This window comes from Pseudorhodoferax aquiterrae, from assembly GCF_014652235.1.
Taxonomy (GTDB): Bacteria; Pseudomonadota; Gammaproteobacteria; order Burkholderiales; family Burkholderiaceae_C; genus Pseudorhodoferax; species Pseudorhodoferax aquiterrae.
The window spans coordinates 274,116-331,158 of record NZ_BMYK01000004.1; the positions used below are offsets into that span (position 1 = coordinate 274,116).

Annotated in this window: 45 protein-coding genes and 2 pseudogenes (2 of these 47 only partly in view); 15 read left to right on the plus strand and 32 right to left on the minus strand. The window is 70.5% G+C overall.

Annotated features, from left to right (window positions below):
- The 5 genes from IE209_RS09260 to IE209_RS09280 form a co-directional block, all read right to left on the minus strand.
- Window positions 1-378, minus strand: partial view of an ABC transporter ATP-binding protein gene (locus IE209_RS09260; protein ID WP_189686654.1) — the 5' portion only. It extends 360 nt beyond the left edge of the window; the window shows 378 of its 738 coding nt (coding positions 1-378); its start codon is at window positions 376-378; its stop codon lies off the left edge, out of view.
- Entirely contained in the window at window positions 375-1,154 is a 780-nt protein-coding gene (locus IE209_RS09265) for an ABC transporter ATP-binding protein (RefSeq protein WP_189686655.1), read from the minus strand. The genes IE209_RS09260 and IE209_RS09265 overlap by 4 nt, the downstream gene beginning before the upstream one ends.
- The gene (locus IE209_RS09270; protein ID WP_189686656.1) at window positions 1,151-2,143 is read right to left on the minus strand and encodes a branched-chain amino acid ABC transporter permease; all 993 of its coding nucleotides are present in this window, start codon (window positions 2,141-2,143) and stop codon (window positions 1,151-1,153) included. Before IE209_RS09270 ends, IE209_RS09265 begins: the two co-directional genes overlap by 4 nt.
- Window positions 2,144-2,148: 5 nt before the next feature.
- The gene (locus tag IE209_RS09275; RefSeq protein ID WP_189686657.1) at window positions 2,149-3,009 is read right to left on the minus strand and encodes a branched-chain amino acid ABC transporter permease; all 861 of its coding nucleotides are present in this window, start codon (window positions 3,007-3,009) and stop codon (window positions 2,149-2,151) included.
- 103 nt (window positions 3,010-3,112) lie between these two features.
- Window positions 3,113-4,318, minus strand: coding sequence for an ABC transporter substrate-binding protein (locus tag IE209_RS09280; RefSeq protein WP_189686658.1), 1,206 nt, complete (start codon window positions 4,316-4,318; stop codon window positions 3,113-3,115).
- A gap of 222 nt (window positions 4,319-4,540) precedes the next feature.
- Here IE209_RS09280 and IE209_RS09285 point away from each other — a divergent pair, with 222 nt between their 5' ends.
- Window positions 4,541-5,383 carry a FadR/GntR family transcriptional regulator gene (locus IE209_RS09285; protein WP_189686659.1) on the plus strand — a complete coding sequence of 281 codons (843 nt, stop codon included), beginning with the start codon at window positions 4,541-4,543 and terminating at the stop codon, window positions 5,381-5,383.
- Window positions 5,384-5,422: 39 nt separating this feature from the next.
- Here the strand turns inward: IE209_RS09285 and IE209_RS09290 are convergent, their stop codons facing one another.
- Genes IE209_RS09290 through IE209_RS09300 form a run of 3 tightly spaced genes read right to left on the minus strand, consistent with a single transcriptional unit; the run spans window position 5,423 to window position 9,589 of the window.
- Complete coding sequence (locus IE209_RS09290) at window positions 5,423-7,363, minus strand: acyl CoA:acetate/3-ketoacid CoA transferase (RefSeq protein WP_189686660.1); 1,941 nt, start codon at window positions 7,361-7,363, stop codon at window positions 5,423-5,425.
- A gap of 28 nt (window positions 7,364-7,391) precedes the next feature.
- A complete protein-coding gene (locus tag IE209_RS09295; protein ID WP_189686661.1) occupies window positions 7,392-8,201 on the minus strand; it encodes a transporter substrate-binding domain-containing protein in 810 nt (269 codons plus the stop codon).
- Window positions 8,202-8,203: 2 nt separating this feature from the next.
- A complete protein-coding gene (locus IE209_RS09300; RefSeq protein ID WP_189686662.1) occupies window positions 8,204-9,589 on the minus strand; it encodes a GntP family permease in 1,386 nt (461 codons plus the stop codon).
- A gap of 236 nt (window positions 9,590-9,825) precedes the next feature.
- Between IE209_RS09300 and IE209_RS09305 the strand changes: the two are divergent.
- The 6 genes and pseudogenes from IE209_RS09305 (at window position 9,826) to IE209_RS09330 (ending at window position 20,658) form a co-directional block, all read left to right on the plus strand.
- Window positions 9,826-11,290 (plus strand): annotated as a pseudogene (locus IE209_RS09305) (sigma-54 interaction domain-containing protein).
- 413 nt (window positions 11,291-11,703) lie between these two features.
- Complete coding sequence (locus IE209_RS09310; RefSeq protein ID WP_189686663.1) at window positions 11,704-12,351, plus strand: PEP-CTERM sorting domain-containing protein; 648 nt, start codon at window positions 11,704-11,706, stop codon at window positions 12,349-12,351.
- 133 nt (window positions 12,352-12,484) lie between these two features.
- Window positions 12,485-15,808, plus strand: coding sequence for an SdrD B-like domain-containing protein (locus IE209_RS09315; protein WP_189686664.1), 3,324 nt, complete (start codon window positions 12,485-12,487; stop codon window positions 15,806-15,808).
- An 89-nt stretch (window positions 15,809-15,897) separates the two neighbouring features.
- Window positions 15,898-18,036 (plus strand): type I secretion system permease/ATPase, encoded by a 2,139-nt coding sequence (locus IE209_RS09320; RefSeq protein ID WP_189686665.1) that lies wholly within the window; start codon window positions 15,898-15,900, stop codon window positions 18,034-18,036.
- 7 nt (window positions 18,037-18,043) lie between these two features.
- The gene (locus IE209_RS09325; protein ID WP_189686666.1) at window positions 18,044-19,348 is read left to right on the plus strand and encodes an HlyD family type I secretion periplasmic adaptor subunit; all 1,305 of its coding nucleotides are present in this window, start codon (window positions 18,044-18,046) and stop codon (window positions 19,346-19,348) included.
- Complete coding sequence (locus IE209_RS09330; protein WP_189686667.1) at window positions 19,348-20,658, plus strand: TolC family protein; 1,311 nt, start codon at window positions 19,348-19,350, stop codon at window positions 20,656-20,658. Before IE209_RS09325 ends, IE209_RS09330 begins: the two co-directional genes overlap by 1 nt.
- A gap of 46 nt (window positions 20,659-20,704) precedes the next feature.
- On the opposite strand, the gene IE209_RS09335 is transcribed toward IE209_RS09330, so the two are convergent.
- The 6 genes and pseudogenes from IE209_RS09335 to IE209_RS09360 form a co-directional block, all read right to left on the minus strand.
- Window positions 20,705-21,679, minus strand: a complete 975-nt coding sequence (locus tag IE209_RS09335; protein WP_229882770.1) for a Bug family tripartite tricarboxylate transporter substrate binding protein — start codon at window positions 21,677-21,679, stop codon at window positions 20,705-20,707.
- 31 nt (window positions 21,680-21,710) lie between these two features.
- Window positions 21,711-22,538 (minus strand): citryl-CoA lyase, encoded by an 828-nt coding sequence (locus IE209_RS09340; protein WP_189686668.1) that lies wholly within the window; start codon window positions 22,536-22,538, stop codon window positions 21,711-21,713.
- The gene (locus IE209_RS09345) at window positions 22,535-23,737 is read right to left on the minus strand and encodes a CaiB/BaiF CoA transferase family protein (RefSeq protein ID WP_189686669.1); all 1,203 of its coding nucleotides are present in this window, start codon (window positions 23,735-23,737) and stop codon (window positions 22,535-22,537) included. The genes IE209_RS09340 and IE209_RS09345 overlap by 4 nt, the downstream gene beginning before the upstream one ends.
- Window positions 23,738-23,746: 9 nt before the next feature.
- Entirely contained in the window at window positions 23,747-24,718 is a 972-nt protein-coding gene (locus tag IE209_RS09350; protein ID WP_189686670.1) for a tripartite tricarboxylate transporter substrate binding protein, read from the minus strand.
- Between the two features lie 25 nt (window positions 24,719-24,743).
- Window positions 24,744-25,715, minus strand: a complete 972-nt coding sequence (locus IE209_RS09355; RefSeq protein ID WP_189686671.1) for a Bug family tripartite tricarboxylate transporter substrate binding protein — start codon at window positions 25,713-25,715, stop codon at window positions 24,744-24,746.
- A 35-nt stretch (window positions 25,716-25,750) separates the two neighbouring features.
- Window positions 25,751-26,799, minus strand: a pseudogene (locus IE209_RS09360) (amidohydrolase family protein).
- 146 nt (window positions 26,800-26,945) lie between these two features.
- Between IE209_RS09360 and IE209_RS09365 the strand changes: the two are divergent.
- Window positions 26,946-27,731, plus strand: a complete 786-nt coding sequence (locus IE209_RS09365) for an IclR family transcriptional regulator (RefSeq protein WP_189686673.1) — start codon at window positions 26,946-26,948, stop codon at window positions 27,729-27,731.
- A 21-nt stretch (window positions 27,732-27,752) separates the two neighbouring features.
- Here IE209_RS09365 and IE209_RS09370 read toward each other — a convergent pair whose 3' ends face one another.
- The 4 genes from IE209_RS09370 to IE209_RS09385 are packed head-to-tail and all read right to left on the minus strand — an operon-like array spanning window position 27,753 to window position 32,647.
- Entirely contained in the window at window positions 27,753-29,564 is a 1,812-nt protein-coding gene (locus IE209_RS09370; protein ID WP_189686674.1) for a feruloyl-CoA synthase, read from the minus strand.
- A 2-nt stretch (window positions 29,565-29,566) separates the two neighbouring features.
- A complete protein-coding gene (locus tag IE209_RS09375; protein WP_189686675.1) occupies window positions 29,567-30,505 on the minus strand; it encodes a 3-hydroxyacyl-CoA dehydrogenase NAD-binding domain-containing protein in 939 nt (312 codons plus the stop codon).
- A complete protein-coding gene (locus tag IE209_RS09380; RefSeq protein WP_189686676.1) occupies window positions 30,502-31,710 on the minus strand; it encodes an ABC transporter substrate-binding protein in 1,209 nt (402 codons plus the stop codon). Before IE209_RS09380 ends, IE209_RS09375 begins: the two co-directional genes overlap by 4 nt.
- 10 nt (window positions 31,711-31,720) lie before the next feature.
- Window positions 31,721-32,647 carry a beta-keto acid cleavage family enzyme gene (locus IE209_RS09385; RefSeq protein ID WP_189686677.1) on the minus strand — a complete coding sequence of 309 codons (927 nt, stop codon included), beginning with the start codon at window positions 32,645-32,647 and terminating at the stop codon, window positions 31,721-31,723.
- A gap of 128 nt (window positions 32,648-32,775) precedes the next feature.
- On the opposite strand from IE209_RS09385, the gene IE209_RS09390 reads away from it, so the two are divergent.
- On the plus strand, window positions 32,776-33,480 hold the full coding sequence (locus IE209_RS09390; RefSeq protein ID WP_189686678.1) for a Crp/Fnr family transcriptional regulator: 705 nt from the start codon (window positions 32,776-32,778) through the stop codon (window positions 33,478-33,480).
- Window positions 33,481-33,501: 21 nt separating this feature from the next.
- Here the strand turns inward: IE209_RS09390 and IE209_RS09395 are convergent, their stop codons facing one another.
- The 3 genes from IE209_RS09395 to IE209_RS09405 form a co-directional block, all read right to left on the minus strand.
- Entirely contained in the window at window positions 33,502-34,386 is an 885-nt protein-coding gene (locus IE209_RS09395) for a LysR family transcriptional regulator (RefSeq protein WP_189686679.1), read from the minus strand.
- Window positions 34,387-34,606: 220 nt separating this feature from the next.
- Complete coding sequence (locus IE209_RS09400; RefSeq protein WP_373305310.1) at window positions 34,607-35,584, minus strand: Bug family tripartite tricarboxylate transporter substrate binding protein; 978 nt, start codon at window positions 35,582-35,584, stop codon at window positions 34,607-34,609.
- 22 nt (window positions 35,585-35,606) lie between these two features.
- Entirely contained in the window at window positions 35,607-36,977 is a 1,371-nt protein-coding gene (locus IE209_RS09405) for an FAD-dependent oxidoreductase (RefSeq protein WP_189686680.1), read from the minus strand.
- Window positions 36,978-37,135: 158 nt separating this feature from the next.
- Between IE209_RS09405 and IE209_RS09410 the strand changes: the two genes are divergently transcribed.
- Complete coding sequence (locus IE209_RS09410) at window positions 37,136-38,308, plus strand: ATP-binding protein (RefSeq protein WP_189686681.1); 1,173 nt, start codon at window positions 37,136-37,138, stop codon at window positions 38,306-38,308.
- Between the two features lies 1 nt (window position 38,309).
- On the opposite strand, the gene IE209_RS09415 is transcribed toward IE209_RS09410, so the two are convergent.
- From IE209_RS09415 to IE209_RS09455, 9 genes are all read right to left on the minus strand, one after another.
- Window positions 38,310-39,011, minus strand: coding sequence for an ABC transporter ATP-binding protein (locus IE209_RS09415; RefSeq protein WP_189686682.1), 702 nt, complete (start codon window positions 39,009-39,011; stop codon window positions 38,310-38,312).
- A complete protein-coding gene (locus tag IE209_RS09420; protein WP_189686683.1) occupies window positions 39,008-39,760 on the minus strand; it encodes an ABC transporter ATP-binding protein in 753 nt (250 codons plus the stop codon). Before IE209_RS09420 ends, IE209_RS09415 begins: the two co-directional genes overlap by 4 nt.
- A complete protein-coding gene (locus IE209_RS09425; RefSeq protein WP_189686684.1) occupies window positions 39,757-40,719 on the minus strand; it encodes a branched-chain amino acid ABC transporter permease in 963 nt (320 codons plus the stop codon). The genes IE209_RS09420 and IE209_RS09425 overlap by 4 nt, the downstream gene beginning before the upstream one ends.
- A 17-nt stretch (window positions 40,720-40,736) precedes the next feature.
- Entirely contained in the window at window positions 40,737-41,609 is an 873-nt protein-coding gene (locus IE209_RS09430) for a branched-chain amino acid ABC transporter permease (protein ID WP_189686685.1), read from the minus strand.
- Window positions 41,610-41,826: 217 nt separating this feature from the next.
- Window positions 41,827-42,999: an ABC transporter substrate-binding protein gene (locus IE209_RS09435; RefSeq protein WP_189686686.1), complete on the minus strand. Its 1,173-nt coding sequence runs from the start codon at window positions 42,997-42,999 to the stop codon at window positions 41,827-41,829.
- Window positions 42,996-43,787 carry an alpha/beta fold hydrolase gene (locus tag IE209_RS09440; RefSeq protein WP_189686687.1) on the minus strand — a complete coding sequence of 264 codons (792 nt, stop codon included), beginning with the start codon at window positions 43,785-43,787 and terminating at the stop codon, window positions 42,996-42,998. Before IE209_RS09440 ends, IE209_RS09435 begins: the two co-directional genes overlap by 4 nt.
- Window positions 43,784-45,352, minus strand: coding sequence for a benzoate-CoA ligase family protein (locus tag IE209_RS09445; RefSeq protein ID WP_189686688.1), 1,569 nt, complete (start codon window positions 45,350-45,352; stop codon window positions 43,784-43,786). Before IE209_RS09445 ends, IE209_RS09440 begins: the two co-directional genes overlap by 4 nt.
- Before the next feature lie 24 nt (window positions 45,353-45,376).
- Complete coding sequence (locus tag IE209_RS09450; protein ID WP_189686689.1) at window positions 45,377-46,927, minus strand: 3,4-dehydroadipyl-CoA semialdehyde dehydrogenase; 1,551 nt, start codon at window positions 46,925-46,927, stop codon at window positions 45,377-45,379.
- A 5-nt stretch (window positions 46,928-46,932) separates the two neighbouring features.
- Window positions 46,933-47,406 (minus strand): 4-hydroxylaminobenzoate lyase, encoded by a 474-nt coding sequence (locus IE209_RS09455; RefSeq protein ID WP_189686690.1) that lies wholly within the window; start codon window positions 47,404-47,406, stop codon window positions 46,933-46,935.
- Window positions 47,407-47,569: 163 nt separating this feature from the next.
- Between IE209_RS09455 and IE209_RS09460 the strand changes: the two genes are divergently transcribed.
- The 5 genes from IE209_RS09460 to IE209_RS09480 all read left to right on the plus strand — a co-directional run bounded on the left by IE209_RS09460 (window position 47,570) and on the right by IE209_RS09480 (window position 53,456).
- Window positions 47,570-48,496: a helix-turn-helix transcriptional regulator gene (locus tag IE209_RS09460; RefSeq protein WP_229882793.1), complete on the plus strand. Its 927-nt coding sequence runs from the start codon at window positions 47,570-47,572 to the stop codon at window positions 48,494-48,496.
- A gap of 152 nt (window positions 48,497-48,648) precedes the next feature.
- Window positions 48,649-50,325 carry a 2,3-epoxybenzoyl-CoA dihydrolase gene (boxC, locus tag IE209_RS09465; RefSeq protein ID WP_189686691.1) on the plus strand — a complete coding sequence of 559 codons (1,677 nt, stop codon included), beginning with the start codon at window positions 48,649-48,651 and terminating at the stop codon, window positions 50,323-50,325.
- Window positions 50,326-50,492: 167 nt separating this feature from the next.
- Window positions 50,493-51,920, plus strand: coding sequence for a benzoyl-CoA 2,3-epoxidase subunit BoxB (gene boxB / locus IE209_RS09470; protein WP_189686692.1), 1,428 nt, complete (start codon window positions 50,493-50,495; stop codon window positions 51,918-51,920).
- Between the two features lie 7 nt (window positions 51,921-51,927).
- On the plus strand, window positions 51,928-53,202 hold the full coding sequence (boxA, locus tag IE209_RS09475; RefSeq protein ID WP_189686693.1) for a benzoyl-CoA 2,3-epoxidase subunit BoxA: 1,275 nt from the start codon (window positions 51,928-51,930) through the stop codon (window positions 53,200-53,202).
- A gap of 35 nt (window positions 53,203-53,237) precedes the next feature.
- Window positions 53,238-53,456, plus strand: coding sequence for a hypothetical protein (locus tag IE209_RS09480; protein WP_189686694.1), 219 nt, complete (start codon window positions 53,238-53,240; stop codon window positions 53,454-53,456).
- Window positions 53,457-53,511: 55 nt separating this feature from the next.
- Here IE209_RS09480 and IE209_RS09485 read toward each other — a convergent pair whose 3' ends face one another.
- Together IE209_RS09485 and IE209_RS09490 are read right to left on the minus strand one after the other, a co-directional pair.
- Window positions 53,512-55,626, minus strand: coding sequence for a PAS domain-containing protein (locus IE209_RS09485; protein WP_189686695.1), 2,115 nt, complete (start codon window positions 55,624-55,626; stop codon window positions 53,512-53,514).
- Window positions 55,627-55,746: 120 nt separating this feature from the next.
- Window positions 55,747-57,043, minus strand: partial view of an LLM class flavin-dependent oxidoreductase gene (locus IE209_RS09490; RefSeq protein ID WP_189686696.1) — the 3' portion only. It continues 47 nt past the right edge of the window; 1,297 of the gene's 1,344 nt are visible here — the last part of the coding sequence; its start codon lies off the right edge, out of view; the stop codon is at window positions 55,747-55,749.

The window sequence follows — 57,043 nt, forward strand, 5'->3', positions numbered from 1 at the left end:
GTACACGTCGGCCAGCTGCCACGGCGAGTTCTTGCGCTGGCCGAGCAGCAGGTTCTCCTCGACCGTCAGCAGCTTGAACACCCCGCGGTGCTCGGGCACCAGGCAGATGCCCCGCTTGGCGACCTGGTGGGTCGCCAGCCGGCTGAGCTCTTCGTCGCCGAAGCGCACCCGGCCCTGACTGGGCGGCATGACGCCGGCGATGGTCTTGAGCGTCGTCGTCTTGCCAGCGCCATTGCGGCCCAGCAGCGTGACCAGCTCGCCATCGGCCACCTGCAAGGACACGCCCTGCAGCACGTGGCTCTTGCCGTAGTGGGCGTGGACAGCGTCGACGGCGAGCAGCGGGTGGCGCGGGCGCTGCGAACCGATGCGCGCGGTCATGCCTTGCCCCCGGTGATCATGTTTCCGAGGTAGGCCGCGCGCACCAGCGCATTGCTCCGGATCTCGTCCGGCTTGCCCTCGGCGATCACACGCCCTTGCTGCATCACCGTGATGGTGTCGGAGATGTTCATGACGATGTTCATGTTGTGCTCGATCAGGACCACTGTGTGCTCTTCTTTGAGTCCCTGGATCAGGTCCTTCATCTCGTCCAGGTCGTCGATGCCCATGCCGGAGGTCGGCTCGTCCAGGAAGATGGCCTTGGGCCTGGCGGCCAGCGCCATGCCGACTTCCAGGCGGCGCTGCTGGCCGTGCGAGAGGTTGCTGGATGGCGTGTCGCTCAAGCGCTCCAGGCCGAGCCGCTTCAGCACGCCGTGGACGACCTCGGCGCGGGCACGGCGGCCGAACGGCGGATGCCAGGGGTCGTGCGCGCCCGCCGGCGCGACGCCCTGCGCGGCCAGCCGCAGGTTCTCCCGCACGGTCAGCGTGGGGAACAGGCTGGTGACCTGGAACGAGCGTGCCATGCCGCGCCGCACGCGCCGGTGGTCCGGCTCGTGGGTCACGTCGTGGCCGTCGAAGACGATCTTGCCGCCGCTCACCGTCTTGTTGCCGGTGAGCATGTGGAACAGCGTGGTCTTGCCCGCGCCGTTCGGACCGATCACCGAATGGACGGTGTTGGCCCGGACCTGCAGATCCACACCGCCCAGGGCCACGAACTTGCCGTAGTGCTTCTGGACGCCCCTGGCTTCCAGCAGGATGGGTGCTGCGGCGCTGGTCATGCGCGGCCTCCTTCGGCGCGCGTTGCGGCAGCGGCGGCCGCGTCGCCCTTCTTCGGTCGCACCAGCGCCCAGCCGTCCTCCAGCAAGCCCCACAGGCCGCGCTGCATGCCCAGGCTCACGACCATCAGCACCACGCCCAGCAGCAGCAACCAGCGCGGCCACAGCGTGGACAGCCAGTCGCCGAGCAGCACGTAGAAGGCCGCGCCGAGCACCGAGGCCAGCAGGTTGCCCTTGCCGCCGATGACGGCCATGACGAGGATCATCTCGCTGGTGTGGAACTCGGCGTTCGACAGCGGCGCGATGCCCGTCATCATGGCCTGCAGCGCGCTGGCCAGGCCGGTGACGGCGCCGGAGATCACGAAGGCCTGCAGTTTGAGCAGGCGCAGGTTGTAGCCCACTGCGCCGGCACGCTCCTCGTTGTCGCGCACGGCCAGCAGGGTGCGGCCGAACACCGAATCGCAGATGCGGCGCAGCAGCCAGAACGACAGCAGGAACAGCGCCGCGACGAAGGCGTAGTAGTGCCAGGGCGTGGCCAGCGACCACAGCACCGTGTCGCCCACCTGCAGCGGCGGACGCGGGATGTCGAGCAGACCGTTGTCGCCCCCGGTCAGGTCCGTCGCCGAGTAGGCGACGAAGTAGAACATCTGCGAGAACGCCAGCGTCAGCATGACGAAGTAGGTGCCGCGCTGGCGGATCGAGACCCAGCCGACGATGGCCGCACCGGCCGCGCCGATGGCCACGGCGGCCAGCAGGGCCAGCGGCATGGGCAGCTGCCAGCGGGTCAGCAGGATGCCGATGCAGTAGCTGCCCAGGCCGAAGAAGATGCCTTGGCCGAACGAAAGCAGCCCGGTGTAGCCGAGCAGCAGATTGCAGCCCATGGCGGCCAGCGCGAAGATCAGCACTTCGCTGGCCAGCAGGCCCGACTGCATGGTCAATGGCATGGCCAGCACGATGGCCAGCGCCAGGAGGGTGTGGGAATGCTTGCTCATGGTGTTCAGGCAGGACGGCCCAGCAGGCCGTGGGGACGGAGCAGGAGAACCGCGGCCATGGCCACGTAGATCATGAGCCGGGCGCCCTCGGGCCAGACCGTGCTCATGAGGCTCTGGATGATCCCGATGAGCAGGCCGCCCACCAGCGCACCCGAGAAGCTGCCCATGCCGCCGACCACCACGATCACGAAGGCCACGCCCAGCGCCTCGATGCCCATGAACGGCTCGGCGCCGCGGATCGGCGCGGCCAGCACGCCGGCCAGCGCCGCGGTGGCCGCGCCCAGCGCGAACACCAGGCTGAAGATGCGGTAGACGTTCAGGCCGAGCAGCGAGACCATCTCGGTCGATTCGCTGCCCGCGCGCACGGCGCTGCCCAGCCGCGTGCCCTCCAGCACCCACCACAGCAGCACCGCCAGCGCGGCCGTGAACCCGATCACGAACAGGCGGTACTTGGGGTAGATGAAGCTGCCCCAGATCACGACGCCGTCGAGCAGCTCGGGGACGGCCACGCTGTCGCCCAGCGGCCCCCATTGCAGGATCACGAGCTCCTGCACCACCAGCGCGATGCCCACCGTGACGAGGATGTGGAACTCATGGGCCTTGGCGTAGACGTGGCGCAGCACCAGCTTCTCTGTGAACCAGCCCAGCGCGCCCACGGCCAGCGGTGCCAGCACCAGGGCCGCCCAGAAGCTGACGCCCCAGCGCGTCAGCTGGAAGCAGAAGTAGGCGCCCAGCAGGTAGAAGGCCCCGTGCGCGAAGTTCACGAAGCGCAGCAGGCCGAAGACGATGGACAGACCGACGGCCAGCAGGAAATACAGCATGCCGATGCCGATGCCGTTGATCGTCTGCAAGAGATAGATGCTCATACGGGTGGGTTCACGAAAGCGCGTGGACGACGGGCGCAGACCGCCGGGTCGCCCCGACAGGTCGGCGCGGCGGCAGTGGCCTGCGTGGCGGGAGGTGGGGCGGTCAGCCCAGCGTGCAGCCCGTCTGGTTCACGGGCAGGAAGGACTTGCCGGAACTCAGGACGTCCACGAAGTCGTCCTTGTTGGCCATCTTGGCCTTGGCCTTGCCCTTGAGCAGGTAGTAGTCCTTGATCACCTGGTGGTCGCCCTTGCGCACCTCTTCGTCGCCGGTCAGGCCCTGGTACTTCATGCCTTCGAGCGCGGCCACCACCGCCTTCTGCTCCACGGAGCCCGCCTTGTTGATGGCCTCGATGAGCAGGCGGGTGCAGACGTAGGAGCCGGCCAGCGAGTAGTTCGGGCTGGACTTGAACTTGTCGGCCGTGCGCTTGACCAGTTCGCGGTTGAGCGGGGAGTCGACCGTGTGCCAGTACTGGGCACCGAAGTAGATGCCGTCGCAGGTGTCGGCGCCCAGTGCTTCGAACTGTTCCAGGCCCGAGGCCCAGGCCACCAGGATCGCCATGCGCTTGTTCATGCCGAAGCTGATGGCCTGGCGCAGCGCGTCCGACGACTGGGCGCCGAAGTTCAGCAGCAGCAGCACGTCGGGCTTGGCCGCGATGGCGTTGGTCAGGTAGCCGCTGAACTCCTTCTCGTTCAGCGAGTGGTAGCTGTTGCCGACGTGCTCGACGCCCTTCTCCTTGAAGATGTCCTTGGCCGCCGACAGCAGGCCGTCGCCGAAGACGTACTGCGGCGTGATCGTGTACCAGCGCTTGGCCTTGGGCAGCAGGTCGATCAGCGGGCGCACGGTCTGGCCGATGGCACCGAAGGTCGGCACCGACCAGCGGAAGGTCGCGCTGTTGCAGTCCTTGCCGGTGATCTCGTCCGCACCCGCCGTCGTGATCAGGACGCCGCCGGCCTTCTCTGCCTCCTTGCCCATGGCCAGGGTCTCGGACGACAGGATGCCGCCGGCGAAGAAGCGGATGCCCTGCTGCTGGGCCGACTCCTGCACCTTGCGCACCGCCGTGGCGGGCTTGCCCTCGGTGTCCAGCACCGTGTAGCCCAGGGGGCGGCCGAGCACCTTGCCGTACTGCTCCACGGCCAGGCGCATGCCCAGGTCGGCGAACTTGCCGTTGGCCGCGAACGGGCCGGACATCGGCACCGGGCAACCGAGCTGGATCTGGTCCTTGGCCTGCGCCCAGGCGGTGGACGACAGGCCGAGCGCCGCAGGAACGGCGCCCAGGGCGGGCAGGGAGAGGAAACGTCGACGTTGCATGGGGGTTCCATTCATGGGGCTCAAGGGACCTCGACTCTTTCGCACGAGGCATGCCAGCGGCCTGGACCGCTATGGTCCTATTTATAGGTATAAATAGAACAAATATGATGCGTGCAAACCCTAGGCGGATGGCATGCGCACGAACGCGGTGCACGCCCCGCACCACCTTGAACCCCCGCGGGGCCGGGCATGGCGCCCCTTGACATGTCGGACAATCCATCCATGGCATCACGGCAACCGTCCACCCTGGCGATCAAGCAGCTCAAGCGATCCGATCTGGTCGCCGAGGAGATCAAGCGCTTGATCACCGACCGCAACCTCAAGCCCGGGGACCGCATGCCGCGCGAGAGCGAGCTGCAGGTCCAGTTCGAGGTCAGCAAGGGGACGATCCGCGAGGCGCTCAAGTCGCTCGAGGTGCAGGGCCTGATCACGATCTCCACCGGGCCTTCGGGTGGCGGCACGATCGCGGAGGTTCCGCTCACGCGCACGCTGCAGTTCATGCAGAACTACCTCTTCTTCAAGGAGGTCTCGATCGACGACATCTACAAGGTGCGCATGGCCCTGGAGCCGGAGCTGGCGGCCGGCGCGGTGCCGCACCTGACCGAAGCGGATTTCGACGCGCTCGAGCACAGCATCGCGTGCTGCGACCCGAACCAGGGCCACGAGGACCTGGTGAGCCAGCGGCGCGACGACATGAACTTCCACGACCTGCTGGCCGCCGCCAACCCCAATCCCTTCCTGCGCTTCACCTGCGAGCTGATCAACGAGATGCTGCGCGAACTGACGGTGTTCGGCAACCGCACGCCCCAGGCCGAATCGCGCAGGTTCGGCGAGCGCAACACCGCGTTCCACCGTGAGATCCTGCATGCCGCGCGGGCGCGGGACGCCGACCGCGTGCGCCAGCGGATGGTCGAGCACATGCAGGACGCGGCCAGCAGCGTCAAGCGCCTGAAGGGGCGGCTGCAAGGTCGCTTGATCCTCGATACCGAAACCACGCGTCGCCGCGCCATGGTCACAGCGGCCCGGTCGACGAAGGCCGCGACCGAGCGATCCAGCACCAAGTGAGGCGGCGCGGCCTGCCTGCGGCGGCCTGCGCCGCTTCGGTCAACCCCGCCCCGCCACCGCCGTCCGCGCCTGCACCGCGCTCTCGACGATGTGCGGCGCCACGCCCCGCCGCTTGAGCGCATCGCCCAGCTTCATGCGCAGAAAGCCGCTCGTGGTGTAGCGCGCCACGCTCGCGTAGTGCTGGTCCACGAGGCCGCGCACCATTTCCGAATAGGCGTCCAGCACGTCGGGCAGGATCGCGGAATGGTCGTAGTTGACGACCACGTCCACGCGCCGGCCCAGCGGCGCCACGCGGCGCAGCACCTGCTCGCGGATGGCCTGCACATCGGCCAAGCTGCGCACGGTGTGGCCCTCGAAGTTCACGAACAGCAGGTTCTTGTCCGCGTCGTAGGCGAAGCGCTGCTCCAGCGGCAGGCCCAGCATGCCCTCGCGCAGGCCCATGGGCGCCGGCGCGAAGATGCGCGCATCCATGGGCGCGGGCGGGGCGTGCATGACGGGCACGAAGTCCATGCAGTCCAGGATGTCGCGCTGCAGGTCCACGCCGGGGGCGATCTCCACCAGTTCCAGACCCTGCGCGCAGAGCCGGAACACGCAGCGCTCCGTCACGTACAGCACGCGCTGGCCGCGTTCCACGGCGATGCGGCCGCTGAAGGTGCGGTGCTCCACCTGGTGCACGAACTTCTTCGTGCCGCCGGCCATGAAGCTGCCCACGAACACCACCTGCTTGGCGTTCTGGCTGATGTTGATGAAGCCGCCCGCCCCGGCCAGCTTGGGGCCGAAACGGCTCACGTTCAGGTTGCCTTCGCGGTCGGCCTGGGCCAGGCCCAGGAAGGCGATGTCCAGCCCGCCGCCGTCGTAGAAGTCGAACTGGTAGGGCTGGTCGATGATGGCCTGGGTGTTGACGGCGGCGCCGAAGTTGAGCCCGCCCGCCGGCACGCCGCCGATCACGCCCGGCTCGGCCGTCAGCGTCAACAGGTCGATCACCTTCTCCTCGTGCGCGACCTCGGCGATGCCCTCGGGCATGCCGATGCCCAGGTTCACCACGCTGTTGGCCTGCAGCTCCAGGGCGGCGCGCCGGGCGATGGTCTTGCGCGGCCCCATGGCCATGGGCGCGGTGCCGGCCAGCGGCACGCGCAGCTCGCCGCTGAAGGCCGGGCTGTAGGGCTCGGCGAAGGTCTGCCAGTGGTTCTCGGGCCGCGCCACCACCACGCAGTCCACCAGCACGCCGGGGATCTTCACCTGGCGCGCCGGCAGCGCGTGGCGCTCGGCCAGGCGCTCGACCTGCACGATCACGGTGCCGCCGGAGTTGCGCACGGCCATTGCGATGGCCAGCGCCTCCAGTGTCAGCGCCTCCTTCTCCATCGTGATGTTGCCGTCCGGGTCGGCGGTGGTGCCGCGGATGATGCCCACGTCGATCGGGAAGCCCTGGTAGAACAGGTAGTCGCGCCCGTCGATCGGCATCAGCCGCACGATGTCCTGGGTGGTGCGTTCGTTGAGCTTGCCGCCGCCATGGCGCGGGTCGACGAAGGTTCCCAGGCCCACGCTGGACAGATGCCCCGGCTTGCCGCCCGCGATGTCGCGGAACAGGTGCGAGATCACGCCCTGCGGCAGGTTGTAGGCCTCGATGCGGTTGGACACGGCCAGCTGCTGCAGGCCCGGCACCAGGCCCCAGTGCCCGCCGATCACGCGCTTGACCAGGCCCTCGTGCGCCAGGTGGTTCAGGCCCTTGTGCTTGCCATCGCCCTGTCCGGCCGCGTAGACCAGCGTGAGGTTGCGCGGCTTGCCGTAGGCCTGGGGATGCTCGTCCTCGGAGGCGAGGAACGGCTCCTCCAGCGCGATGGCGATCTCCTCGGCGAAGCCGATGCCGACGAAGCCGCCGGTGGCGACGGTGTCGCCGTCGCGGATCAGGCGCACGGCCTGCGCGGCCGTCACGATCTTGGTCCGCTGCGCGGGGGCGGCAGCTTGTACCGGGTCATGCATGCTCAGTCTCCTTGTGGTGCGGCGCGCTTCAGTTGAACGGCTCTTCGCGGATGCGGCGCTTGTGGTCCTCGACCGGGTCCACCTCGGCCTGCAGCTGCGCGCGCACGATGCGCGCGGCCGTGCCGTCGGCCTGCATCGCAGCCCAGGCCGCCTCCCATTGGGCGGCCTCGTCCTGTGCAACGTCGGGCGAAGTGGCCAGGTACAGCCGCGAGGGCCGGATCACCTGGCCGAACTGCAGCACGTCCAGGTTGCCGCGCACTTCGCGCACGGCATGCACGACCATGGCGCGTGGCGCGATCCAGGCGTCGATGCGCCGGTCCTTCATGCGCTTGGCGTTCATCCATTCCTCGCGCTGCGGCGAGACCTTGGCGAAGCCCAGCGAACGCACCAGCGCCTCGGCGCCGGAGAACTCCAGCACGCCGACCGGCCGGTCCCGGACGTGCGCGAGGTCCGACACGTCCACGCCGGGCGAGCCCACCAGCACCAGGTCGTCGGTCATGAGTTCCACCATCCAGCGGTAATGCGGCTCGCGCTCGGGCGAACGTGTGAGCGCCAGGATGCCCACGCGCGGGCCCTGGCGTGCGATCTCCTGGGCGCGGAACCACGGCAGGTACTCGATGCGGCCCGAGTGGCCGACACGGCCGGCCAACTCCTGCACCAGCGCGTGCAGCACGCCACGGCCGGGCCCGGGATCGGCCGAAACCGAGGCCGAAGGCACCTGGTAGGTGTAGGGCGGCAGCTCGGCCGCCAGCAGGCGCAGCTCCGGCAGGGCCTGGGCGCGGGCGCTGCCGGCCAGCAGGGCCGTGGCCAGCCACAGCAGGCGGATCAGGTGTGCCATGGTCAGAACACCCCCACAGTGAGGTACAGGCCCAGCACCAGGATGCTGGCGGCGAAGGCCGTCAGGCTGCCCACCACGAACAGGTCGAAGTAGGACTGGCGGTGCGTCAGCCCGCAGATGGCCAGCAGCGTGATCACCGCGCCGTTGTGCGGCAGGATGTCCATGGCCGCCGAGCCCATCGCCGCGATGCGGTGCATGATCTCCGGGTTGATGCCCGCGGCCTGCGCCGCGTTCACGTAGTACTCGCCCATGGCGCCCAGCGCCAGGCTCATGCCGCCGGAGGCCGAACCTGTCATGCCGGCCAGCACGGTGACCACCAGCCACAGCGAGATCACCGGGTCCGAGGTCACGGCCTTGAGCCCTTCACGCACCACGGCAAAGGCCGCCAGCGCGGCGATCACGGCGCCGTAGCCCACTTCGGAGGCCGTGTTGGCCATCGGCAGCAGCGAGCCCAGCGTGCCCTTGTTGATGGCGCCCTGCAGGTCGGCGATGCGCTGGCGGTTCGTCAGCGCCAGCACCACGCAGGCCGCCAGCATGGCGCCGATGATGGCCCAGATGGCCAGCACCTTCTTGAGGTCGATGTTCTTGAACTTGGCCGTGGCCAGCTCGCTGTGGTCGAAGGCCGGGATCACGTACTTGGAGAGCAGGAAGTTCAGGCCGATCACGAGCAGGATGGGCAGCAGCGCGAGGAAGAACGAAGGCAGGTTGGCGTTGTCCACCGCGGCGAACTCCTCCTTGTGATCGCCGTAGCCTTCGCCGGCCCTGCGCGCCGCGGCGGTGCGCCGCGACAGCCACAGCATGCCGGTGGCGAACATGAACACTGCCGCCACCAGGCCCATGCCCGGCGCGGCGTAGATGGTGGTCTTGAAGAACGGGATCGGAATCGCGTTCTGGATCGCCGGCGTGCCCGGCAGCGCCACCATCGTGAAGGTGAAGCTTCCGAGCCCGATGGCGGCCGGGATCAGCCGCTTGGGGATCTGCGCCTCGCGGAACAGCGAGGCCGCGATCGGATAGACCGAGAACGCCACCACGAACAGCGAGACGCCGCCATAGGTCAGCAGCGCACAGGCCAGCACCATGGCCAGGATGGCGCGCTCGCCGCCGACCCAGCGCACGATCTGGTGGGCGATGGCGCGCGCCGCGCCCGACTCGTCCATGAGCTTGCCGAACACCGCACCGAGCAGGAACAGCGGGAAGTAGGTGGCGAAGTAGCTGCCCAGCGCCGGCATGAAGATCTGCGTGTAGCTGGCGAAGAAGGGCAGGTCGCCGATGTTGAAGGCCACCGCCATGGCGGCGCAGATGGGCGCAATGAAGATGACGTTCCAGCCGCGGTGGGCCAGGAAGATGAGCAGCGCCAGGGACGCAAAGATGCCAACGATGCCAAGCATGGGAAATGTCTCCGAGTGGGGTGAGCGTTCCCGACCCCTTGTGCGAAACCTGTGCCAGCCCAAAACCTCGGGTTAACCCGCAGGTTTGGAGCCACGAACGGCAGCTTTCGCGTGGTCGATGTACGCGTTCGTGGACAGTGCTTGGCCGCGGTGTACAGTCCTCTGGACATACTGCGGCGGTCGGTCGACCGCGCCGCACGAGAGAGCAGATTCAATGAGAAAGCCCGAGGGGACGCATGACCGCAGCGGCGCACACCGAAGCCTGGCCGGACGGCGTTCTGGGCCACAGCGCCGCCAGCATCCGCACGCTGGCGATCCGCTCGCTGTTCGACCGCCTGGAAGATCTGTGCGAAGGCGCCGTCGCCGTCGATGTGCAGGCGCGCGTGGCGTGGATCAACGACAAGTACGCGCGCAAGGTCGGCCTGGACGATGCCCGGGCCGCGCTGGGCCGGCCGATCGAGGAGATCATTCCCCACAGCGCGCTGCGTGAAGTCGCGCGCAGCGGCAAGCCCATCCTGGTGGACATCATGCCGCTCGGGGCGGAACACGTGGTGGTCACGCGGCTGCCGCTGCGCGACGAACAGGGCCAGGTGGTAGGTGCCATCGGTTTCGTGCTGTACGAGCGGGTGGACGGACTCAAGCCCGTCATGGCCAAGCTGCAGCAGTTGCAGATGCGGCTGCAGGCGGCCGAGCGCGAGCTGGCCGACAACCGCCGTGCACGCTACAGCCTGGCCAGCTTTCTTGGCACCTCGGCGCCGGCCAACGAGGTCAAGCGCCAGGCGCGGCGTGCGGCACAACTGGACGCCACCGTGCTGCTGTGCGGCGAGACCGGCACCGGCAAGGAACTGCTGGCCCATGCCATCCACCATGTGTCGCCCCGGGCGGCGCGGCCCTTCGTCAGCGTCAATGCCGCCGCCATCCCCGAATCCTTGCTGGAGGCGGAACTGTTCGGCGTCGCCCCGGGCGCCTACACCGGGGCGGACCGCCGCGGCCGCGACGGCAAGTTCAAGCTCGCCGACGGCGGCACGCTGTTCCTGGACGAAGTGGGCGACATGCCCATGGCCCTGCAGCCCAAGCTGCTGCGCGTGCTGCAGGAGCAGGAGATCGAGCCGCTGGGTGCCAACCGCCTGCTGCGGCTGGATGTGCGCGTGATCGCGGCCAGCAGCTTCGACCTGGGCCAACGCGTGGCCGAGGGCCGCTTCCGCGCCGACCTGTACTACCGGCTGGCCGTGCTCGCACTGCGGCTGCCACCGCTGCGCGAGCGGCTGGACGACTTGCCCCTGCTGGTGGAACACCTGCTCGAGGACATCGGGGCACGCATGGGGCAGGCGGTCGACATCGACGCGGATGGCCTCGCGCTGCTCCGGCGGCACGATTGGCCGGGCAACGTGCGCGAGCTGCGCAACACGCTGGAGCGCAGCGCTGCTGCAGAGCGACACACCGCACCTGGACGCTGCGCACGTCGCCGCGGCGCTGCCCGCGCCCAGGCCCGAAGCGATGCCGCCGCCGGCCGCGCCCGTGCCGGAACCTGCCGCCGACGCGGCGGTGCAACCGCTTGCCGAGGCCTTGCTCGCGGCGGAACGTCTGGCGATCTCCGCCGCACTCCAGGCCCATAGCGGCAGCAAGGTGGCCGCGGCGCGCGCGCTCGGCATCTCGCGCGCGGCGCTGTACCAGAAGCTCGCCGCGCACGGCCTAGGCTGACCAGGGCGCCAGGCCCACAGGCCGGCGTGGCCGCTTTCTCCCGCTTGTCGAACGGTCGCAGCCGGTGCCTGGCTGCCCGCCAGCCGTCGCCGCCCGCATCGCTGCTCTGCCTCGCTCGCCCCGTCGGCTGAGGTCGCGTTGGTCGCCATGGAGGACGGACTCCCCGTCACCAGCGCATAGTTCGTATGCAACTTGAAACAAAATTTAGACCGGTTTCAAGAATACAAAACACACAAATGGAACACTAAAAGTGAAAAACTCGCACCCCTCTCATTGGCCGTAAAAATTGTGTACCAAAGGTGCGCGTTTCGTCAGCGCTGAGGTCATCGGGGGAGGCAGCGCTGAGACCGGGGATCGGGAGCCGAGCTATCTGCTTCAGCTTTTGAACCAATACAACAAAGTACGAGGAACCCATGAAATTTCGTCCAAGAATGCTGCTCGCGGCCCTGGCTCTGGCGGGCATGGCAGGCGCCGCCCAGGCCGATGTGCTGATGGTCGACGTCAACAACGGGTACACGACCCTGGCCGAGGCGCCGGGCTACCAAGGCGAAGTCGCGCAGTGGAGCGTCACCAACACCACGCCGGTCGGCGCGCCATACGACAGCTTCGTGGCCTATTGCCTGCAGATGATGGAATCGGTCGACCAGGTCGGCACGCAGAACTACACCCGTGTGAGCTTCAACGCCAGTGCCGACGTGCAGGAGCTGTACGACCGCTTCTACAGCCAATCCCTCACCAGTGCCGTCAATGCCGTGGGTTTTCAGCTGGCGCTGTGGGACTTGCTCGGCCAGGGCGATGCGACCGGCTTCGTGACCGGGCTGGCGGGCGCAGGCGCTGCGGCCCTGATGATGTTGGACGAAGTGGCCAATGGCACCGATCCCTACGAGGAGGGCCAGTACGAGCTGATCTCCTGGATCTCGGAAGACAAGCAGGATCTGCTGCAGGCCGTGCGCACGGGTGGCGGCGAGGTCCCCGAGCCGAACGCCCTGGTGCTGGGTGGCGTCGGCCTGGTCGCCCTGGGATGGGCATCGCGTCGCCGCAAGACGATCGACCGGGGCTGATTGCACCGCGCGCACGGCGCGCCGTGCGCTGCCCACCCGGCGCGCGGGGGTGCTCGCCACCCCTGCGCCATTTGAATTCCATTGTGTTTGAACATCGTCCTGCGCCGCAGTGCGGGCGGGAGAGGAGCGTTTGATGGGAGCCCCCAATAACCTGACCACCAGCGTCGAAGTCTGTGAAGACACGGACAAGACCTTCAGCCTGGTGGACCTGCTCGTCGCGGCCGGTTACACGCCCACGGCACCGGTGACGGTGACGCAGGCGCTGGTGACCAATCCGGACGGAACGATTTCCCCGGCGCCCACGTCCTTGGTGCGCCTGAGCGCCGATGGCAGCGGCATGACCATCACCGCCAGCAACGAGGCGAACTGGTACGGCAGCCTGAGCAGCCTGAACCTGGTGGTCGAGGTCGGGGTACAGACCTTCACGGTGCGCGTCAACATCACGGTCCTGCCGGTCAACGATGCGCCCGAAGGCACGGACCACACCATCGCGCTGACCGACGATGCGGGCTATGTGCTCAAGGAGTCCGATTTCGGCTTCCACGACCCGGTGGAGGGCAACCAATTCAAGTCCGTCGTGCTGACGACCCTGCCGACCTCCGGCCAGCTGCTGCTCAATGGCGTGGCCCTGGCAGCCGGTGCCGAGGTCTCGGTGCAGGACATCCGCGCTGGCGCCCTGGTGTACCGGCCGCCGGCCGCGGGGGCGGGGCCGGTCGGCTTCGACTTCCAGGTGCGCGACGACGGCGGCACCGCCAATTGCAACGGCCAGGACCTCGACCTCACCCCCAACCGCATGACCTTCGACCCCAAGCTGGGCAGCCTGGGCGACCGCGTCTGGTTCGATGCCAATGGCAACGGCGTCCAGGATGCGGGCGAGACCGGCGTGGCCGGCATCAGCGTGGTGCTGACGGGCGCGGGCGCCGACGGCACCTTCGGCACGGCGGACGACATCAGCCGGACCACGACGACGAACAGCACGGGCAACTACCTGTTCAGCAACCTGGCATCGGGCCAGTACCGCGTGAGCTTCAATGCGGGCACCACCTACGCCTTCACCGCGGCGGACCGCGGTAGCAACGACGCCGCTGATTCCGATGCCAATGCCAGCGGCGCGACGGGTGTGGTGCAACTGGGCATCGGCGAGAACGACCTGACGGTGGACGCCGGCCTGGTGCTGCGCGAAACCAACACCGCGAAACTGGGCGACCGGCTGTGGTACGACACGGACCGCGACGGCGTGCAGGACACGGGCGAGACCGGCGTGGCCGGTGTGACCGTGACGCTGGCCGGCGCCGGTGCCGACGGCGTGTTCGGCACGGCCGACGACATCAGCCGCACGACGACCACCAACAGCACGGGCAACTACCTGTTCAGCAACCTGGCTGCGGGCCAGTACCGCGTGACTTTCGGCGCGGTGGCCGGCTATGGCTTCACGACGGCCAACGTGGGCACCAACGACGCCGCCGACTCGGATGTGAACGCCAGCGGCGTCTCGCACACCGTCACGCTGGCCATGGGGCAGTCCGATCTGACGGTGGACGCCGGCATCGTGCAATGCGAGACCAACACCGCGAGCCTGGGCGACCGGCTGTGGTACGACACGGACCGCGACGGCGTGCAGGACACGGGCGAGACCGGCGTGGCCGGTGTGACCGTGACGCTGGCCGGCGCCGGTGCCGATGGCGTGTTCGGCACGGCCGACGACATCAGCCGCACGACGACCACCAACAGCACGGGCAACTACCTGTTCAGCAACCTGGCTGCGGGCCAGTACCGCGTCACTTTCGGTTCCGTCGCCGGCTACGATTTCACGACGGCCAACGTGGGCACCAACGACGCCACCGACTCGGATGTGAACGCCAGCGGCGTTTCGCACACCGTCACGCTGGGCATCGGCCAGTCCAACCTGACGGTGGACGCCGGCATCGTGCAGCGCGAGACCAACACCGCGAAACTGGGCGACCGGCTGTGGTACGACACGGACCGCGACGGCGTGCAGGACACGGGCGAGACCGGTGTGGCCGGCGTGACCGTGACGCTGGCCGGCGCCGGTGCCGACGGCGTGTTCGGCACGGCCGACGACATCAGCCGCACGACGACCACCAACAGCACGGGCAACTACCTGTTCAGCAACCTGGCTGCGGGCCAGTACCGCGTGACCTTCGGCGCGGTGGCCGGCTACGACTTCACGACGGCCAACGCAGGCACCAACGACGCCACCGACTCGGATGTGAACCTCAGCGGCGTCTCGCACACCGTGACGCTGGGCATCGGCCAAAGCGACCTGACCGTGGATGCGGGCGTGGTGCAGCGCCCCGTCGGCACCGGGGCCATCGGCGATTTCGTCTGGTTCGACTACGGCGCGGGCGCCAGCTACCACAACAACCTGCAGGACAGCAACGAAACCACGAAGCCGTACCTGGTGGTCAACACCAAGGTGGAGTTGCACGATGCCGACACGGGGGCCCTGCTGCAGACCACCTACACGGGCACCGACGGCAAGTACCTGTTCACGGGCGTCAACGCCGGCAACTACTACCTGACTTTCGACAACACCAACGCGACGTACTACAGCACCTACTACCAGAAGTACGTCAGCGCGGCCGGCCAGGCCTACGTGACCAAGGACGTCGGCACCGACGACACGCGCGACTCGGATGTCTACAACTCCGGGGCGCTCAAGGGGCGCACCGACAGCTTCTACCTGGCGCAGGGCCAGATCGACCTCACACGCGACTTCGGCATCACGCCCATCGTGCTCGACCTGGACGGCAACGGCATCCAGACCGTGGCACGCCAGGCCTCGGACGCCAGCTTCGACCTGTTCGGCAATGGCAGCCCCGTGCATTCGGGCTGGATCTCCGGCGGCGACGGCTTCCTGGCCGTGGACAGCAACGGCAACGGCCGCATCGACGACATAGGCGAGCTGTTCGGCGGCAATGCCAAGGGCGCGGGCTTCGCCAAGCTGGCCAGCTTCGACAGCAATGGCGACGGCCTGGTCGACGGCCGCGACGCTGCTTTCGGCGAGCTGCGCGTCTGGGTCGATGCCGACGGCAACCGCCAGACCGACGCCGGCGAGCTGCGCACGCTGGCCGATGCCGGCATCGCCGCGCTGACCGTGGACTACGTGGAGCAGCCTTTCCTCGATGCGCAGGGCAACCTGCACCTGGAACGCAGCAGCGCCAGCCTGGCCGATGGCAGCGTGGTGGACATGACCGACGTGTACTTCAACGTCGACGCCGCCGATGCGCTGGCCGCCGGCGTGGAGCTGCCGACCATGGGCGAGCTGCTGGGCGTGGACGACGCGCTGCTGCAGCAGGCCTTCGGTGCGGGCACGCTGAGCGGCCAGGCCGGCCTGGCTGCCGCGGAACTCGGCTTCGATGCCGCGGCCGAGGCGCAGCGGGCCATCGCCGAAGCCATGAAGCACGCAGAGGCCTCGCTGGCCGTGGGCGGCTGAAGCCGGGCCCGCCGCCGCCGCACGGGCCCCGCCCCGGGCGGCGGCATTCTCATTTCGTGCCGCCGGCAGCGCCGGCGTGCACCCATGCCATGAACCCTCCTCCCATGATCCAGGCGGCGGTGCCGGCCGAGACGGCTCTGCTGGACGGCATCGCCTTCCTGGCGCGCTACTTCGGCAGCGCTATCGAACGCGCCACGCTGCTGGAGGCCGCGCGCGGCAGCGGCGGCATCGACGACCTGCTGGCCGTCTGCGCCGCGCGTGCCGGCCTGGCCTGCACGCCACTGTCTGCGGGCGAGGTGCGCGCCACCATGCTGCCGGCGCTGGTGCGCGGCGACAACGGCCGCGTGCTGGTGGCCTTGCAGCGCGAGGGCGAGCGCTTCGAATGCCATGTGCCCGACGTGCAGGGCAGCCACTGGCTGAGCGGGGCCCAGCTGCAGGCCGAGTGCCCCGGCGCGCGTTGGCACGCCGTGCGCCCCGCGCTGTTCTTCGACCAGCGCAGCCTGCTCTACACCCTGCCGTCCGCGCGGCGCTGGTTCTGGGACGTGTTCGGCCGCAACCGCTGGATCTTCGGCTGGGCTTTGCTGGGCACGCTGGCGCTGAACCTGTTCGGCGCGCTGATCCCGTTCTTCTCGATGGCGGTCTACGACCGCGTCGTGCCCAACAACGCGCTGGGCAGCCTGTGGGTGCTCACGCTGGCGGCCGTGCTGCTGCTGGGCTTCGAGCTGGTCATGAAGCTGCTGCGCAGCGGCTTGCTGGAATCAGCCGCCCGGCGCATGGACCTGGCCCTGTCCTCGGCCATCTTCGCGCAGTGCCTGCGCCTGCGCGCGGCCACGCGGCCGGCCTCGGGCGGCGTGCTGGCCAACCTGGTGCGCGACTTCGAATCCGTGCGCGACTTCTTCGCCGCCGGCACGCTGGCCGTGCTGGGCGACCTGCCGTTCCTGCTGCTGTTCCTGGGCCTGATCGTGCTGATCGGCGGCTGGCTGGTGCTGGTGCCGCTGGCCATGATCGTGCTGATGCTGGCCAGCGCCTGGCTGCTGCAAAAGCCGCTGGCGCGCCAGGTCATGTCCTCCACGCGCGAAGGCGCGCAGCGCACGGCCCATTTGTTCGAGACCATGAACGCGCTGGACACCGTCAAGTCCCTGGGCGCGGAGGCCTGGAGCCGGCGCAAGTGGGAGCAGCTGACGGTGGCCATCGCCCACAGCAGCCTGAAGACGCGCGAACTCGTCAACCTGGGCGCCTCGCTCTCGACCTCGGCCATGGGGCTGTCCAGCGTGCTGCTGGTCACCGCCGGCGCCGTGCTGATCGGCGAGCAGGCGCTCACGCTGGGCCAGCTCATCGGCGTGACCATGCTGTCGGGCCGGGCCCTGACGCCCGTGGCGCAGATCGCCAGCCTGATGGTGCGCTGGCAGCAGACCCGTTTGTCGCTGCAGGCCACCGACCAGATCATGGCCGCCGCCACCGACGATGCCAATGCCACGCTGCATGCGCCGCCGCTGCGCGGCGCGCTGGAACTGCGCGAGGTGCATTTCGCCTACCCGCAGCGTCCGCCCCTGCTGGACCGGCTCAGCCTGCGCATCCGGCCCGGCGAGCGGGTCGGCTTCATCGGCAAGCTGGGCTCGGGCAAGAGCACGCTGCTCAAGCTCGTGCTGAACCTGCACCAGCCCGCCAGCGGCAGCGTCCTGGTGGACGATCTGGTCACCACCCAGCTCGACGCGCTGAGCCTGCGGCGCCAGATCGGCTACGTGCCGCAGGACGTCACGCTGTTCCACGGCACCGTGCGCGAGAACATCGAACTGGGCCGCACCGACGGCGGCGACGCGGCGCTGCTGGCTGCCATCCGCGGCGCCTGCCTGGACGAAACACTCGCCCAGCTGCCCGCCGGCGTGGACACCCAGGTCGGTGAACGCGGCGAACTGCTGTCCGGTGGCCAGCGCCAGGCCGTGGCCATCGCCCGGGCGCTGCTGCCGCGGCCGCGCCTGTTGCTGCTGGACGAGCCCAGCTCCATGATGGACCCGGCCACCGAGCAACGCCTGATCGGCCAGCTGCGTGCGCTGCCGGACACCACGCTGCTGCTGGTCACGCACCGCATGGCCATGCTGCCGCTGGTCGACCGCCTGGTCGTGATGGACCGCGGCCGCGTCGTGGCCGACGGCCCGCGCGACCAGGTGCTGCGCGCGCTCGCGCAGAACGCCGGGGCCGTTCCGTCCCCCCAGCAGGCCGCCGGCTGAGACCGCCATGGCAAGCGATACCCGACCCCTGGCCGGCCCCGCCGACCTGGACACCACGCCGCGCCGCCTGGCCCTGGTGCTGGTGGCCGCGCTGGCCCTGTTCTGCGTCGTTGCGCTGGTCTGGATGGCCTTGGCCCGGATCGATGTGGCCGTCAACGCCCGCGGCAGCGTCGTCGCACCCAGCCGCGTGCAGGAAGTGGCCAGCCTGGAAGGCGGCATCGTGCACCGGCTGCTGGTCAAGGCCGGCGACAGCGTGGTGCGCGGCCAGCCCCTGGCCCAGCTGGACCGTGCCCAGTACGCGGCCGACCTCGGCGAAAGCCTGCAGACGCGCCGCGCGCTGCAGGCCGCGCGCATCCGCTTCGACGCGCTGCTGGCCGGCCGCACGCCCGACTTCTCCGGCCTGGAGCCCGAGGCCGCGCCGCTGGTGCGTGAGGAACGGCGCCTGTGGGAAGAGGCCTGGCGCGAGCACCAGGCCGGCCAGGCCGCCACCGCCGAAGCCGTGCGCGCGCGCGCCGCCGCGCTGCAGGAGGCGCATGCCCGCATCGCCAGCCTGCAGGCGGCCGAGGCCTCCGCGCGCGAATCGCTGCAGATCGAGGAACGCCTGCTGCAGGCCGGCGCCGGCGCACGCGCCGACTACCTGGCGGCGCAGCAGCGCTGGCTGGCCCAGAAGGGCGAGCTGTCGGCGCTGCACGAGTCGCTGCCGCGCCTGCAGGCCGCACTGGCCGAGGCCCGGGCCCAGGGCGCGGAGCTGACGGCGCGTGCACGCGCGCAGTGGGGCCTCCAGCGCACCGAGATCGAGGGCAAGCTCGGCACACTGTCGCCGCAGGTCCAGGGGCGCGAAGACCGGCTGCAGCGGCGCGAACTGCTCTCGCCCATGGACGGCGTGGTCAACCGCGTGCTGATCGCCACGCAGGGCGGCGTGGCCGGCGCCGGCGCGCCCATCCTGGAGATCGTGCCGCACGACGATGCGCTGCGCATCAGCGCGCGGGTCGGCCCGGCGGACATCGGCTTCCTGCATGCGCAGCAGCAGGCCCGGGTGCGCGTGGCGGCCTTCGACGCGTCCATCTACGGCACGCTGGATGCCACGGTTGCGCGCGTCGGCGCCGACGTGCTGCTGGACAACGACAAGCAGCCCTACTTCGAGGTCGAGCTCGTGGCCGCCAACGACCACCTCGAGCACGGCGGCAAGCGGCTGGCGCTGCAGCCCGGCATGTCGGTGGAGGCCAGCATCCTGACCGGCCAGCGCACGGTGCTGCAGTATTTGCTCAAGCCCGTGTTCAAGACCCTGGGCACGGCCCTGCAGGAGCGCTGATGGCCAGGCGCGTTCTGGTGGCGGCGGCGCTGTGGCTGGCCTGGCTGGCCGGCGCGGCCATGGCGCAGGACGAGCGCGTGTGGACCCTGCCACGTGCGCTCGAGCAGGCGCTGGTGCGCGATGCGCAGGTGGCGGGTGCCCGCGCCAAGGCCCAGGCCGCGCAGGCGCAGCAGCGCCAGGCCGACGGCCGGCTCTGGCCCAGCGCCGGTCTGCGCCTGACCCAAGGCCGCAGCTCCGACCGCGACCCGCCGTTCGTGTTCGAGCGCAGCACCCGGCGTGGCGAAGCCTTCCTGCGCTGGAACCTGTTCAACGGCCTGGAGGACCAGCGCCAGATCGCGGCCCAGGCATTCGATGCCGTCGCCGCCGAGGCCGAGCTGCTGCAGGCACTGGACGAGGCCTGCGAGCGCATCGCCGTCGCCTACTTCAGCCTGCTGCGCCACCAGCACCTGGCCGGTCTGGCCCGCCAGCGCCTGGGCGAGGTCGAGCGGCTGGCCGCGCGCGTGGCCAGCCAGGCCGCGCTGGGCAAGGCCTCGGAGGCCGACGCCCAGCTCGCCGAGGCCTCGCGCATCGATGCGCAGCTCGCGCTGCAGGGCATCGAGGCCGAGCAGCAGGCGGCCCGCTCCCGGCTGGCCGTGCTGCTGGGGCTGCGGGAGGGCGCGGCGCTGCAAGTGGCCGATGCGCCGCTGCCGCCCGTGGATGCCGAGCTGGAGCCGCGCGCCTGGGCCGACCAGGCGGAGCGGCAGAACGGGCAATGGCTGGCCGCCGCGGCGCGCGTGGCCGGCACGCGCCGGCGCATCGCCGGCATCGCGCCCGAGTACCTGCCGCGGCTGGACCTGGATCTGCGCCGCAGCCTGTACGACCGCACCGATCCCCAGCCCACCACCTCGCAGCGCCATGGCTGGTCCGTCGGCCTGACCTGGGAGGTGCCGCTGGGCGGTGCGCCGCGCGCGCGCCAGGACGAGCTGCGCGCCCGCGCCGCGCTGGCCGAGGCGGAACTGCAGCGTGTGCGCGACGGGGTCCAGGCCGACGCCGGTGCCGCGCGCGCGCAGGCGCGCCAGACCGCCAGCGCCGCCCCGCAGCTGACGCAACAGCGCCAGCGCTGGGAGCAGGTGGTGCGCGCCAGCGAGCTGCAGTTCGACGCCGGCCGGCGCAGCCTGATGCAGCTGATCGACCAGTACGACCGGCGCTTCGGCGTGCAGCAGCGCGACATCGAGAACACCTGGCAGCAGGCCGAGGCCCACCTGCGGTTGCGCCGGCTGGCGGGCGATCTGGCCGAGTGGTTCGGCGTGCTGGACGGCGGCACGCGCTGAGGGCGGGGACGGTCGGCGGTGCGGGCGGCGTGCGCGGTGCCGCGGTTCAGTCCAGCGAGATGTTGGCGCTGCGGATGACCTCGCCCCATTTCTGCTGGTCGCGCCGCACCCAGGCGCCGACCTCCTGCGGCCCGGTGGGCAGCGGCTCCATGCCATGGGCCTCGATCCGGCGCGCCAGCTCGGGGTCCTTGAGCGTCTGCTGCAGCAAGGCGCTGATGCGCTCCACCACCGCGGGCGGCGTCTTCAGCGGAACGTACATGGCGTACCAGGAGCTGTAGTCGAAGCCGGGCAGCGTGGCGGACATGAGCGGCAGCGAGCGGGTGGCAGGCGAGGTGCTGACCGAGGTCGCGGCGACCAGGCGCACCAGCCCCTTGTCGATGGCGGCCTGCAGCGAGGGCAGGCTGCTGAACATGGCCCCCACCCGGCCCGACGCGAGGTCGGAGATGGCCGGCGCCGTGCCCTTGTACGGCACGTGGATCACCTCGGTCTTCGACAGGCTCTTGAACAGCTCGGCGCCCAGGTGCGCGGTGCCGCCCACGCCGGCCGACGCGAAGGACAGCTGGCCGGGGTTCGCGCGGGCGTAGTCCACCAGCTCCTGCACGTTGCGGACCGGGAGCCTGGCGGACACCACCAGCACATGGGCGCTGGTCGTCACCATGCCCACGGGTTGCAGCCGGGCCAGGTGGTCGGCGCCCCCCTGCTTGCTCAAGAGGGGTTGCAGCACCGCGTTGCCCAGCGCGGGCATCCACAGCGTGTGGCCGTCGGGCTCGGAGCGGCTGACGGCCATCAGCGAGGGGATGCCCATGGCGCCGCCCTGGTTCTCCACGACGAAGGCCTGGCCGGTGGCTGTGGCGAGCTTCTGCGCGATCTCGCGCGCCGTGATGTCGGCGGGCCCGCCCGCGGCATAGGGCACCACGATCTTGACTGGCTTGGCAGGCCAGTGGGCCTGTGCGTGCAAGGTGCCGGCGGTGGCGCAGAGCGCTGCGACGACGAGCGCACGGCGGTAAGGGCAAGGGCTCACGGGTGTGTCTCCGTTGGTGGGGTTGGCATGCTCAGCGGGGGGTGGGCAGGTCGCGCGGCCCGGGGCCGTCGTAGGTCCACAGGTAGTTGCGCGGAATCGGCCCCTTGTTCCTGCCGCCCTGGCCGGTCTGTTCCCAGGCGTGCGACAGGATGCCGACCGAGCGCGAGAGGCAGAACAGGCCGCGCGCGAGCGGGGCCGGAAAGCCCAGCTCGGCATAGATCACCGCGGTGGCGCCGTCGATGTTCATGGGGATGCGGCGGCCGCCCTTGCGTGCGGCCAGTTCCTCTTCCACGGCCCGGCCGATCGCGGCGAAGCGGCCGCCGACCACGCCGCTGCGCGCGGCCTCGTCCACCAGCGCCAGCAGCCTGGGCGCGCGCGGGTCCAGCGGGTGGAAGCGGTGCCCGTAGCCCGAGACGAACTTGCCGCGTTCCTCGATCGCCTGGTCCAGGCCGGCGCGCGTGCTGTCGGCCAACGATGCGCCGGCGTCCTGTCGGCGCGCGATGTCCTCGAACATCTCCACGGCCTGCTCGCCCGCACCGCCGTGCACGTCGCCCAGCACGTTGACGGCCGAGGCCATGGCGTTGTTCAGCCCCACGCCGCAGGTCGTCGCCATGCGGGCGATGGCGATGCTGGGCGCCTGCGGTCCGTGGTCCACGCCTGCCACCAGGGCGGCGTCCAGCAGGCGCGCCTGGCCGGCGTCGGGCAGCTCGCCGCGCGTCATGAGCCAGACCATCTGGGCGAAGCCGACGCGGCCGATCAGCTCCTCGATGGCGTAGCCGCGAAAGCGGATCGCGCCGGGGCGCATGTCGATGATGGAGGTGCGCCACCAGTCGGGAACGCGGGGATCGTCGGTGCTCATACAACCTTCTCCTTGATGTGTTCTTCGATCTCGCCCGGCGTGTAGCCGAGCTCTGCCAGGATGGCGGCGGTGTGCTCGCCCAGGCGCGGCGGCGGGCGGTCCACGCGGGGGGCTTCGCCGTTGAGCTTGAAGCCGGTGCGCACCACGCGGATGTCGCGCCCCACGCCGGGCACGTCCTCGAAGCTGCCCACCATGCCGCGCTGCGCGATCTGCGGGTGCTCCAGGGCCTGCGGCACCGAGTAGACCGGCCCGGCCGGCACGCCGACCGCATTGAACAGCGCCCACCAGGCGTTGGCCGACTTGGCGGACAGCGCGTCCTCCACCAGCGCCTTGAGCGCGGCGCGGTGCTGCAGCCGGCCCTGGCGCTCGGCGAAGCGCGGGTCCGTCTTCCATTCGGGGTGCGCCAGCACGTCGCACACGGCTTCCCACTGCTCCTGCTTGTTGGCCGCGATGTTGAGCAGGCCGTCGCCGGTGCGGAAGGTGCCCGAGGGGCTGGCCGTCACGTTGTCGTTGCCCAGCGGCTGGGGCGCGCGGCCGGCGATCAGGTGGTTGGAGACGGCCCAGCCCATGGTGGCCATCGCGGCTTCCAGCATCGACACGTCGACGAACACACCGCCGGTGCGCTGGCGGTCGGCCAGCGCGCTGGCCACGGCGAAGGCCGCCGTGAGGCCGCCGATGGTGTCGGCCACCGGGTAGCCCACGCGGTAGGGCGCGTTCTCCGGCGCGCCCGTGATGCTCATGACGCCGGACATCCCCTGGATGATCTGGTCGTAGGCCGGCAGGTCGCGCAGCGGGCCGTCCTGTCCGAAGCCCGAAATGGCGCAGTAGACGAGCTTGGGGTTGTCCTTCAGCAGATCCTCGTAGCCCAGGCCCAGGCGCTGCATCACGCCGGGCCGGTAGTTCTCGACCAGCACCTCGGCCGTGCGCACCAGTCGGCGCAGCGCTTCCTTGCCCTTGGGATGCTTGAGGTCCAGCGTGATGGACCGCTTGCCCGGGTTCTGCGCCAGGAAGGACACGCCCATCATGGCCTGGTTCAAGGCGGGATCGGCGCCGAGCTGGCGGGCCAGGTCGCCGGTGTGGCGCGCTTCGACCTTGATGACGTCGGCGCCCATGTGCGCGAGTTGGTGGCACGCGAAGGGCCCCGCCAGCACGTTGGTGAGGTCCAGCACGCGGATGCCGTGCAGGGGTTGGATGGCCATGGGTGCTCCTCAATCCGCCTTGATGTTGGCCGACTTCACCACGGCCGCCCAGCGCTTCATTTCGGAAGCGGCCAGCTGCGATGCCTGTGCAGGCGTGTTGGCCACGGGCGTCAGGCCCTGTTCGGCCAAACGCCGCCTGCCATCGTCGGAGTTCAGCGCTGCGACGAAGGCCTGGTTCAGCGTGTCGACGACCGGCTGCGGCGTGCCGGCGGGTGCGGCGAAACCGACCCAGAAATCCATCACGAAGCTCGGCAGCTTGGCCTCCTTGGCGGACGGCACATCGGGCAGCAAGGGCGAGCGCGCCTCGCTCGTGACCACCAGCGCGCGCAGCTTGCCCGACCGGATGTGCGGCAGCGCCGTCGGCAGCGACGTGACCAGTGCCTGCACCTGGCCTGCCATCAGGTCGGTCAGCACCGCGCCGGCGCCCTTGTAGGGGATGTGCACCAGGTCGATACCGGCGGCTGTTTTGAACAGCTCGCCGCCCAGGTGCGTGTTCGTCCCGTTGCCGCCCGATCCGTAGTTCATCGTGCCGGGCTTGGCCTTGGCCAGAGCGATGAACTCCTGCACGGTCTTCACCGGCAAGCCCGGGTGGACCACCAGCACGTGCGGCGCGGAAGCGGCCGTGATGATGTGCGAGAAGTCCTTGCGCGCATCGAACGGCATCTTGGGCAGAAGGCCTGGCGCGATGGTGAAGGACATCTCGGTCGTCAGCACGGTGTAGCCGTCCGGTGCGGCGCGCGCCACGGTGCCCCAGCCGATCAGGCCGCCGCCGCCGACCTTGTTGTCCACGACGAAGGCTTGGCCCAGGCCATTGGCGACCTGGTTGGCGGCCAGGCGCGCCACGATGTCGGTCGTGCCGCCCACGGCGTAGGGCACGACGATGGTGATCGGCCGCACCGGGAAGGTCTGTGCCGAGGCGGTGGAGCCCGCGGCAATGGCCAGGGCTGCAGCGGCAAGGGGCAGGAAGCGGGACATGTCCATGGAAGGTCTCCGGTGACGTGCGCGGTCAGTCGAGCTTGATGTTTCCGCTGCGCACGACGGTGCCCCAGCGCTGTTGTTCGGTCTTCAGCAGTGCGGCAGCCTCCTGCGACGTGCCGCCCACGGGTGCGCTGCCCTCGGCGAGCAGCGTGGCGATGGTGTCGGTGCGCGCCAGGGCCTTGGCCACTTCGGCTTGCAGGCGCGCCACGATGGCGGGCGGCGTGCCGGCCGGCGCGACGAGCATCTTCCAGTCGCTCGTGTCGAAGCCGGCATAGCCGCTCTCGGCCACCGTCGGCACATCGGGCAGCGCGGGCATGCGCTTGGCCGAGCTGACCGCCAGCGCACGCAGCTTGCCGGCCTTGACGAACGGGATGACCGTCTGCGGCGTCGCGAAGTAGTAGTCGACCTGGCCGCCCAGCAGATCGTTGGCCGCGGGACCGGCGCCCTTGTAGGGGATGTGCCGCGTGCGGATGCCCGCCTGCTGCGTGAAGACCTCGCCGGTCAGGTGGCCCACGGTGCCGTTGCCGGCCGAGGCCATGGTCAGCGCATCGGGTTGGGCCTTCGCGGCGTCGACCAGGTCCTTCAAGGTCTTGTAGGGCGCCCCGTCCTTGACCACCAGCACCACGGCCTGGCCCGCCACCGTCGCCACGGGGGTGAAGGCCTTGACCGCGTCGTAAGGCATCTTCGCGTACAGCGACGGGTTGATGGCCAGGTTGGCCGTCTGGCCCATGCCCAGCGTGTAGCCGTCCGGTGCCGCCTTGGCCACGGCGTCCATGCCGATGTTGCCGCCCGCGCCGGCCTTGTTGTCCACGACCAGCGTCCAGCCCGTGCCGATGCGGACCTTGTCCAGCACCATGCGCGTCACGATGTCGGTGCCGCCGCCCGGCGGGAAGGGCACGATCACCTTGATCGGCTGGCTGGGATACGCGCCGGGTTGCGCATGTGCGGCGGCGGCAAGGACCAGCGCGAGCGCGCCGGAAAGACGGGGCGAAAGCCTCATGGTGTCTCCTGGATGGTTGGAAGGGCGGAAAGCGGTCAGGCCAGCCGGTACACGCGGCTCGCCGTGCCATGGAACAGGGCGTGGCGCTCGGTGGTGGAGAAATCGGCCGTGAGCTTCTTGAACGCGTTCCAGCCGTTCACGAAGCTGTACGAGCCCTTGTCGACCGGGAAATTGCTTTCGAACATGCAGCGCTCGGGGCCGAACGCGTCGATGCAGCCGAGCATCCAGGGCCGCCAGGTGGCGGCCAGCCGGTCCGAGCTTGGCGGCAGCGCGCCGCTGTCGAAGCCGAAGCCGTTGATGCGCATGCCCAGGCCGCCCAGCTTCACATGCACGTTGGGGAACCGGGCCAGCGCTTGCATGGACGCCTTCCAGCGGGCGAACACCTCGTCGCGGTGCGCCGCATGGGCGCCGATGCGCACCACGCCGCCGCAGTGGTCCACGATGATGGGCAGCGCGGGAAAGGCGGCCGCCACCTCCATCAGCTCGGGCAGCTGCGGCCAGAACAGCCAGGCGTCGTAGGACAGGCCCTGCGCCTGCAGCTGCGCCAGGCCGGCCCGGTAGGCCGCATCGCGCAGCAGGCCCGGCGGCGCGGCGGTCAGCGGGTTGGCCAGCGAACCGTCCGCATCCCAGGTGGTCAGGTGGCGCACGCCGCGAAAGCGGCCGCGGCCCGCCTGGGCATGGGCGTCCAGCACCGGGGCGACGCCGGCTCCCAGGCGCAGGTCGGCGTAGCCCACGATGCCCTTGGCGACCTCGGGCGCCAGCGCGCCCGCCGTGGACGCCACGACGAACGCGGTCTCGCCGACCGGCCGCAGGGCCTCGGGGCCATCGGCCCGGTAGCGCGTGAGCGCCTGCATGTAGACCGAGGCCTGGACGGCGTGCCCGCTGCGGGCGTCGGCCGCGTAGTCGGCGTGCAGATAGGTCCAGCCGGGGCGGTCGTAGAAGTGGTGGTGTGCGTCCACGATGGGCAGGGCCGGCTCGTGGCCTGCTCCTGGCCACACTGCAGCCATGCCTCGCGCACGGGAAGGTTGTTGGAACTCACCGCTGGCGCCCCGGGCAGCTGGGGGCCGTGGTCTGCTTCGTGGATGGGTAGGTCATGTGTTCTATCGAACAGAACTACGTTCTATGTAAAAGAACTATAAGTGGGCCAAGCCTGGCTGGGACATACGGGAAAACCCTTGAATTTGGCGCTGCGCGCCGCGTGTTCTACTAGGCAGAACCAGCACTGCCGCCATGACGACCGAGCCATCCCATCCCACGGCCGACACCGACCCCGCCGAACCCTCGAGCGGCGTGGCGGTGCTGGACCGTGCATTCGCCCTGCTGGGCGCCTTCCAACCCACCGACGACCGGCTGAGCCTCACGGAGCTGTCGCGCCGCACAGGGCTGTACAAGAGCACGGTGCTCCGGCTGCTGGCGGCGCTCGAGCACGGGGGCTTCATGCGCAAGCTCGACGACGGGCAGTACGCCATCGGCCCGCAGCCCATGCGCCTGGCCGCGATCTACCAGCGCTCCTTCCGCGTGGATTCCGTCATCGAGCCCTTGCTGGCTGAGCTCAGCGCCAGCCTCGGCGAGACGGCTTCGTTCTACGTGCGGGCGGGAAGCCGGCGCCTGGTGGTCAGCCGCGTCGAACCGGCCCGCGCAGTGCGCGTGTCCATCCGGGTGGGGGAAGACTTCGACGTCGCCAAGGGCGCCTCGGGCAAGGTGCTGTGCGCGTTCACCGACGACGACGCCGCGGGCGAGCCGGTGCGCGCACGCCTGTGGGCCACGTCCTATGGAGAGCGCGACGCCGAGACGGCCTCCGCCTCGGTGCCCGTGTTCGGCGCGCTCGGCGAGCTCAGGGGGGCGCTCACGGTGTCCGGCCCGCTGTCCCGCCTCGGTGAGCCCGCGGCCATGCAGACCGCCGTGGCGCAGTTGCTCGAGATGGCCCGCCGGGCCACGGCCGGCTTCGGCGGAAATCCCGCGCGGTACGCCGCGGCGGTGCAGCCGGCGCCCGGGCCGGCCGGCGCACGGATCTGAGGCGTCGCCTGGGCCGGAGGATCAGTCCGCCAGCACCACGGGCCCGGCGCTCGCCGTCGCCGCATAGAGCCGCTCGACCTCGGCATGGCGCCGCTGCAGCACCGCGCGCTGGTTGAGGTAGCCCTTGTCCGTGATCTCGCCGGCCTCCAGAGCAGGCGGGGCGTCCAGGACCAGCGCGCGGCGCGGGCTGCGTGCCGAACCCGCGCCGGCGGCGGTCTGTTCCTGCATCACCCGACACAGCGCCGCCCGCAGCCGGTCGGGCTGCTGCTGGCCGGCGGCCGAGGGGAACACCAGCAGCCCGATCTCGGCCCGGTCGTGGCCTGCGACGACGATGTCCTGCACCAGCGGTGCGAGCCGCGACACCAGTTCCACGCGCAGCGTGCCGACCGAGACCCAGGTGCCGCTGGACAGCTTGAAGTCCTCGGCCACGCGGCCGTCGAACACGATGCCGCGTGCGGGCTGCTCGGCGTCGAGCAGCCGGCCCGCATCGCCGATGCGGTAGTCGCCCTGCGCGTCGAAGGCCGCGGCGGTTTCCTGCGGGCCGTGCAGGTAGCCGGGGAACACGGTGACGCCGCGGATACGCATCTCCAGCTTGTCGCCGCTGGGCACGAAGCGCACCGCCATGCCGGGCAGCGGGTTGCCGATGCAGCCCGCACCGTCCTGTTGCCAGTGCGCCGTGGTGATGGCCGGGGCGGTCTCGGTGCAGCCCCAGGAGGTGGTCAGCCACAGCGGCCGGCCCGGACGCACGCGTTCGGCCAGGGCCTGCAGGCGCTGCCAGGTGGAGGGCGCCAGCGCGGCCGCCGCGTAGAAGGCCAGGCGCAAGCGCGACAGGACGTCTGCAGCCAGCGCGTCGTCGGCCTCCAGCAGGGGCAGCAGCATGTCGAAGCCGCGCGGCACGTTGAACCACAGCGTGGGCCGCACTGCGCGCAGGTTGCGCGCGGTCTTCTCGACGAGCCCCGGCGCGGGCCGGCCTTCGTCGATGTACAGCGCGCCGCCATGCGCCAGCACCATGTGCAGGTTGTGGTTGCCGCCGAAGGTGTGGCTCCAGGGCAGCCAGTCCACCAGCACGGGCGGCTCCAGCGCGAGGAAGCGCCAGGTCTGCGCCATCTGCTGCTGGTTCGCGCACAGCATGCGGTGCGTGTTGATGACCGCCTTGGGCCGGCCCGTGGAGCCCGAGGTCAGCAGGTACTTGGCGTGGTCGTCGGGCGCGATCGCTTCGAAGGCCTGCTGCACGGCCGGCGTCTCGCGCTTGGCCAGCAGCGCATCGAAGGCCAGGGCGCCGGGCCAGTCGGGCGCATGGGTGCTGAACACACAGGGCACGGTCAGGTCGCAGGCCGCCATGGCCGGTCCGTAGGTCCGCGCGTCGGCCGCGTAGACCAGGGCCGGCCGCAGCAGCGCGAGCATCTCGCGCAGCCGCGTGAAGTCCGTGGCCTGGCGCGAGTAGGCGCTGGACAGCGAGCAGGCGGGCCGGCCCACATGCATGGCGGCCAGCATCAGCACGGCGTGGTCGATCGCGTTGTCCGAGAGGATGACGACGGGCCGCCCCGCCGGCAGGCGCAGGTCCAGCAGCGCCTGGCCGACCGCGCCCACGGCCGCGCGCAAGCCGGCGTAGTCCAGGCGGCGCCAGTCCTGGCCATCGCCCGTGCGTTCGGCCAGCGCGGTGGCATGTGGCGTGGCGCGTGCCCAATGCTCCAGCCATTCGCCGACACAGCGCGCATGGGGTTCCAGCGCCACGGGTGAGTGCAGCACGAAGGAGCCGTCGCCGAGCTCGGTGCGCAGTACGGCGGGCGGCGCGATCTGGGTGGGATCGCTCAGGAAGTCGATGGGCGCCATGTTCAGTCCAGTTCCGGGTGGTCGGCCTTGGCCGCCATGAGGTCCAGCAGCAGCTGGTCGCGGGCGCGCTGCAGTTCGGCCGCGCTGCGGCCGGCCAGGGCCTCGTCCACACCGGCCACCACCTTGGCCTGCAGCCCGGCATGCAGGGTGGGCGCACCCAGGTCCTGCCACCAGCTTTCGATGGGGCCGCCCAGGTGCGCCAGCAGATGCGCCATGCCGCCTTCTCCGCCCGACAGGTGCAGGTTCAGGAACGGCCCCAGCAGCGCCCAGCGCAGGCCGGGCCCATGGGCGATCGCGGCGTCGATGTCCGCCACGCTGGCCACGCCCTGGTCGACGAGGTGGAAGGCCTCGCGCCACAGCGCGGCCTGCAGCCGGTTGGCGATGTGGCCGCGGATCTCGCGCCGCACCTGGATGGGCTTCTTGCCGATGGCGCGGTAGAAGTCCATCGCGCGTGCGATGGCCTCGGGCGCCGTCTTCGCGCCACCGCCGACCTCGACCAGCGGGATCAGGTGCGGCGGGTTGAACGGGTGGCCCAGCACCACGCGCTCCGGGTGCGTGCAGGCGGACTGCATGGCGCTGACGGCCAGGCCCGAGGAACTGGAGGCCAGCAGCGTGCCGGGCGGGGCGGCGGCGTCCATGCGCGCGTAGAGCGCGGTCTTGAGGTCCTCCCGCTCGGGGCCGTTCTCCTGCACGAAGTCGGCCCCGGCCACGGCGTCCTCGAGCCGCGCGTGGAAGCGCAGCCGCTCGGGGGCCGCGCCCTCGGCCAGGCCCATGGCCTTGAGGGCTGGCCAGTGCCGTGCCACGGCCGCGCGCAGGCGCTGCTCGGCGCCTTCGGCCGGGTCGGTGGCGGCCACGTCCAGCCCGTGCGCGAGGAAGCAGGCCGCCCAGCTCGCGCCGATCACGCCGGTGCCGACGACGGCGACGGTTCGGATCGGGCTCATAGCGCCTTCCAGCGCGCGCAGCGCGACTCGGCCTTGGTGGTCCAGGCGGCTTCGCCCGCGATGGTCTCCACGACCTTGTAGTAGTCCCAGGGCTCCTGCGACTCGGCCGGCGTCTTCACCTGCACCAGCCGCATGTCGTGCACCATGAGGCCGTCCTCGCGCAGCCAGCCGTTCTGCATGAACATGTCGTTCACCTTCGTTCTGCGCAGCTGGGCCATGACCTTGTCCCCGTCGTCGGTGCCGGCGGCCTGCACGGCCTTCAAGTACTGCAGCGCGGCCGAGTAGTCGCCCGCATGGAAGGAGGTCGGCATGCGCTTGTGCTTGTCGAAGAAGCGGCGCGCCCAGGCGCGCGCTTCGGGCGACTGGTTCCAGTACCAGCTGTCGGTCAGGAACATGCCCTGCGCGGTCTTCAGGCCCAGCGCGTGCACGTCGTTGATCGTGATGATCATGCCGGCCAGCTTCATGGTCTTGCCGATGCCGAACTCGGCCGCCGACTTGATCGCGTTGACCGTGTCGCTGCCGGCATTGGCCAGCGCCAGCACCTGGGCCTTGGAGGCCTGGGCCTGCAGCATGAAGGACGAGAAGTCGTTCGCGCCCAGCGGGTGCTTGACCGCACCGGCCACCGTGCCGCCGTTCGCCTCCAGCGTCTTGCTCGCATCGGCCTGCAGTGCGGTGCCGAAGGCATAGTCGGCCGTCACGAAGTACCAGCTCTTGCCGCCCGATCGGGCGACCGCATTGGCCGTGCCGCGGGCCATGGCCACGGTGTCGTAGGCGTAGTGCACGGTGTAGGGCGAGCAGTGTTCGTTGGTCAGCCCCGAGGCGCCCGCGCCCACCACGAAGTAGGGCCGCTTCTTCTCGGCCGCCACGCCGGCCATCGCGATGGCTGCGCCCGAGCCCACGCCGCCGATCAGCATGTCCAGCCTGTTCACGTCGAACCACTCGCGCGCCTTGGCCGCCGCGATGTCGGCCTTGTTCTGGTGGTCCACGGTGAGGAGCTCGATCTTCTTGCCGTTGACGGTGCCGCCCATGTCGGCAATCGCCATGCGGATGGCCTCGGCGCCGGCCGGCCCGTCGTAGTCGCGGTACAGGCCCGACATGTCGCTGACGAAGCCGATGCGGACGACGTCGTCCGAGATCTGCGCCTGCGCGCCGGCCGCGCAGGCCAGGGCGGCGCACAGCGCCGCCATCGTGCGTCGATGGGTCATGGGGTGTCTCCTAGCGGTTGTGGGGGGCGAACTCCGGGCGCGCTGCTCCCGGCCTCGGCAGGCCCATGATCTGGCGCGCCTCTGCGGGCGTGGCCGGTTCCATGTCGAGCTCGCGGATGATGCGCACGATGCGCTCGGTCAGCTGCACGTTGGTGGCCAGTTCGCCCTGGCGGAAGTACAGGTTGTCCTCCAGGCCCACGCGCGCATGGCCGCCCAGCAGCAGCGCGGCCACGTTGGCTTCCAGCTGCGAGGGGCCGATGCCGCTCACGCAGAAGATGCTGTTGGCGGGCAGGGTGTCCACCATCTGCTGCAAAAAGCGCGGCGAGTACGGCATCGCGTTCTGGAAGTTGCGGTGCACGTTCATGACCAGGTTGATGAAGTGCGGCGCGTCGTCGTGGCCCTCGCCGATCAGCGTCGTCACGTCCTGCAGGATGTGGGTGGGGCTGAACACCTCCCACTCGGGCTTGATGCCGCGCGCCTTCATGCCCGCGGCCAGCGCCCGGCCCTTGGACAGCGGCGTGTCCATCAGGATCTCCCTGCCCTCGAAGCTGAGGTTCAGCGTGGTGGCGTCCAGCGTGCACATCTCGGCGCCCGCGTCCATGCCCTGGATGCGCTCCTCCCAGGCGATCTCCCAGCGCTCGCCGGCCAGCGGGCGCACCATGTCGCCGTGCACGCCGCCGCCCGTGGAGTTGTTGAGCACGATGTCGCAGCCGGCCGCGCGGATGCGCTGGTTCATGTCGCGGTAGATGGCGGGGTTGCAGGTGGCGCCGTCGTCGGGCCGGCGCGCGTGCAGCGCCACCACGCTGGCGCCCGCGTTCCAGCAGCGCACGACGTCCTCGGCGATCTCGGCGGGCTGGGTGGGCAGGTGGGGGTTCTGCGACTTGTGGGCCATGCCGCCCGTGGGGGCGATGGTCACGATGACCTTGCGTCTGGACATGCCGTCTCCTTGGCGTGGGGATGCGGCATGGTGGTCCGCGCGCCGTGCGCATTCAGTCATCGCGACGACATTCGGCCTCAGGGTTTTCGCGGTGCGCGGCCGCGGCTGCTATGGTGGCGCCCCCCACCATGCGCCGCGCTGCTCCGCCCGAAGACGCCTCCTCGCTGGACCGCCTGCTCGACGGGTCGGCCTGGTTCCCCGCGCTCGATGCGCCCGCACGCGCGCGCGTGCGCGCCGAGATGCAGCAGGTGGACGTGGCGGCCGGCGCCGCGCTGTGCCGCATGGGCGACGAACCGCAGCACTGGTACGGCGCCATCGACGGCCTGCTCAAGTGGTCCGTGACGGCCGAGGACGGCCGCTCGGTCACGTTGGGCGGCCTGTCGCGGGGCAGCTGGTTCGGCGAGGGCACGCTGCTGCGCGGCGTGCCGCGCACGGCCGACATCGTCGCGCTGCGCCCCAGCCGCGTGGCGCTGATGCCGGTGGAGACCTTCCAGTGGCTGCACGCCACCGAGCGCGCCTTCGACCATTTCCTGCTGCGCCAGATCAACGAACGCATGCACTGGTTCCTGGGCAACTTCGCGGCCCACCACCTGCTGGACACCGACAGCCAGGTGGCGCGCGCGCTGGTCGGCCTGTTCCACCCCTGGCTGCACCCGGGCAGCGATCCGCACCTGGCCGTCTCGCAGGAGGAGATCGCCAACCTGTCGGGCCTGTCGCGCCAGCGTTGCAATGCGGCGCTGCGCCGGCTGGCGGAGGCCGGCCTGATCGCCGTGGGCTACGGCGGCATCACGGTGCTGGACCTGGCGGCTCTGCGGCGGCGCGTGCCGGGCTGAGCGTCTGCGCGGCCTCTGCGCTCAGGCGCCGTCGCGCGGCGCGAGTTCGGCCTGCAGGTAGCGCACCAGCGCCTGCACCTTGGGCACGTTGGCGCGGTTCTCGGGCAGCAGGGCCTTGAGCCAGAACGCGTCCAGCGGGAAGTCCGCCAGCAGCGGCCGCAGCGCGCCGCTGTCGAGCGCGGGCCGGGCCAGGTAGTCGCCCAGGATGGCGATGCCGTTGCCGGCCAGGGCAGCCGACAGCAGCAGCTGCGCCTCGTTGGTGTTCAGGCGCGGCTGCACCTTGACGCTGATGCGGCCCGCCGCGCTGCCGAAGCTCCAGGTGCTGCCGGTCGGCAGGAAGTTCAGGATGGCGTGGTCCTTGAGCTCGCCCGGGTGGCGCGGCGTGCCGCGCTCCTGGAGGTAGCGCGGCGACGCGCAGGCCGTGCGCGGCATCGGGCACAGCGGCGTCTCGACCACGCCGGCGTAGGCGTCGGGCATCAGGGTCAGCGCCAGGTCGAAGCCTTCTTCGGCCGGGTTCACGGCGCGGTCCAGCGCGACGACTTCCAGATGCAGCAGCGGGTACAGGCGCTGGAAGCGCTCGAGCAGCGGGCCGACCAGGCAGACCGTGACCGAGGTCGGCGCCTTGATGCGCAGCTGGCCCTGCAGCTGGTCGCCGACCGGGTGGGCGAACAGCTCCTGCGCGTCGGTCACCACGCGCTGCACCGCGGGCAGGTAGCCGCGGCCCACCGGCGTGAGGCGCACGCGCCGTGTCGTGCGTTCGAACAGCGCGCCCTGGACCTGCGCCTCGAGCTGGCCGATGCGCTTGGTCACGACCGAGGGCGCGATGCCCAGCTCGCGCGCCGCGGCCGAGAAGCTCTCGGTGCGCGCGACCACGAGGAAGGTCCGCAGGTTCGAGAGGGTGTCCAAGCCGGGGCGTCAGAAGCTGTGAATGAACCGATCGCGGCCACGACGGGGTGCGCCGGGCCGCAGGCCGCTGCCCGGGCTCGTGCCCGGGCAAGGCCTGCAACGCCCGCATGTGGCCTGGCGCGCCCCGGCCCGAAGGGCGAGGCCCTGGGCGCGGCGATGGTGCTGGACACCACTGGTCATCGGGCCTCGCGTGGTCGTGAGGGGTTCGTTCACAGCTTCTTCAGTCGACCGAGATGTTCTGCGCCCGGATGATCGCGCCCAGCAGCGCGGCTTCTTCCTTCACGCGCTGGTGCAGGCCCTCGCTGGAGGTGCCCACGGCCTGCCAGCCCTGGTTCAGCAGCCGCGTGCGGGTCTCGGGTTCGCGCAGGATGCGCGGCACCTCGGCCGCCAGCCGCGCCTGCGCGGCCTTGGACAGACCGGCCGGGCCGACCAGCGCGGTCCAGACCTCCAGGTTGAAGTCCTTCACGCCGGCATCGGCCAGCGGCGCGACGGAGGGCACCAGCGCGCTGCGCCCGCTCGTGACGCCGATGGCCTTGAGCTTGCCGGCCTGCACCTGCGGCATGGCCACGCCCGGCGGCACCAGCGCCATCTGCACCTGCTCGCCGATGATGGCCGTGACGACCGCGGGGTTGCCCGAGTAGGGCACGTGCACGGGTGCGATGCCCGACCTGCTCTTGAGCAGTTCCATGCCCAGGTGGGCGACCGAGCCGGCACCGACGGAGCCGTAGTTGGCCTTGGCGCCGGCCTGGCGCATGGCGGCGAAGAAGGCCGCGCCATCGGGCAGCTGCGGCGCGGCCACCAGCACCAGTGGCGCGGTGGCCAGCAGCGAGATCTCGGCGAAGTCCTTCTGCGGGTCGTAGCTGAGCTTGGGGTTGAGCAGCTTGGCCGAGGTCAGGTTGCCGTTGATCACGACGCCCAGCGTGTGGTCGTCCGTGGCCTTGGCGACCTGGTCGGCCGCGATGTTGCCGGAGGCGCCGGGCTTGTTCTCGACGATGACGGGCTGGCCCAGCACGCGGCCGAGCGGGTCGGCCAGCGCGCGTGCTGCCATGTCGGGCGTGGAGCCGCCCGGAAAACCCACGAGCAGCCGCACCGGCCGCGTCGGCCAGCTGGGGTCCGCGGCCTGGGCCGTGCCCAGCGTGGCGCCCAGTGCACAGGCTGCCAGGCAGGCCAGGGCCGTGCGTCTTGTCTCTTTGTTCAAAGTCTCTCTCCTCAAGCGTTGGTCAATCGTCGCGGCCCAGCCAGGCGCCGTCCTGCGCAAGCTGGGCCTGCAGTGCCGGCACGTCGATGGCGCGCAGGTCCCGCCCGTGCTGCAGCGCCTGCGCGGCCGCGGTGCCGGCCGCCTGGCCCATCACGAAGCAGGCGCCCGACACGCGCGCGGCCGACTGGCCCAGGTGCGTCATCGAGGCGCAGCGGCCGGCGACCAGCACATTGTCCAACGTGCGCGGCAGCAGCATGCGGTAAGGCAGGTGGTTGTAGCCGCGTGACCGCGGGATGTCCTGCCACTGGAAGGCGATGTTGCCCGCCACATGTTCCTCGATCATCCAGCCGTTGACGCCGATGGTGTCGGCGAAGCTCGCGCAGTCCAGCACGTCGCGCGCGGTCAGCTGGTAGTCGCCCAGCACACGCCGCGTCTCGCGCACGCCGACCTGCGGCGCGATCTCCAGCAGGTAGGCGTTCTCGAAACCCGGTGCGTAGGCGCGCAGGAAGCGGAAGAAGTTGAGGATCTGGCGCCGGCCTTCGATCTCGGCGGCGCTGAGTTCCAGCGCATTGGTGCCGTCCACGGGGCCGCCCTCGGCATTGGCCAACTGGGTCACGTTGGCGCGCCATTCGGCCGGGTTCTTTTGCGGCCGGATGATGGGCGTCTTGCGGGCGAAGGTGTAGCCGTCGCGCTCGGCCTGTTCCATGAGGCCGTCGAAGCGGTTCCAGATGTCGCCCGCACGCTGCGGGTCCACGCCGTTCACGCGGAACATGGTGGACGGGTACATCATGTCCTCGCCCTGGCCTTGCGCGTCGCGGCCCTTCTCGAACGGCGCGCCGGCCCAGGTGGCCAGGTCGCCGTCGCCCGAGCAGTCGATGAACACGCGGCCCCGCACGGCGCGGCGGCCCGACTTGGTCTCCAGCAGCAGGGCGGCCACGCGGCCCGGCCCGGCCATCTGCACGCCCACGGCATGGGCATGGAACAGCACCTGCGCGCCGCTGCCGACGACCACGTCGTCGGCCGCGAGCTTGAAGGCCGCGTTGTCGTAGGCCTGGGCGGCGATCTTGCCGCCGAACAGCAGGTGCGGCTCGCGCAGGCCGCCCAGCGCGTCCATGCGCTGCAGCAGGTCGTCGGCGATGCCATGCACGACCTGGCGCACGGCGCCGTGCACGTTGGCGTGCAGGCCGCAGAAGTTGGTCACGCCGGCCGCCGTCCCCATGCCGCCCAGGAAGCCGTAGCCCTCCACGAGCAGCGTGCTGCGGCCCTGGCGCGCGCTGGCGGCCGCTGCGGCGATGCCGGCCGGCCCGCCGCCGAGCACCACCACGTCGTAGGCACCGTGGACGGGGGTCTGGCGGCTCGGTTCGGTGATCGGTTCGAAGGTGGTTGGCTGCATTGCGGGGCGCTCCATGGAAAGTGGGCGCATCTTAGTGATGCAGCGCATTGCAAACAATCGGCTGCGTTGCGAGAAGAAAATTCGCGGTCCGCGAATAATCATCCGTGCTATGGAGGTTTTTCCTTGAAAATTCAACGTCTATCGTTCATATTTCAAGGATGATCAGCCGCTCCACCGACGCTGTCGTACGCGACCGCCTTGCCGATATGCCGGCCGTGGTGCTGCTCGGCCCGCGCCAGGTGGGCAAGACCACGCTGGCGCGGCAGATCGCCGCGCAGTGGCCGGGCGGCGCCGTGTACCTCGATCTGGAGCGGCCGGCCGACCGCCTGCGGCTGGAGGATGCCGACGCCTACCTGCGCGCGCAGCAGGGTCGACTGGTGGTCGTGGACGAGATCCACCGCGCCCCGGGCATCTTCGAGGTCCTGCGCGGCATCGTCGACGAGCGCCGCCAGGCCGGGCTGCGCAGCGGCCAGTTCCTGCTGCTGGGCTCCGCCGCGCTGGACCTGATGCGCCAGTCCAGCGAGACACTCGCGGGCCGCGTGGCCTACGTGGACATGGCGCCGGTCGACACCGCGGAGGCGGCGCAGGCCGGCATCGCCGACGCCCAGCTGTGGCTGCGCGGCGGCTTTCCCGACAGCCTGCTCGCCAGCGACGAGCGGCGCAGCCTGGACTGGCGGCGCGACTTCATTCGCAGCTACCTGGAGCGCGACGTGCCCATGTTCGCGCCGCGCATGCCGGCCGAGGCCATCGGGCGCCTGTGGACCATGCTCGCGCACCAGCAGGGCGGCGTGCTGAACCAGGCCCGCATCGCCAGCGCGCTGGGCGTGTCCAACCCCACCATCGACCGCTACATCGACCTGCTCGTGGACCTGCGCCTGGTGCTGCGCCTGCGGCCCTGGTCGGGCAATGTCGGCAAGCGGCTGGTCAAGTCGCCCAAGGTCTACGTGCGCGACAGCGGCGTGCTGCATGCGCTGCTCGAACTGCAGACCATGGACGACCTGCTGGGCCACCCGGTCAGCGGGCTGAGCTACGAGGGCCATTGCATCGCGAGCCTGGTCCAGGCGGCTGGCACACGGCGCGTGCCGTACTTCTACCGCACGCATGCCGGCGCCGAGATCGACCTCGTGCTGGAGCAGGGCGGCCGGCCGGAGATCGCGATCGAGATCAAGCGCTCGACGGCGCCCAACCCGGACAAGGGCTTCGGCGTGGCCTGCGACGACCTGGGGATCGCGCAGCGCTATGTGGTCTACCCCGGCACCGAACGCTTCCCGCTGCGCCAGGGCGCGACCGCATTGGGCCTGCGCGAGCTGGCGCAGTTGCTGCGCGACTGAATCAGACGCCGAGCCGCTCGCCCAGCGCCTGCGGATCGGCCAGCAGCGCCGCGGACGCGCCCTGCAGCACAATCTGCCCCTTCTCCATGACCAGTGCCCGGTCCGTGTGGGCGAGCACCTTGCGCCAGTCGCGGTCGACGATCAGCGTGGCGATGCCGGTGCTGCGGATCTGTGCAATCACGCGCCAGATCTCGGCCACGATCAGTGGCGCCAGGCCCTCGGTGGCCTCGTCGAGGATCAGCAGGCGCGGGTTGGTCATGAGCGCGCGGCCGATGGACAGCATCTGCTGCTCGCCGCCCGACAGCTGGTGGCCGCCGTTGTTCAGGCGCTCCGCCAGGCGCGGGAAGGTCTGCAGCACGCGCTCGTACGTCCAGGCCGTCTTGCCGTCGATGCCGGGCCGCGCCGCCATGACCAGGTTCTCGCGCACCGAGAGGTTGGGGAAGATGCCGCGGCCCTCGGGCACGTAGCCGATGCCCAGCCGCGCCATTTTCTCGGGCTGCTGGCCGGTCACCTCGCGGCCATCGCACAACACGCGGCCCTGGGCCGGGCGCACGTAGCCCATCAGCGTGCGGATCAGCGTGGTCTTGCCCATGCCGTTGCGGCCCAAGAGGCCGACGGCCGTGGCGGCAGGGATCTCGCCGGCCACGCCGTGCAGGATGTGGCTGTCGCCGTAGTAGGTGTGCAGGTCCTCGAAGCGGATCATGCGTGCTCCTCCTCACCGAGATAGGCCGAGCGCACCTGCGGGTCGTTGCGGATCTCATCCGGGTTGCCCGTGGCGATCACCGCGCCGTTGACCATGACCGTGATGCGCTCGGCGATGCGGAACACCGCGTCCATGTCGTGCTCCACGAGCAGGATGGCGTGGGCAGGCTTGAGGCGCTCAAGCAGGCCCAGCATGCGCTCGGTCTCCTCGGCACCCATGCCGGCCAGCGGCTCGTCGAGCAGCAGCACGCGCGGCTTCGTCGCCAGGCACATGGCGACCTCGAGCTGGCGCTTGGCGCCATGGCTCAGCGTGCCCGCGGTGCGCGTGGCCAGCGCCGTGAGGCCCGTGGCTTCGAGGGCTGCGTCGGCCGCGCCGCCGCTCGTGGCGCAGGCGCGCGCGGACTGCCAGATCGCCCAGGGCCGCGGCGTGGCGGCCTGCGCGGCCAGGCGGCAGTTCTCGTGCACCGTGAACTCCGGGAAGATGGTCGTGCGCTGGTAGCTGCGGCCCACGCCGGCCAGGGCACGGCGCGCCTGCGGCCGGGCCGTGATGTCGGCGCCATCCAGCACGATGCGGCCTTCGGACGCCGCGATCTCGCCCGACAGCATGTTGATCAGCGTGGACTTGCCCGCGCCGTTGGTGCCGATCACGGCGTGGACCTCGCCCACGCGCAGGTCCAGCGTGACGGCGTTGACGGCCACGAGGCCGCCGAAGCGGCGCGTGAGCCCGCTCACCTGCATCAGCGCGCTCATGCCTGACGTCCTTTCACGAGGCCGATCAAGCCCTTGGGCAGCAGCGCCACGAAGCCGATGATGGCCAGGCCCAGCGTGAGCTGCCAGTGGTTCGCCAGCGGCCCGACCAGCGCCTGCGTGCCCAGCAGTTCCTTGAGCAGCGTGAAGGCCACGGCCCCCAGCACGGCGCCGCGCAGGTGGCCGATGCCGCCCAGGATCACCATGAGCAGCACCTCGCCCGAGATGTGCCAGGACAGCATCTCGGGGTTGACCACGCCGTCGCGCGCGGCCACGAGGAAGCCCGCCAGCCCCGCCAGCGCGCCGGCCAGCACGAAGGCCGCGAGCTTGTAGCCGTAGGTGGGGAAGCCCGCCGCGCGCATGCGCTGCTCGTTCACGCGGATGCCGGCCAGCGCCGCACCGAAGCGCGAACGGCGCACCACCGCGAGCAGGCCGTAGGTGAAGACCAGCGCGGCCAGCACCACGTAGAACAGCACGGTGCGGTTCTCCATGTCCAGCGCGCCCGCGCTTGGGCGCACGTAGAGGTAGATGCCGTCGCTGCCGCCGCCGACCGGCGTGTCGTGGAACACGAAGTAGGCCATCTGCGCGAAGGCCAGCGTGACCATGATGAAGTAGACGCCGCGCGTGCGCAGGGAGATGGCGCCGACCACCAGCGCGTACAGCGCCGCGGCGCCCATGGCGAGCAACAGCAACCCGAACAGGTTGCCGCCGCCATCGCCCGAGGCCAGCACGGTCACGTAGGCGCCGATGCCGAAGTAGGCCGCGTGGCCCAGGCTGACCAGGCCCGTCATGCCGACCAGCAGCTGCAGCGAGAGCGCGAAGATGGACAGCACCATGACCTTGACCAGGAGGTCGGCCAGGTAACCGCCCAGCAGCGGACCGGCGATGCCCAGTGCGACGGCCACGGCCAGCGGGAGCAGGCCGGCGGCACGGCGTGGGCGGGAGACAGGGGAGGTGGGCATGGCGAGTGTGGTCGTGTTCATGCGCGCCGCCCCATCAGCCCCTCGGGCCGCCAGACCAGCACGATGGCCATCAGCACGTAGATGCCGATGCCCGCGAGTTCGGCGAAGAAGACCTTGCCGAAGGTGTCGACGAAGCCCACGAGCAGCGAGGCCACGAGCGCACCCGTGATGGAGCCGATGCCGCCGATCACCACCACCACGAAGCAGATGATCAGCACGCTGGCCCCCATGTTGGGATAGACCGAGGCCATGGGCGCGGCGATCATGCCGGCCAGCGCCGCCAGCGCCACGCCGGCCGCGAACACCGTGCGGTACAGGCGCCGGATGTCGATGCCCAGGCCGCGCACCATGTCGCGGTCGCTCGCGCCGGCGCGCACCATCATGCCCAGCCGCGTGCGGTTGACGACGAAGTACAGCGCCAGTGCCAGCACGATGCAGGCGCCCGAGGCGAACAGCCGGTACCAGGGGTACTGCATGATGCCGCCCAGGCCGAAGCTGCCGGCCAGCCAGTCGGGCACGGGCACGCCGTGCACGTCGTTGCCCACCAGCATGGCGCGCAGTTCCTCGAACACGAGGATCAGGCCGTAGGTCATGAGCACCTGCTGCAGATGCTCGCGCTGGTACAGGTAGCTGAAGAACACCCACTCCAGCACATAGCCGAACAGCGCGGCCAGCACCATGCCGGCCAGCAGCATCAGGAGGAAGTTGCCGCCGAACAGCGGCGACAGCGCGAACGCCATGTAGGCGCCGATCATGTAGAAGCTGCCGTGCGCCAGGTTGATCACGCCCATGATCCCGAAGATCAGCGTGAGGCCCGACGCCAGCAGGAACAGCAGCAGCCCGTATTGCACGGCGTTCAGGCACTGCACGAGAAAGGTGGCAAGGTCCACGGCGGTGGCTCCCGGCTAGCTAGACAAAGTAAGTGCAGGGCGCGCAACGCCAACTGCCATTGAAGCAAAGACTCGTCGACCGCGGAGCTGAAGGCCGCGGAGCAGGCCATGCGAGTGCACCCGCGGGGCCGGCTCTGCCGGACCGCTGGGTGCGCCCCTTGAGGGGTATTGGCTGGCTACACGAAGTGAGCCAGCCAAACGGGGTGGCGGTTGCACTTCAGTTCTTGCAGCCGCGCGCGGGGTCGGAGAGGGCCTTGGACGCGATGCCCACGACCTTGTTCTCCTTGCCGTCCACCTTGCGCAGGTAGATGTCCTGCACCGGGTTGTGCGACTTGGACATCGTGAACGCGCCGCGCGGGCTGTCGAACCTGGCCTTCTCCACGGCGGCGGCGAACTCGGCCTTCTTGCCCACGTCGCCCTTCACCGCGTCCAGGCCCACGCGCAGGATCTGCGCCGCGTCGTAGCCCTGCACGCCGTACACGTCGGGCTGCAGCTTGAAGGTCTTGGCGTAGGCCGTGCGGAAGCTCTTGTCCTTGGGCACGGTCAGGTCGTCGGCGTAGTGCAGCGTGGTCAGGATGCCCTGGGCGGCATCGCCCTGGGCCTCCAGCGTGCCGTCGGTCAGGAAGCCCGAGCCGTACAGCGGCACGGTCTTGTTCAGGCCCGCGGCCGCGTAGTCCTTGACGAACTTCACGGCGCCGCCGCCGGCGAAGAAGGCGAACACGGCATCGGGCTTGGCCGCCGCGATCTCGGTCAGCAGGGCCTGGAACTCCACGTTGGGGAAGGGCAGCGTGAGCTGCTTGGTGACCTTGCCGCCTTCCTTCTCGAAGCCTTCCTTGAAGGCGTTGGTCATCTCCTCGCCGGCCGCGTACTTCCAGGTGATGGTCATCGCGGTCTTCTTCTTTTCCTGCTTCGCGGCCACCGTGCCCATGCCGTAGGAGGACTGCCAGTTGGAGAACGAGCTGCGGAAGATGTTGGGCGCGCACATCGGGCCGGTCACGGCGTCCGAGCCCGCATTGGGCACGATCAGCAGCGTGTTGCTTTCCTTGGCCGCGCGCGCCATGGCCATGGCCACGCCCGAATGCACGGTGCCCACGATCACGTCGACCTTGTCGCGCTTGATGAGTTTGTTGACGTTCTCGGTGGCCTTGGCCGGGTCGGATTCGTCGTCGACCTTGAAGTACTCGATCTCGCGGCCCGCGAGCTTGCCGCCCTGCTCGTCCACGTAGAGCTTGAAGCCGTTCTCGATGGCCACGCCCAGGGCCGTGTAGGTGCCGCTGAAGGGCAGCATCAGGCCGACCTTGAGCTTCTCGCCGCTTTGCGCATGGGCGCTGCCGGCGAGGGCGAAGGCGGCCAGCGCCAGGCTGGCGCGGCGGATCGGGTGTGCGGTCATCGTTGTCTCCTGTGGTGAATGAAGGCGTTCGTCGCGGCGATCACCTGCCCGGGCTGGTCGCGGTGCGGGGAATGGCCGCATTGCGGCAGCTCGAGCAGTTCGGTGCCGGGCACGCCTTCGGCGATGCCGCGGATCTGGGCCAGCGTGCCGTAGGCGTCGTCCAGGCCCTGGATGGCCAGCACCGGGCAGCGGATGGCAACCAGCGCATCGGTGATGTTCCAGCGCGCGAAGGGCGGGTGCAGCCAGATGCGGTTCCAGCCCCAGAAGGCCGAGTCGGGGTCGGCGTGGTGGCGCGCCAGGCCGGCGCGCAGGCTGCCGTGTTCGTAGTCGTCGCGCGCGCGGCGGATGTTGGCCAGCGTGATGTCCTCGACGAAGATGTGCGGCGCCAGCAGCACCAGGCCGGCCACGCGCGCCGGGTGGCTGGCCGCGTGCAGCAGCGCGATGGAGCCGCCGTCGCTGTGGCCGACCAGCCAGGCCGGCTGCGACACGTCGAGCGCATCGAGCAGCGCGGGCAGCACCTCGTCGGCCTGGCGGTGCATGAAGTCCAGGCCCCAGGTCTCGTCCTCGGCGCGCGGCGTGGAGCGGCCGTAACCCGGCCGCGAGTACACCAGGCCGCGCGCGCCCACGGCCTGGCACAGGCGCGCGGGGAAGTCCTTCCACATCGACAGCGAGCCCAGGCCCTCGTGCAGGAACACCAGCAGCGGCGCCTTGGCCTCGGCCGCACGCAGCCAAACGTACTCGATCAGCACGCGGCGGCCGCGCCAGTCGATGCGCAGCAGCTCGCTCATGCTTGGTTCTCGCGCTCGCGCAGCCGAAAGCGCTGGATCTTGCCCGTCGCCGTCTTGGGCAGCTCGGCGATGAACTCGATCTGGCGCGGGTACTTGTAGGCGGCCAGCCGCTCCTTGACGAAGGCCTTGAGCGTGGCTTCGTCCACCTGCTGGCCGTCCTTGCGCACGACGAAGGCCTTGGTCTTGGTCAGGCCCTCGGCGTCCGGCGTGCCGATCACGGCGGCCTCGAGCACGGCCGGGTGCTGCATCAGCGTGGACTCGACCTCGAAGGGCGAGACGTAGATGCCGCTGACCTTGAGCATGTCGTCGCTGCGGCCGGCATAGGTGTAGTAGCCGTCGGCGTCGCACAGGTACTTGTCGCCGCTCTTGGTCCAGCCGCCCTGGAAGGTCTCGCGCGTCTTCTCGCGGTTGCCCCAGTACATCAGGGCCGCGCTGGGGCCGCGGATGTAGAGATCGCCGATCTCGCCCGGGGCCACGCAGCGGCCGTCCTCGCCGCGCAGCTCGATGTCGTAGCCCGCCACGGGCTTGCCCGTGCTGCCGTAGCGCACGTCGCCGGGCCGGTTGGAGATGAAGACGTGCAGCATCTCGGTCGAGCCGATGCCGTCGATGATGTCGCAGCCGAAGCGGGCCTTGAAGCGCTCGGCGATCTCGGCCGGCAGCGCCTCGCCGGCCGAGGAGCACATGCGCAGCGCCACGGCTTCGCGCGCCGGCAGGTTTGGCGAGGCCAGCATGCCGGCAAAACCCGTGGGCGCGCCGAAGAACACCGTGGGCCGGCATTGCAGCTCCGTCCAGCGCCGGAACACGGCGTCGGGCGTGGGCCGCTCGGCCATCAGCACCACGCAGGCGCCGACCGACAGCGGAAAGGTCAGCGCATTGCCCAGGCCGTAGGCGAAGTAGAGCTTGGCGGCCGAGAAGCAGACGTCGCGCTCGGTCAGGCCCAGCACGCCCTTGCCGTAGAGCTCGGCCGTCCACCACAGGTTCAGTTGCGTGTGCACGGTGCCCTTGGGCCGGCCCGTGGAGCCCGAGGAATACAGCCAGAAGCCGGGTTCGTCGCCCGTGGTGGTGGCCGGCTGCGCCGCGGGTTGCGCCGCGGCCAGCGCGGTCTCGAAGGCCTGCGCGCCGTCCGGCAGCGCGCCGGTGGGTTGCGAGACCAGCACCGTGTCCAGCCGGTGTGTGGTCCTGGCCAGCGCGGCCTGCAGCTGCGGCAGCAGCGCGCCCGAGACCAGCGCGGCCTGGGCCCGGCTGTGCTCCAGCATGTAGGCGTAGTCGTCCGCCGTCAGCAGCGTGTTGACGGCCACCGGCACGATGCCGGCGTACAGGCAGCCCAGGAAGCTCACGGGCCAGTCGTGCGTGTCCAGCATGAGCAGCAGCACGCGCTCCTCGCGCCGCACGCCCGCGGCCTGCAGAGCGCCAGCCAGGCGACGCGCGCGCTGCTCGAGCTGGCCGTAGCTCAGCGGCCCGCGGTCGTCGATGTAGGCGAGCCGGTCGCCCCGCCTTCGGTGCAGCGCGAACAGGTGCTCGGCGAAGTTGAAGGGCGCACCGGGCGGCGTGGGCAGGGTCGTCATGCGTGTCTCCTCGTTCGCAAGCTCTCACAGGCCCAGGGCGGCCAGCACCTGGGGGCTGGCCTGCACGGCCGCGCGCTGGTGGTAGAAGTCCAGCGCACGTAGGCCACCCAGTTCGGCGCCGCCGCCCGCGCGGCCCGGGCCGCCGTGCAGCGATTGCGGCATCACGTTGCCGTGGCCGGTGTGGGCCTGGGCCACCTCGGGCGTGACCACGTGCACGCGCCCGTGGCTGGCGGCCAGGGCCAGCGCGGCACTGCCCAGCGCGGCGGCGTCGTCGCCATAGAGCGAGGCCACCAGCGAGCCCTGGCCGCGCTGCGCGAGCGCCAGCGCGTGCGGCAGGTCGCGGTAGGGCAGCAGCGTGGCCACAGGGCCGAAGACCTCCACGTCGTGCACCGCCTGGGCCATGTCGGCATCGCGCGCGCCCAGCAGCACGGGCTGGTGGCAGGCGGCGACGGCGGGGTCGGCATCGACCAGCGCCTGCGTGCGGCCATCGTGCAGCACCTCGGTCGCATGGGCGAGTTGGGCCAGGCCCTGCTGCACGGCCTCGAACTGCGCGCGGCTCACGAGTGCGCCCATGCGCACGCCCGCGTTGCGCGGGTTGCCGGTGCTGACCTTGGCCAGCTTCGCGCCGATGGCTTCGGCCGCTGCGCCATAGACCTTCGCAGGCACCAGGATGCGCCGGATCGCCGTGCACTTCTGGCCCGACTTGACCGTCATCTCGCGCACCACCTCGCGCACCAGGAGGTCGAAGGCCGGCGTGCCGGGCGTGGCGTCGGGCAGCAGCAGCGCGCTGTTCAGGCTGTCGGCCTCGATGTTGGCGCGCACCGCGTGGCGGGCCAGCGACGGATGGCTGCGGATGACGGCGGCGGTGTCGGCCGAGCCCGTGAACGAGAGCACGTCGAAGGGCGCCAAAGCATCGAGCAGGCCGTTGGAGCTGCCGCAGACGATGGACAGCGCGCCTGCGGGCAGGATGCCGGCATCGACCACGTCCTGCACCATGCGCTGCGTGAGCCAGGCCGTCGCGGTGGCCGGTTTCACGACCACGGCCAGGCCGGACAGCAGAGCCGGCGCGGCCTTCTCCCACAGGCCCCAGGCCGGGAAGTTGAAAGCGTTGATGAACAGCGCCAGGCCCGGCCGCGGCACCTGCAGGTGCTGGGACTGAAACAGCGGCTCCTTGCCGAGCTTGACGGCTTCGCCGTCGCGCAGCGCGCGCGCACTGCCCAGGGCCGTGCCCCATCGGGCGTATTGGCCCAGCGTGAACAGTGCGCCGTCGATGTCGACCGCCGAATCGCTCTGCACGGTGCCGGAGTTGGCCGTGGCGATCGCGTCGTAGGCATCGCGGTGCGTCTGCAGCACCTGGCCGACCCGGGCCAGCAGCGCCGCGCGTTCGGCGTACGTGAGGGCCTGCAGGGCCGCGCTGCCTGCGCGGCGTGCGAAGGCGAAGGCAGAACGCAGGTCCAGTCCCGTGGCATCCACGCGCACGAGTTCGGTGCCGAGCACCGGGTCCAGCAAGGCGGTGCCGGCACCGGTGCCGCTCTGCCAGCGGCCGCAGACGAAGTTGGGGAGCAGGGCGGTCATGGTCATCAGGATTTGGTGAACTGGATCTGCCCTTCGGGTAGCAGGTAGAGCACCAAGGCACGCCCCTGGGCCACGGTGGGCCGGTGTGCGCTGCCGGGCGGGTAGACGCACCAGCCCGCAGGCCGTCCGTCGAAGGTGGCCGTGCCTGCGTCCAGCGGCAGGATCAGGTCGATCTCGCCCTGGGGATGGGTGTGGTGCGGGCCGGCGATGTCCTGCATGTCCACCACGTCGACCGAGAAGCGGTGCAGCGCGTCGTCGGCCTTGAACACGCGGCCGTAGCGGATGCCGCCGCCTTCAAGCGCGCAGAGCCAGCCCTCGGCCACGCCGGCCAGGCAGCTGTGCCTGAGGTCGGCATAGCCGCTGCTGTCCGGGCCGTAGGCGGTGTTGAGCCAGCGCTCGAGGCCGGCGTCCAGCGGCCGGCCTGCCAGCTGCGCGGTCAGCGTGGCCAGCCGGTGGTGGAAAAGCTGCTTGTTGTCCATCGGGGGTCCTTGTCTTGCGCGGCGGGCTTGCGCTCCGCGCGCGACATGCAATATCGTGCTTGTAATGCACGATAGAACCGGCTCTGATGAGTGTCAAGCAATATAGTGCACGTTTGGTGTTTACCCTAGGAGCGACAATGCCTGCCACGAGAGGGCGATGGCCATGAACAAGCGGGAGGCGCAGGGCGTGCAAGGACCAGTGGGGCCGGCGGAACAAGCCGAGGCGGACGGGCCGCGCGACGCCTTGCTGGCGGCGCTGGGCGACCGCGTGCGCAGCCTGCGTGCGCGGCGCGGGCTCACGCGCAAGGCCGTGGCGCAGGCGGCCGAGGTGTCGGAGCGGCACCTGGCCAACCTCGAATACGGTATCGGCAATGCGTCCATCCTTGTGCTGCAGCAGGTCGCGGGCGCGCTGCAGTGCTCACTGGCCGAACTCGTGGGCGACGTGACCACGAGTTCGCCGGAGTGGCTGCTGATCCGCGAGCTGCTCGAGAACCGCTCCGAGGCCGATCTGCGCCGTGTGCGCGTGGCCATCGGCGAGTTGCTGGGCACCGCCGCCACCGACCCTGCGCGCGGGCGCCGCATCGCGCTGATCGGCCTGCGCGGCGCGGGCAAGTCCACGCTGGGCCGCATGCTGGCCGACGCGCTGGAGCTGCCCTTCATCGAGCTGAGCCGCGAGATCGAGAAGTTCGCCGGCTGCAGCGTGCGCGAGATCCACGACCTGTACGGCACCAACGCCTACCGGCGCTACGAGCGCCGTGCGCTCGAGGAGGCCGTGCAGATCTACAGCGAGGTCGTGATCGCCACGCCGGGCGGCATCGTCTCCGACCCCGCCACCTTCAACGAGCTGCTGGCGCACTGCACCACGGTCTGGCTGCAGGCCTCGCCCGAGGAGCACATGGGCCGCGTGGCCGCGCAGGGCGACCTGCGGCCCATGGCCGCCAGCCGCGAGGCCATGGAAGACCTGCGCCGCATCCTGGACGGGCGCGCCGCCTTCTATTCCAAGGCCGACCTGCGCGTGGACACGGGCGGCAAGAGCCTGGCCGAGGCCTTCGAACTGCTGCGATCGCGCGTCGAGGCCGCGCTGCACTGAAGTTCCGCGGGCCGCCTGTCCGGCGCGCGGTCCTCCGGTTTGCACAAAAAAACATGCGCGGGACTTGACGCGCGCATGGACATGCATAATGATGCATCTACGGATTTCCGATAGATGCAGTATTTTGCATTTGCGTTCTCAGAGGAGACAGCATGGCCGACACCGCCCCCACGACGTCCACGCCCCGCGTGGATTACCGCACCGAGCCCAGCCAGTACCGCCACTGGGCGCTGGCCACCGACGGCGCCATCGCGCGCCTGTCGCTGGACATCGCCGAGGACGGCGGCCTGCGCCCGGGCTACAAGCTCAAGCTCAACAGCTACGACCTGGGCGTGGACATCGAGCTGCACGATGCGCTGAACCGCATCCGCTTCGAGCACCCCGAGGTGCAGGCCGTGGTCGTGACCAGCGCCAAGGACCGCATCTTCTGCTCGGGCGCCAACATCTTCATGCTGGGCCTGTCCAGCCACGCCTGGAAGGTGAACTTCTGCAAGTTCACGAACGAGACGCGCAACGGCATCGAGGATTCCTCCAGGCACGAGGGCATCAAGTTCCTGGCCGCCGTGAACGGCGCCTGCGCCGGCGGCGGCTACGAGCTGGCGCTGGCCTGCGACGAGATCGTGCTCGTGGACGACCGCTCCTCCAGCGTCTCGCTGCCCGAGGTGCCGCTGCTGGGCGTGCTGCCCGGCACCGGCGGACTCACGCGCGTGACCGACAAGCGCAAGGTGCGCCACGACCTGGCCGACATCTTCTGCACCAGCGTGGAAGGCGTGCGCGGGCAGCGCGCGGTGGACTGGCGGCTCGTCGATGCGGTGGCCAAGCCCGCGCAGTTCGGCACCGTGGTGCAGGAGCGTGCCGCGAAGCTGGGCGCATCCGGCGGCCGGTCGACGGCGGCGAAGGGCATCACCTTGCCGCGCATCGCGCGGGAAGACACGGCGGACGGCATCGCCTACGCGCACGTGACGGTCGCCATCGACCGCGCACGCCGCACGGCCACGCTGACGGTCAAGGCGCCCACGGGCGCCCAGCCGGCCGACATTGCCGGCATCGAGGCCGCCGGGGCCGACTGGTGGCCGCTGGCCATGGGCCGCCAGCTCGACGACGCGATCCTGAACCTGCGCACCAACGAGCTGGACATCGGCACCTGGCTGCTCAAGACCGAGGGCGACGCGGCCGCCGTGCTGGCGGCCGACGCCGCCATCGTCGCCCACCGGGACCACTGGCTCGTGCGCCAGACCCTGGGTCTGCTGCGCCGCACCTTCGCGCGGCTGGACGTGTCGTCGCGCACCTTGTTCGCGCTGGTCGAGCCGGGCTCCTGCTTCGCCGGCATGTTGGCCGAGCTGGTGTTCGCGGCCGACCGTGCCTACATGCTGGCGCTGCCCGACGATGCCGCGAAGGCACCGAAGATCGTGCTGGACGAATTCAACTTCGGCCTGCTGCCGCTGGTGACGGACCAGAGCCGGCTGCAGCGCCGTTTCTACGAGGAGGCCGGACCATTGGAGGCCGCGCGGGCCGCTGCCGGCCAGCCGCTGGACGCCGACGCCGCGCTCGCGCTGGGCCTGGTGACCGCCGCGCCCGACGACATCGATTGGGACGACGAGATACGCATCGCCATCGAGGAACGCGCGGCGATGTCGCCCGACGCACTGACGGGCCTGGAAGCCAACCTGCGTTTCGCCAGCAAGGAGAACATGGTCACGCGTGTCTTCGGCCGCCTCTCGGCCTGGCAGAACTGGATCTTCCAGCGTCCCAATGCCGTTGGCGACAAGGGCGCGCTCAAGGTCTATGGCAAGGGCGAGAAGTCCGCCTTCAACTTCAACCGGGTATGACCACCCCCAGTCTTCGCGCACTTCGTGTCGCTTCGCCAACCCCCTTCGAGGGGGCGACACCAGCGGCCCGGCAGAGCCGGTTCCGCGGTGTCTCGCGCAGGGTCTCACAGCGGCGCTGACGAATCCGACCGACCATCCCCACGCTCCACCACGAAAGAAGGCGAGACATGAGCACGATCAACTACAGCGAGAAGATCCCCAACAACGTCAACCTGGCCGAGGACCGCACGCTGCAGCGCGCGCTCGAAGGCTGGCAGCCCAACTTCATCCACTGGTGGGACGACGTGGGCCCCGAGGGCTCGACCAACCACGAGGTCTACCTGCGCACGGCCGTCAGCGTGGATCCGCAGGGCTGGGCCCAGTTCGGCCACGTGAAGATGCGCGACTACCGCTGGGGCATCTTCCTGAATCCCGGGGACGCCAACCGCCAGATCCACTTCGGCGACCACAAGGGCGAGAAGGCCTGGCAGGACGTGCCCGGCGAGCACCGCGCCAACCTGCGCCGCATCATCGTCACGCAGGGCGACACCGAACCGGCGTCGGTCGAGCAGCAGCGCCACCTGGGCCTGACGGCGCCCTCCATGTACGACCTGCGCAACCTGTTCCAGATCAACGTGGAAGAAGGTCGCCACCTGTGGGCCATGGTCTACCTGCTGCACAAGCACTTCGGCCGCGACGGCCGCGAGGAGGCCGAGGCCCTGCTGCAGCGCCAGAGCGGTGACCAGGACAACCCGCGCATCCTGGGCGCGTTCAACGAGAAGACGCCGGACTGGCTGGCCTTCTTCATGTTCACCTACTTCACCGACCGCGACGGCAAGTTCCAGCTTTCCGCGCTGGCCGAGAGCGCCTTCGATCCGCTGGCGCGCACCACCAAGTTCATGCTGACCGAGGAAGCCCACCACATGTTCGTGGGCGAGAGCGGCGTCTCGCGCGTGCTGTCGCGCACGGCCGCCGTGATGAACGAGCTCAAGACCGACGACCCGCAAAAGGTGCGTGCGGCCGGCGCCATCGACCTCGCAACCATCCAGCGCTACCTGAACTTCCATTACAGCGTGACCATCGACCTGTTCGGCGCCGACCAGTCGAGCAACGCGGCGGTCTTCTACAGCTCCGGCCTCAAGGGACGCTACGAGGAAGGCAAGCGCGAGGACGACCACCAGCTCAAGGGCCAGACCTACAAGGTGCTGGAGGTGCACAACGGCCAGCTCGTCGAGAAGGAAGTGCCCATGCTCAACGCCTTGAACGAGGTGCTGCGCGACGACTTCATCAAGGACTCCGTGGCCGGCGTGAACCGCTGGAACAAGGTGCTCGAGAAGGCCGGCATCCCGACGCGGCTGGTGGTGCCGCACAAGGCCTTCAACCGCCAGATCGGCGCGCTGGCCGGCATCAAGATGTCGCCCGACGGCCGCGTGGTGAGCGAGAACGAATGGAACGCGAAAAAGGCCGAGTGGCTGCCCACGCCCGAGGACTTCGCCTTCGTCGCCTCGCTGATGGGCCGCGTGGTCGAGCCGGGCAAGTTCGCCGGCTGGATCGCGCCGCCGGTGATGGGCATCAACCGCCAGCCGGTGGACTTCGAATACGTCCGCTTTGGATGAGGCCGCCATGGACATGGCCGTTGACACCGCCGTCATCCAGCAGCACCTGATCGACCCCGAGATCTGCATCCGCTGCAACACCTGCGAGGCCACCTGCCCGGTCGGCGCGATCACGCACGACGAACGCAACTACGTGGTCAAGGCGGACGTCTGCAACGGCTGCATGGCCTGCATCTCGCCCTGCCCCACGGGCTCGATCGACAACTGGCGCACCATGCCCCGGGTGCGTGCCTACTCCATCGAGGAGCAGCTGGCCTGGGACGAATTGCCGGCCGAGCTCACGGCCGAGCAGCTGGCGGCGGCCGGCGTGGACGACACGGCCGTGCCCGCGCCCGCGGCGCCTGCGGCTGCGGCTGCGGAGCCGGAGCCCGGCACGGTGCAGTTCCCCACGGCTTCCTACGGCGCCAGCATCCCGCCCTGGTCGGCCGCGCACGCCTACACCAACCTCTACAGCCCCAGGAAGCCCACCACGGCCACCGTGGTCGGCAACTTCAACTGCACCGAGGCCGGCTTCGCGAGCGAGACGCACCACGTGGTGCTGGACTTCGGCGCCATGCCCTTCCCGGTGCTGGAGGGCCAGTCCATCGGCATCGTGCCGCCCGGCCTGGACGCGCTGGGCCGGCCGCACCAGCCACGCCAGTACTCGGTGGCGAGCCCGCGCAACGGCGAGCGGCCGGGCTACAACAACCTGTCGCTGACCGTCAAGCGCGTGACCGAGGACCACCAGGGCCAGCCCGTGCGCGGCATCTGCTCCAACTACGTCTGCGACCTCCAGGTGGGCGACGCCGTGCAGGTGGTCGGCCCGTTCGGCAGCAGCTTTCTGATGCCCAACCACCCGAAGTCGCACCTCGTGATGGTCTGCACCGGCACGGGCAGCGCCCCCATGCGCGCGATGACGGAGTGGCGCCGGCGGCTGCGCAACAGCGGCAAGTTCGAGGGCGGCAAGCTCATGCTGTTCTTCGGCGCGCGCACGCAGCAGGAGCTGCCTTACTTCGGTCCGCTGCAGAACCTGCCCAAGGACTTCATCGACATCAACCTGGCGTTCTCGCGCACGCCGGGCCAGCCGAAGAAGTACGTGCAGGACGCCCTGCGCGAACGCGCGGCCGACGTCGCCGCGCTGCTGCAGGACGGCGCCAGCCACTTCTACGTCTGTGGTCTGAAGAGCATGGAGCAGGGCGTGTTGCTCGCGCTGCGCGACATCGCCACGGGCGCGGGGCTGGACTGGGAGGGCATCGCCGCCACGCTCAAGCGCGAGGGCCGGCTGCACCTGGAGACCTACTGAGAGGGAGTACCCACCGAGGCGGCACAATGGTGCCCATGGTGAGTGAACTGAGCGACGCAGAGCTGCACGACCTGGCAGCCATGTGGCGAGCGGAGGCCCTGCGGGGCTCCAAGGAAGCGCGCGGACAGGCGCATCTGCTGGAAGTCGAACAGCGCAGGCGCCGCGGCATCCCCGGCCTGCGCGACAACACCGATCTGGATCTGCGCCCGCTCGCAGAGCGCCAGCAACGGCGGAGCTGGTGGCAGCGCGGCTGAGGCCGCGGTCTGGGCGATCGGACCGATCACCGCGCCGCCGCTGCGGGCGGCATCGCTACCCGGGCCGCCGGTCCAGCATCGCGCGCACGCGCGTCACCAGCGTGGCCAGGTCGAAGGGCTTGGTCATGACCTCCATGCCGGCTTCCATGAAGCCGTTGCCCACCGTGGCGGCTTCGGCGTAGCCGGTGATGAACAGCACCTGCAGGTCCGGGCGCAGCAGCCGGCCCGCGTCGGCCACCTGGCGGCCGTTCATGCCGCCGGGCAGGCCCACTTCGGTCACGAGCAGGTCGATCGGTCCGGCGGCCTGCAGCCGCAGCAGGCCGGCCGGGCCGTCGGCGGCGCTCAGCACGGTGTAGCCCGCGTCTTCCAGCACCTCGGTCAGCAGCGCGCGCACGATGTCTTCGTCCTCGATCAGGAGCAGGGTCTCGCCGCTGCCGCGGTCCGGCGGATCGCTGGCCTGGCCGGCCTCGTCCTGCTCCGCATCGCCGAGGTGGCGCGGCAGCAGCAGCGTCATGGTGGTGCCGCGGCCGGGCTCGGACGCCACCTGGATCTGGCCGCCCGACTGGCGCACGAAGCCGTAGACCATGGAGAGGCCCAGACCCGTGCCCTGGCCCAGCGGCTTGGTCGTGAAGAAAGGGTCGAACACGCGCTGCACGATGTCCTGCGACATGCCGGTGCCCGTGTCGGTCACGCGCAGGCAGACATAGTCGCCGGCCGGCAGCTCCTGGGCGGCGGCTTCGTGTTCGTCCAGCGTGCGGTTGGCGGTGGCCAGCTCCAGGCGGCCGCCCTCTGGCATGGCATCGCGCGCGTTGATGCACAGGTTCAGCAGCGCGTTCTCCAGCTGCGAGGCGTCGACGCGCGTGGGCCAGGGCGCCGGCGCGGGCACCACTGTCAACTGCACGGCAGGCCCCACGGTGCGCGCGACCATCTCGGCCATGCCCTGCACGAGGCGGTTCACGTCGGTGGGCCGCGGGTCCAGCGTCTGGCGGCGCGAGAAGGCCAGCAGGCGCTGCGTGAGCGAGGCGGCGCGCCGCACCGAGCGCTCGCCCATGTCCAGGTAAGCGTGCAGGCCTTCGGTCTGGCGCTGGTCCAGCCGCATCCGCATGAGCTGCAGCGCGCCGCCGATGCCGGCCAGCAGGTTGTTGAAGTCGTGCGCGATGCCACCGGTCAGCTGGCCCACGGCCTCCATCTTCTGGGCCTGGCGCAGCGCATCCTGGGTTTCGGCCAGGGCCTGCCAGGCGCGCTCGCGCGCGAGGGTGCGCTCGGCCACGCGCTGCTCCAGCGTGGCGTTGAGCTGGCGCAGCTCGGTTTCCGCCTGCACGCGCTCGGTCACGTCGTAGCCGCCCGCGAAGATGCCGCGCACCTGGCCCGCGGCATCGCGGATGGGTTCGTACAGCAGGTCGACGAAGCGTTCGCCCGGTGCGTGGGACAGGCGCACGGGTAGCGCGCGTGCGCGGATCGGCTCGCCCGTGGCATAGACCCGGTCCAGCATCTCGACCAAGCCCTGGCCCTGCAGTTCCGGAAACACCGCGCGCACCGGCCGGCCCAGCAGCTCGCGCGGGCCGGCGATCTGCATGTAGGCGTCGTTGACGTACTCGAACACGTGGTCGGGGCCGGCCATCACGCCGACGAAGCCCGGCATCTGCTGCAGCAGGCGCTGCTGCTGTGCGCGCTCCTCGTGCGAGCGCCGCTCGGCCTGGACCTTGGCGGTGGTCTCCACCACCGTGTCCAGCATGGCGATCACAGTGCCGTGCTCGTCGAACACCGGGCCGTAGTTGAAGGTGAACCAGGCGTCCTCCATGCGGCCATGGCGCTCGATGTGGATCCCGTAGTCCTCGATGAAGGTGGATTCGCCGGCCAGTGCGCGCTCGGCGATGGGCTGCAGCTGCGGCCAGACCTCCTTCCAGGTTTCGCGCATGGGCTCGCCCAGGGCCTGCGATTTGGTGGCCAGGATGGTCTGGTAGCCGTCGTTGTAGATGGCGATGAGGTCCGGCCCGCAGAACAGGCAGGCCGGAAACTTGGAGGCGAGCAGCTGGTCGACCGTGACGCGCAAGGCCACCGACCAGCCGGCGATCGGCCCGAGCGGCGTGCGGCTCCAATCGAAGGCGCGCACCTTGGCGCCCATGTCGCCGCCGCCGGACTGGAATGCGGAGGGGCCGGGCAGGGTCATGGAGCCGCGATCTTAGGACCTGCGCGGCCGGTCCTGCTCCCGGCTGCGGCTTCGGGCGCGCGGCCTTCGCCGCGATGCGGCGATGGCCTACAACATCGCGCCCCGGCGCCGCCGGGTCGCTCAGGCCGCCTTGCGGCTGGCCTCGCGGCCGGCCGGAAAGGGCAGGCCCAGGTGCTCGCGCAGCGTGCGCCCGCTGTAGTCGGTGCGGAAGATGCCGCGCCGCTGCAGCAGCGGCACCACGCCGTCGACGAAGTCCGCGAGCCCGTCGGGCAGGGCGTCGGGCATCAGGTTGAAGCCATCGGCCGCGCCCACGGCGAACCAGTGCGCGATGTCGTCGGCGATCTGCTCGGGCGTGCCGACGATGATGCGGTGGCCGCCGCCGCCGCCGAGTTCGCGGATCAGCTGGCGCACCGTGAGGTTCTTGCGCCGTGCCAGCGCGATGGTCGCGGCGAAGAAGGTGTGGTTGCCGTTGCCACCGGCCGGCACGGCAAGGTTCTCGGGCAGCGGCTCGTCGAGGTGCAGCCGGTCGGGTGTGGTGCCCAAGGTGCCGGCCAGGCGCGTCAGGCTGTAGTCCCAGGGGATGGCGTCGATGAAGTCGTCGCGCCGGCGGATGGCCTGCGCCTCGGTCGCGCCGATGAAGGTGGTCAGCCCGGCCAGCACCTTGACCGCATGCGGCCCGCGGCCGAGTGCCGCGGCGCGGCTGTTGAGCGCCTGGCTGTAGGCCAGCGATTCCTCCAGCGACTGCGAGGCCGAGAACACCGCCTCGGCATGGCGCGCAGCCAGCTCGCGCCCGTCGGCCGAGCCACCGGCCTGCACCAGGACCGGCCGGCCCTGCGGCGAGCGGGGCAGCGTGAGCGCGCCCTGCACATTGAAGAACGCACCGCGGTGCGCGATCGGGTGCACCTTGGCCGGGTCGATGAAGCGGCCCGCGGTCTTGTCGCCGATGAAGGCATCGTCTTCCCAGCTGTCCCACAGCGCCTTGACGACGTCGGTGAACTCCGAGGCGCGCGCGTAGCGCTGGCCGTGGTCGGGCACGGCCTCCAGGCCGAAGTTGCGGGCCGAGGCCAGGTCGGCTGTGGTCACCACGTTCCAGCCGGCGCGGCCACCGCTGATGTGGTCCAGCGAGGCGAAGCGACGGGCGATGTTGTAGGGCTCGTTGTAGCTGGTCGAGGCCGTGCCGATCACGCCGATGTGCGTGGTCGCCGCGGCCACGGCCGTCAGCAGCACGGTGGGTTCCAGCGCCGTGATCGGCCGGAAGTGGATCTGCTCGATGATGGCCGCGTTGTCGGCCAGGAACACGGCGTCGAGCTTGCCGCGCTCGGCGGTCTGCGCGACGCGGATGTAGTGCTGCACGTCGATGAAGGCGCGCGGGTCCGCATCGGGCGTGCGCCAGGCCGAGGGCACGAAGCCCGAGTGC

Bases quoted from the DNA above. Each gene is read 5' to 3' on its own strand.
- IE209_RS09375 (WP_189686675.1), bottom strand. From the start codon at position 30,505: ATGAGCCCGATCCGAACCGTCGCCGTCGTCGGCACCGGCGTGATCGGC.
- IE209_RS09420 (WP_189686683.1), bottom strand. From the start codon at position 39,760: ATGAGCGCGCTGATGCAGGTGAGCGGGCTCACGCGCCGCTTCGGCGGC.
- IE209_RS09310 (WP_189686663.1), top strand. From the start codon at position 11,704: ATGAAATTTCGTCCAAGAATGCTGCTCGCGGCCCTGGCTCTGGCGGGC.
- IE209_RS09355 (WP_189686671.1), bottom strand. From the start codon at position 25,715: ATGAGGCTTTCGCCCCGTCTTTCCGGCGCGCTCGCGCTGGTCCTTGCC.
- boxC (WP_189686691.1), top strand. From the start codon at position 48,649: ATGGCCGACACCGCCCCCACGACGTCCACGCCCCGCGTGGATTACCGC.
- IE209_RS09445 (WP_189686688.1), bottom strand. From the start codon at position 45,352: ATGACGACCCTGCCCACGCCGCCCGGTGCGCCCTTCAACTTCGCCGAG.
- IE209_RS09480 (WP_189686694.1), top strand. From the start codon at position 53,238: ATGGTGAGTGAACTGAGCGACGCAGAGCTGCACGACCTGGCAGCCATG.
- IE209_RS09280 (WP_189686658.1), bottom strand. From the start codon at position 4,318: ATGCAACGTCGACGTTTCCTCTCCCTGCCCGCCCTGGGCGCCGTTCCT.
- IE209_RS09455 (WP_189686690.1), bottom strand. From the start codon at position 47,406: ATGGACAACAAGCAGCTTTTCCACCACCGGCTGGCCACGCTGACCGCG.
- IE209_RS09325 (WP_189686666.1), top strand. From the start codon at position 18,044: ATGGCAAGCGATACCCGACCCCTGGCCGGCCCCGCCGACCTGGACACC.
- IE209_RS09390 (WP_189686678.1), top strand. From the start codon at position 32,776: ATGCGCCGCGCTGCTCCGCCCGAAGACGCCTCCTCGCTGGACCGCCTG.
- IE209_RS09265 (WP_189686655.1), bottom strand. From the start codon at position 1,154: ATGACCAGCGCCGCAGCACCCATCCTGCTGGAAGCCAGGGGCGTCCAG.
- boxA (WP_189686693.1), top strand. From the start codon at position 51,928: ATGGACATGGCCGTTGACACCGCCGTCATCCAGCAGCACCTGATCGAC.
- IE209_RS09415 (WP_189686682.1), bottom strand. From the start codon at position 39,011: ATGATCCGCTTCGAGGACCTGCACACCTACTACGGCGACAGCCACATC.
- IE209_RS09320 (WP_189686665.1), top strand. From the start codon at position 15,898: ATGAACCCTCCTCCCATGATCCAGGCGGCGGTGCCGGCCGAGACGGCT.
- IE209_RS09440 (WP_189686687.1), bottom strand. From the start codon at position 43,787: ATGAGCGAGCTGCTGCGCATCGACTGGCGCGGCCGCCGCGTGCTGATC.
- IE209_RS09300 (WP_189686662.1), bottom strand. From the start codon at position 9,589: ATGCTTGGCATCGTTGGCATCTTTGCGTCCCTGGCGCTGCTCATCTTC.
- IE209_RS09340 (WP_189686668.1), bottom strand. From the start codon at position 22,538: ATGAGCACCGACGATCCCCGCGTTCCCGACTGGTGGCGCACCTCCATC.
- IE209_RS09485 (WP_189686695.1), bottom strand. From the start codon at position 55,626: ATGACCCTGCCCGGCCCCTCCGCATTCCAGTCCGGCGGCGGCGACATG.
- IE209_RS09385 (WP_189686677.1), bottom strand. From the start codon at position 32,647: ATGTCCAGACGCAAGGTCATCGTGACCATCGCCCCCACGGGCGGCATG.
- IE209_RS09410 (WP_189686681.1), top strand. From the start codon at position 37,136: ATGATCAGCCGCTCCACCGACGCTGTCGTACGCGACCGCCTTGCCGAT.
- boxB (WP_189686692.1), top strand. From the start codon at position 50,493: ATGAGCACGATCAACTACAGCGAGAAGATCCCCAACAACGTCAACCTG.
- IE209_RS09345 (WP_189686669.1), bottom strand. From the start codon at position 23,737: ATGGCCATCCAACCCCTGCACGGCATCCGCGTGCTGGACCTCACCAAC.
- IE209_RS09350 (WP_189686670.1), bottom strand. From the start codon at position 24,718: ATGGACATGTCCCGCTTCCTGCCCCTTGCCGCTGCAGCCCTGGCCATT.
- IE209_RS09365 (WP_189686673.1), top strand. From the start codon at position 26,946: ATGACGACCGAGCCATCCCATCCCACGGCCGACACCGACCCCGCCGAA.
- IE209_RS09295 (WP_189686661.1), bottom strand. From the start codon at position 8,201: ATGGCACACCTGATCCGCCTGCTGTGGCTGGCCACGGCCCTGCTGGCC.
- IE209_RS09290 (WP_189686660.1), bottom strand. From the start codon at position 7,363: ATGCATGACCCGGTACAAGCTGCCGCCCCCGCGCAGCGGACCAAGATC.
- IE209_RS09380 (WP_189686676.1), bottom strand. From the start codon at position 31,710: ATGACCCATCGACGCACGATGGCGGCGCTGTGCGCCGCCCTGGCCTGC.
- IE209_RS09370 (WP_189686674.1), bottom strand. From the start codon at position 29,564: ATGGCGCCCATCGACTTCCTGAGCGATCCCACCCAGATCGCGCCGCCC.
- IE209_RS09435 (WP_189686686.1), bottom strand. From the start codon at position 42,999: ATGACCGCACACCCGATCCGCCGCGCCAGCCTGGCGCTGGCCGCCTTC.
- IE209_RS09275 (WP_189686657.1), bottom strand. From the start codon at position 3,009: ATGAGCATCTATCTCTTGCAGACGATCAACGGCATCGGCATCGGCATG.
- IE209_RS09450 (WP_189686689.1), bottom strand. From the start codon at position 46,927: ATGACCGCCCTGCTCCCCAACTTCGTCTGCGGCCGCTGGCAGAGCGGC.
- IE209_RS09315 (WP_189686664.1), top strand. From the start codon at position 12,485: ATGGGAGCCCCCAATAACCTGACCACCAGCGTCGAAGTCTGTGAAGAC.
- IE209_RS09460 (WP_229882793.1), top strand. From the start codon at position 47,570: ATGAACAAGCGGGAGGCGCAGGGCGTGCAAGGACCAGTGGGGCCGGCG.
- IE209_RS09270 (WP_189686656.1), bottom strand. From the start codon at position 2,143: ATGAGCAAGCATTCCCACACCCTCCTGGCGCTGGCCATCGTGCTGGCC.
- IE209_RS09425 (WP_189686684.1), bottom strand. From the start codon at position 40,719: ATGCCCACCTCCCCTGTCTCCCGCCCACGCCGTGCCGCCGGCCTGCTC.
- IE209_RS09405 (WP_189686680.1), bottom strand. From the start codon at position 36,977: ATGCAGCCAACCACCTTCGAACCGATCACCGAACCGAGCCGCCAGACC.
- IE209_RS09285 (WP_189686659.1), top strand. From the start codon at position 4,541: ATGGCATCACGGCAACCGTCCACCCTGGCGATCAAGCAGCTCAAGCGA.
- IE209_RS09330 (WP_189686667.1), top strand. From the start codon at position 19,348: ATGGCCAGGCGCGTTCTGGTGGCGGCGGCGCTGTGGCTGGCCTGGCTG.